This is a genomic window from Burkholderia sp. Ac-20353, assembly GCF_017104785.1.
Lineage (GTDB): Bacteria > Pseudomonadota > Gammaproteobacteria > Burkholderiales > Burkholderiaceae > Burkholderia.
On sequence record NZ_JAAGPL010000065.1, the window covers coordinates 1 to 43,252 of the forward strand.

41 protein-coding genes are annotated in these 43,252 nt (G+C 64.1%); 22 read left to right on the forward strand and 19 right to left on the reverse strand.

Annotation, left to right across the window (positions count from 1 at the left end; translation table 11 throughout):
* The first annotated feature begins 187 nt into the window (after positions 1–187).
* Entirely contained in the window at positions 188–826 is a 639-nt protein-coding gene (locus G3N94_RS19630) for an FMN-binding negative transcriptional regulator (protein WP_205794245.1), read from the forward strand.
* A 20-nt stretch (positions 827–846) separates the two neighbouring features.
* On the opposite strand, the gene G3N94_RS19635 is transcribed toward G3N94_RS19630, so the two are convergent.
* On the reverse strand, positions 847–1,473 hold the full coding sequence (locus G3N94_RS19635) for a thioredoxin family protein (protein WP_205794246.1): 627 nt from the start codon (positions 1,471–1,473) through the stop codon (positions 847–849).
* Between the two features lie 291 nt (positions 1,474–1,764).
* Between G3N94_RS19635 and G3N94_RS19640 the strand changes: the two genes are divergently transcribed.
* Positions 1,765–2,505, forward strand: coding sequence for a response regulator (locus tag G3N94_RS19640; RefSeq protein ID WP_205794247.1), 741 nt, complete (start codon positions 1,765–1,767; stop codon positions 2,503–2,505).
* Entirely contained in the window at positions 2,502–3,830 is a 1,329-nt protein-coding gene (locus tag G3N94_RS19645; RefSeq protein ID WP_205794248.1) for an ATP-binding protein, read from the forward strand. The genes G3N94_RS19640 and G3N94_RS19645 overlap by 4 nt, the downstream gene beginning before the upstream one ends.
* Before the next feature lie 51 nt (positions 3,831–3,881).
* Here the strand turns inward: G3N94_RS19645 and G3N94_RS19650 are convergent, their stop codons facing one another.
* The 3 genes from G3N94_RS19650 to G3N94_RS19660 all read right to left on the reverse strand — a co-directional run bounded on the left by G3N94_RS19650 (position 3,882) and on the right by G3N94_RS19660 (position 6,082).
* On the reverse strand, positions 3,882–4,493 hold the full coding sequence (locus G3N94_RS19650) for an alpha/beta fold hydrolase (protein ID WP_205794249.1): 612 nt from the start codon (positions 4,491–4,493) through the stop codon (positions 3,882–3,884).
* 84 nt (positions 4,494–4,577) lie between these two features.
* On the reverse strand, positions 4,578–4,877 hold the full coding sequence (locus G3N94_RS19655; protein ID WP_205794250.1) for a helix-turn-helix domain-containing protein: 300 nt from the start codon (positions 4,875–4,877) through the stop codon (positions 4,578–4,580).
* Positions 4,878–5,029: 152 nt separating this feature from the next.
* On the reverse strand, positions 5,030–6,082 hold the full coding sequence (locus G3N94_RS19660; protein ID WP_205794251.1) for an RNA-guided endonuclease TnpB family protein: 1,053 nt from the start codon (positions 6,080–6,082) through the stop codon (positions 5,030–5,032).
* An 89-nt stretch (positions 6,083–6,171) separates the two neighbouring features.
* Between G3N94_RS19660 and G3N94_RS19665 the strand changes: the two genes are divergently transcribed.
* Entirely contained in the window at positions 6,172–6,528 is a 357-nt protein-coding gene (locus G3N94_RS19665) for a VOC family protein (RefSeq protein WP_205794252.1), read from the forward strand.
* A gap of 69 nt (positions 6,529–6,597) precedes the next feature.
* Here G3N94_RS19665 and G3N94_RS19670 read toward each other — a convergent pair whose 3' ends face one another.
* The 3 genes from G3N94_RS19670 to G3N94_RS19680 form a co-directional block, all read right to left on the reverse strand.
* Entirely contained in the window at positions 6,598–7,059 is a 462-nt protein-coding gene (locus G3N94_RS19670) for a GNAT family N-acetyltransferase (protein ID WP_205794253.1), read from the reverse strand.
* 33 nt (positions 7,060–7,092) lie between these two features.
* Positions 7,093–8,055 carry a biotin synthase BioB gene (gene bioB, locus G3N94_RS19675; protein ID WP_205794284.1) on the reverse strand — a complete coding sequence of 321 codons (963 nt, stop codon included), beginning with the start codon at positions 8,053–8,055 and terminating at the stop codon, positions 7,093–7,095.
* A 64-nt stretch (positions 8,056–8,119) separates the two neighbouring features.
* Positions 8,120–9,832: an SAM-dependent methyltransferase gene (locus G3N94_RS19680; protein WP_205794254.1), complete on the reverse strand. Its 1,713-nt coding sequence runs from the start codon at positions 9,830–9,832 to the stop codon at positions 8,120–8,122.
* Between the two features lie 501 nt (positions 9,833–10,333).
* Between G3N94_RS19680 and G3N94_RS19685 the strand changes: the two genes are divergently transcribed.
* The 4 genes from G3N94_RS19685 to G3N94_RS19700 all read left to right on the forward strand — a co-directional run bounded on the left by G3N94_RS19685 (position 10,334) and on the right by G3N94_RS19700 (position 14,434).
* The gene (locus G3N94_RS19685; protein WP_205794255.1) at positions 10,334–11,527 is read left to right on the forward strand and encodes a porin; all 1,194 of its coding nucleotides are present in this window, start codon (positions 10,334–10,336) and stop codon (positions 11,525–11,527) included.
* Positions 11,528–11,606: 79 nt separating this feature from the next.
* A complete protein-coding gene (locus tag G3N94_RS19690) occupies positions 11,607–12,038 on the forward strand; it encodes a GFA family protein (protein ID WP_205794256.1) in 432 nt (143 codons plus the stop codon).
* Positions 12,035–12,430 (forward strand): hypothetical protein, encoded by a 396-nt coding sequence (locus G3N94_RS19695; RefSeq protein WP_205794257.1) that lies wholly within the window; start codon positions 12,035–12,037, stop codon positions 12,428–12,430. Before G3N94_RS19690 ends, G3N94_RS19695 begins: the two co-directional genes overlap by 4 nt.
* Before the next feature lie 87 nt (positions 12,431–12,517).
* Entirely contained in the window at positions 12,518–14,434 is a 1,917-nt protein-coding gene (locus G3N94_RS19700) for an SMP-30/gluconolactonase/LRE family protein (RefSeq protein ID WP_205794258.1), read from the forward strand.
* Positions 14,435–14,453: 19 nt separating this feature from the next.
* On the opposite strand, the gene G3N94_RS19705 is transcribed toward G3N94_RS19700, so the two are convergent.
* The 4 genes from G3N94_RS19705 to G3N94_RS19720 are packed head-to-tail and all read right to left on the reverse strand — an operon-like array spanning position 14,454 to position 18,103.
* Positions 14,454–15,428: a c-type cytochrome gene (locus tag G3N94_RS19705; protein ID WP_205794259.1), complete on the reverse strand. Its 975-nt coding sequence runs from the start codon at positions 15,426–15,428 to the stop codon at positions 14,454–14,456.
* Positions 15,425–16,135, reverse strand: a complete 711-nt coding sequence (locus tag G3N94_RS19710) for a c-type cytochrome (RefSeq protein ID WP_205794260.1) — start codon at positions 16,133–16,135, stop codon at positions 15,425–15,427. Before G3N94_RS19710 ends, G3N94_RS19705 begins: the two co-directional genes overlap by 4 nt.
* A 52-nt stretch (positions 16,136–16,187) precedes the next feature.
* A complete protein-coding gene (locus tag G3N94_RS19715) occupies positions 16,188–17,303 on the reverse strand; it encodes a substrate-binding domain-containing protein (protein ID WP_205794261.1) in 1,116 nt (371 codons plus the stop codon).
* An 8-nt stretch (positions 17,304–17,311) separates the two neighbouring features.
* The gene (locus G3N94_RS19720) at positions 17,312–18,103 is read right to left on the reverse strand and encodes a transcriptional initiation protein Tat (RefSeq protein ID WP_205794262.1); all 792 of its coding nucleotides are present in this window, start codon (positions 18,101–18,103) and stop codon (positions 17,312–17,314) included.
* 608 nt (positions 18,104–18,711) lie between these two features.
* Between G3N94_RS19720 and G3N94_RS19725 the strand changes: the two genes are divergently transcribed.
* Positions 18,712–19,158: a hypothetical protein gene (locus tag G3N94_RS19725; protein ID WP_205794263.1), complete on the forward strand. Its 447-nt coding sequence runs from the start codon at positions 18,712–18,714 to the stop codon at positions 19,156–19,158.
* Positions 19,159–19,181: 23 nt separating this feature from the next.
* Here G3N94_RS19725 and G3N94_RS19730 read toward each other — a convergent pair whose 3' ends face one another.
* Positions 19,182–19,904: a TetR/AcrR family transcriptional regulator gene (locus G3N94_RS19730; protein WP_205794264.1), complete on the reverse strand. Its 723-nt coding sequence runs from the start codon at positions 19,902–19,904 to the stop codon at positions 19,182–19,184.
* Between the two features lie 86 nt (positions 19,905–19,990).
* Here G3N94_RS19730 and G3N94_RS19735 point away from each other — a divergent pair, with 86 nt between their 5' ends.
* The 11 genes from G3N94_RS19735 to G3N94_RS19785 all read left to right on the forward strand — a co-directional run bounded on the left by G3N94_RS19735 (position 19,991) and on the right by G3N94_RS19785 (position 34,644).
* Positions 19,991–21,043 carry an RNA-guided endonuclease TnpB family protein gene (locus G3N94_RS19735; protein WP_205794265.1) on the forward strand — a complete coding sequence of 351 codons (1,053 nt, stop codon included), beginning with the start codon at positions 19,991–19,993 and terminating at the stop codon, positions 21,041–21,043.
* A gap of 211 nt (positions 21,044–21,254) precedes the next feature.
* The gene (locus G3N94_RS19740; protein WP_124603524.1) at positions 21,255–22,436 is read left to right on the forward strand and encodes an isovaleryl-CoA dehydrogenase; all 1,182 of its coding nucleotides are present in this window, start codon (positions 21,255–21,257) and stop codon (positions 22,434–22,436) included.
* 30 nt (positions 22,437–22,466) lie between these two features.
* Complete coding sequence (locus tag G3N94_RS19745) at positions 22,467–24,074, forward strand: carboxyl transferase domain-containing protein (RefSeq protein ID WP_205794266.1); 1,608 nt, start codon at positions 22,467–22,469, stop codon at positions 24,072–24,074.
* A gap of 20 nt (positions 24,075–24,094) precedes the next feature.
* Positions 24,095–24,880 carry an enoyl-CoA hydratase/isomerase family protein gene (locus G3N94_RS19750; protein ID WP_205794267.1) on the forward strand — a complete coding sequence of 262 codons (786 nt, stop codon included), beginning with the start codon at positions 24,095–24,097 and terminating at the stop codon, positions 24,878–24,880.
* Positions 24,881–24,997: 117 nt separating this feature from the next.
* Positions 24,998–26,995, forward strand: coding sequence for an acetyl/propionyl/methylcrotonyl-CoA carboxylase subunit alpha (locus G3N94_RS19755; protein ID WP_205794268.1), 1,998 nt, complete (start codon positions 24,998–25,000; stop codon positions 26,993–26,995).
* A gap of 958 nt (positions 26,996–27,953) precedes the next feature.
* Complete coding sequence (locus tag G3N94_RS19760; RefSeq protein WP_205794269.1) at positions 27,954–28,136, forward strand: acinetodin/klebsidin/J25 family lasso peptide; 183 nt, start codon at positions 27,954–27,956, stop codon at positions 28,134–28,136.
* A gap of 62 nt (positions 28,137–28,198) precedes the next feature.
* On the forward strand, positions 28,199–28,900 hold the full coding sequence (locus G3N94_RS19765) for a lasso peptide biosynthesis B2 protein (protein WP_205794270.1): 702 nt from the start codon (positions 28,199–28,201) through the stop codon (positions 28,898–28,900).
* Complete coding sequence (locus tag G3N94_RS19770) at positions 28,900–30,582, forward strand: asparagine synthase-related protein (protein ID WP_205794271.1); 1,683 nt, start codon at positions 28,900–28,902, stop codon at positions 30,580–30,582. Before G3N94_RS19765 ends, G3N94_RS19770 begins: the two co-directional genes overlap by 1 nt.
* Positions 30,579–32,327 carry an ABC transporter ATP-binding protein gene (locus G3N94_RS19775; RefSeq protein ID WP_205794272.1) on the forward strand — a complete coding sequence of 583 codons (1,749 nt, stop codon included), beginning with the start codon at positions 30,579–30,581 and terminating at the stop codon, positions 32,325–32,327. The genes G3N94_RS19770 and G3N94_RS19775 overlap by 4 nt, the downstream gene beginning before the upstream one ends.
* Positions 32,328–32,623: 296 nt before the next feature.
* Positions 32,624–33,766 carry a DUF2827 domain-containing protein gene (locus G3N94_RS19780; RefSeq protein WP_205794273.1) on the forward strand — a complete coding sequence of 381 codons (1,143 nt, stop codon included), beginning with the start codon at positions 32,624–32,626 and terminating at the stop codon, positions 33,764–33,766.
* Between the two features lie 461 nt (positions 33,767–34,227).
* Entirely contained in the window at positions 34,228–34,644 is a 417-nt protein-coding gene (locus G3N94_RS19785) for a hypothetical protein (protein ID WP_346778716.1), read from the forward strand.
* Between the two features lie 12 nt (positions 34,645–34,656).
* Here G3N94_RS19785 and G3N94_RS19790 read toward each other — a convergent pair whose 3' ends face one another.
* The 6 genes from G3N94_RS19790 to G3N94_RS19815 form a co-directional block, all read right to left on the reverse strand.
* The gene (locus G3N94_RS19790) at positions 34,657–35,811 is read right to left on the reverse strand and encodes a DUF2827 domain-containing protein (RefSeq protein WP_205794275.1); all 1,155 of its coding nucleotides are present in this window, start codon (positions 35,809–35,811) and stop codon (positions 34,657–34,659) included.
* A gap of 14 nt (positions 35,812–35,825) precedes the next feature.
* Positions 35,826–36,971 (reverse strand): DUF2827 domain-containing protein, encoded by a 1,146-nt coding sequence (locus G3N94_RS19795; protein ID WP_205794276.1) that lies wholly within the window; start codon positions 36,969–36,971, stop codon positions 35,826–35,828.
* Positions 36,972–37,305: 334 nt separating this feature from the next.
* The gene (locus G3N94_RS19800) at positions 37,306–38,208 is read right to left on the reverse strand and encodes a ferritin-like domain-containing protein (RefSeq protein ID WP_205794277.1); all 903 of its coding nucleotides are present in this window, start codon (positions 38,206–38,208) and stop codon (positions 37,306–37,308) included.
* A gap of 96 nt (positions 38,209–38,304) precedes the next feature.
* Positions 38,305–38,520, reverse strand: coding sequence for a transcriptional regulator (locus tag G3N94_RS19805; protein ID WP_205794278.1), 216 nt, complete (start codon positions 38,518–38,520; stop codon positions 38,305–38,307).
* A gap of 218 nt (positions 38,521–38,738) precedes the next feature.
* The gene (locus G3N94_RS19810) at positions 38,739–39,389 is read right to left on the reverse strand and encodes an NAD(P)H-dependent oxidoreductase (protein ID WP_205794279.1); all 651 of its coding nucleotides are present in this window, start codon (positions 39,387–39,389) and stop codon (positions 38,739–38,741) included.
* A gap of 295 nt (positions 39,390–39,684) precedes the next feature.
* The gene (locus tag G3N94_RS19815) at positions 39,685–40,554 is read right to left on the reverse strand and encodes a LysR family transcriptional regulator (RefSeq protein ID WP_205794280.1); all 870 of its coding nucleotides are present in this window, start codon (positions 40,552–40,554) and stop codon (positions 39,685–39,687) included.
* A 96-nt stretch (positions 40,555–40,650) separates the two neighbouring features.
* Here G3N94_RS19815 and G3N94_RS19820 point away from each other — a divergent pair, with 96 nt between their 5' ends.
* Positions 40,651–42,075 (forward strand): MFS transporter, encoded by a 1,425-nt coding sequence (locus G3N94_RS19820; protein ID WP_205794281.1) that lies wholly within the window; start codon positions 40,651–40,653, stop codon positions 42,073–42,075.
* A 37-nt stretch (positions 42,076–42,112) separates the two neighbouring features.
* Here G3N94_RS19820 and G3N94_RS19825 read toward each other — a convergent pair whose 3' ends face one another.
* On the reverse strand, positions 42,113–42,418 hold the full coding sequence (locus G3N94_RS19825) for an NIPSNAP family protein (RefSeq protein ID WP_205794282.1): 306 nt from the start codon (positions 42,416–42,418) through the stop codon (positions 42,113–42,115).
* Between the two features lie 170 nt (positions 42,419–42,588).
* Here G3N94_RS19825 and G3N94_RS19830 point away from each other — a divergent pair.
* Positions 42,589–43,252: GNAT family N-acetyltransferase (locus tag G3N94_RS19830; RefSeq protein ID WP_205794283.1), on the forward strand; the 664-nt coding region annotated here is incomplete at its 3' end.

Consider the following 43,252-nt stretch of genomic DNA (forward strand, 5'->3'; position numbering starts at 1 on the left):
TGCCGGCCGCGCGGTCGAGCGCGCCGAGGGACGGGATTTCGACGATCCGGGTAGTCCTCGCCATGATTCTGGTTCACTGAAAATGTGTCAAACCGGCTCTGTAGCATAAACCAGTTTCCGGCCACAATTCCGTATGACGGGTTCGAACCCGTGTGTCTCTGGACCATTGCCCGACTGTGGAGCTCTCATGTACGTCCCCGCCCATTTCGACGAATCCCGCATCGATACGCTGCACGCGCTGATTGCGCAATTTCCGTTCGGTACCTTGGTGACGCATGGCCGCGGCGGGCTCGACGCGAATCACATCCCGTTCGAGCTGATCGCGGGCGACGGCGGGCTCGGCGAGCTGCATGCGCACGTCGCGCGCGCGAATCCGGTCTGGCAGGACGTCGCGAACGGCGACGAGGTGCTCGTGATCTTCCGCGCCGGCGATGCATACGTGTCGCCGAACTGGTATCCGAGCAAGCATGCGACGCACCGGCAGGTGCCGACGTGGAATTACGTCGTCGTGCATGCGCATGGCCGGATCACCGTGCGCGACGACGAGCGGTTCGTGCGCGGCGTGGTCGCGCGGCTCACGCGCACGCGCGAGGCATCGCTGCCCGAGCCGTGGAAGATGGGCGATGCGCCGACGGATTATCTGGACACGATGCTGCATTCGATCGTCGGGCTGCAGATCGAGATCACGCGGCTTGTCGGCAAGCGCAAGCTCAGTCAGAACAAGGCGGCCGACGACATACGCGGCGCGGGCGACGCGCTCGTCGCGCTCGGCAACCGTCAGATCGGCGATGCGATGCTTGCGGAGGCCGAAGCGAAAACGGAGTGAGACCAGTGCGTGCCGGGCAACTACTGCGCGCGCATTGCGTCGCGCGGGCCGGCCGCGTTCTGCGCGGTTTTCGCTGTGTCAGAAGGTTTCGCTGTCTGCGCGAGCGCGTCGCGAATCGCGGCTTCGGTCTTGTCGTACGCACCTTCGCCGAAGCGCGTGTAGACGATTCGCCCGTTGCCGTCGATCAGATACAGCGCGGGCCAGTAGCGGTTGCCATACGCGTTCCACGTGTCGTAGCGGTTGTCCTGCGCGACCGGGTAGCGGATCCCGAAGCGCCCGAGCGCGTCCGCGACATTGTGCGCATCACGCTCGAACGGAAATTCGGGCGTGTGCACGCCGATCACGACGAGGCCCTGGTCACGGTACTTGCGGTACCAGTCGTTTACGTGCGGGATCGTGTGGATGCAGTTGATGCACGAGTACGTCCAGAAATCGACGAGCACGACCTTGCCGCGCAACTGACCGAGCGTCAGCGGCGCGCTGTTGTGCCAGCGCTCGATGCCGGCGAGTTCGGGGGCCGCCGCGCCGGCGTCCGGCATCGGCGAGACGGTCTGGCCCCGCGTGTCGGCGAACGCGGCCAGCCCGGCGGTGGCGGCAATGGCGGTGACGATGGTGACGGCGGCGGCGGTCTTGAAGCGCGTGAACATGGCAGGTTCCTCCGGGGAGCGGCGCCGCTGCCGGCCGGTGCCGGCGGCGGACGTTCGCGGTTTCGACAGACCGTATTGAGCCGCGCGGACGTATCCCGCATGTGTCCGCGAAACCACCCGTGTGCAATGTCGTGTATCCGCGGCCGGGCCGGATACGTTGGGATACAAATGGTCGGTCGGGCTGCGGTATAAAGCGAACATCGCCTGTCCGGTGCCGCGCGGTATCGGGACAACCGGGCAACCCGACAACCGGACATTTGTGCGGCACATCCCGCGAGTATGATTCCTGCCATGGACAAGACCGACCACGTGCTGATCGTCGACGACGATCGCGGTATCCGCGAGCTGATCGCCGACTATCTCGAGAAGAACGGCATGCGCGTGTCGCTGGCCGCGAACGGGCGCGAGATGCGTGCCGTGCTCGACAGCGGCGCGCCCGACCTGATCGTGCTGGACCTGATGCTGCCCGGCGAGGACGGCCTCGTGCTGTGCCGCGAATTGCGCGTCGGCAAGTTCCGCGCGGTGCCGGTGTTGATGCTGACCGCGCGCAGCGAAGAGACCGACCGCATCGTTGGCCTTGAGATGGGCGCCGACGACTATCTCGCGAAGCCGTTCGCGGTGCGCGAATTGCTCGCGCGGATCCGCTCGGTGCTGCGCCGCACGCGGATGCTGCCGCCCGGCATGCAGGTGACGGAGACGGCCGGGATGCTCGGCTTCGGCGAATGGCGGCTCGACACGACGGGGCGCCACCTGCTCGATGCCGACGGCACGCTGGTCGCGTTGAGCGGCGCCGAATACCGGCTGCTGCGCGTGTTCCTCGACAATCCGCAGCGCGTGCTGACGCGCGACCAGCTGCTCAACCTCACGCAAGGACGGCAGTCCGACCCGTTCGACCGTTCGATCGACCTGCTCGTGAGCCGCTTGCGGCAGCGCCTGCGCGACGGCGCGCGCGAGCCGCGCTACATCAAGACGCTGCGCAACGAGGGCTATGTGTTCTCGGCGGCGGTTTCCGTCGTGGAAGGCACGCCATGACGCCGCGCGCGACGTGGCAGTGGCCGCGCACGCTGTTCGCGCGGCTCGCGCTGATCCTGTGCGTCGGCCTCGCGCTCGCGCAGACACTGTCGTTCTGGCTCACGCTGACGGAGCGCGACCAGGCGACGACCAACATGATGATGGGCTACATCGAGCGCGAAGTCGCGAGCTCGGTCGCGCTGCTCGACCATCTGCCGGCCGGCGAGCGTGCCGCGTGGCTGCCGCGCCTCGCGCGGCGCAGCTACCGGTTCATGCTCGGGCCGGGCGAGACCGGCACGCCGCCGGACGCGCGGCTGTCGGCGCGCGTCGAGCAGTCGATCTCGGACGGCATCGGCAGCGCGTATCCGCTGACCGCGAACGCGATTCCAGGCGACCGCGAACATTTTCAGGTGCATCTGCGGCTGACCGACGGTTCGCCGCTGACGATCGATGTCCATCCGATGTCGACGGTGCCGATGTCGGGCTGGCTGCCGCTCGTGCTTGCGCTGCAGCTCGCGGTGCTTGCCGCGTGCTGCTGGCTTGCGGTGCGGCTCGCGACGCGGCCGCTGAAGCAGCTCGCGCAGGCGGCCGACACGCTCGGCCCCGACCTGAAGGCCGAGCGGTTGAGCGAGGACGGCCCGTCGGAAGTCGCGCGCGCGGCGCGCGCGTTCAATGCGATGCAGGACCGCATCGCGCAATACATGGCCGAGCGCATGCAGATCCTCGCGTCGATCTCGCACGACCTGCAGACGCCGATCACGCGGATGCGGTTGCGCGTCGACGTGATGGACGACGACACGCAGGGCGCGAAGCTGCGCCAGGACCTGATCGAGATGGAAACGCTCGTGAAGGAGGGCGTCGCGTATGCGCGCACGCTGCACGGCAGCGCGGAAGCGGCGCGCCGTATCGATCTCGACGCACTGCTCGACAGCATCGTCTGCGATTACGTCGATGCGGGGCAGGCGGTGACGCTGGAAAGCCGCGTGACGATCGCGCTCGTCACGCGCCCGCAGGCATTGCGCCGGATCGTCGGGAACCTCGTCGACAACGCGCTGAAATTCGCGGGCGCGGCCGACATCGACGTGACGGCTGCGCCTGACGGCGGCGCGATCGTCGCGGTGCGCGACAGCGGGCCCGGGATTCCGGACGATCTGCTCGAAGCGGTGTTCGAACCGTTCCGGCGCATCGAGACGTCGCGCAATCGCGAAACGGGCGGCACCGGGCTCGGGCTCGCGATCGCGCGGCAGCTCGCGCTCGCGATGGGGGGTGTGCTGACGTTGCGGAACCGGCCGGAAGGCGGGCTCGAGGCGCGGCTCGAGCTGCGCAGCCTCGCTATCGACGCGTAGCGCTTGGCGGGCGCGTGTTGGACGCTTGCAGGGCGCTTGGCGGGCGCGTGGTCAGGCGCGCTGCAGATGCGCGTCGACGAGCGGCGCGAGTTCACGCGCATGCACGGCGGCCAGATCGTGCTGGCCGCCCGCGACGACATGCAGCCGCGCATCGGGCAGCCGCTCGACAAGACGCCGGCCGGCCGCGACCGGGCTGATCGGATCCGCGTCGCCCCAGAGCAGCAGCGTCGGCTGAGCGATGCGGCTCAGCTCGTCCGACAGATCCGCGCGGAACGTCACGAACCAGTCCGGCAGACGCGGGTTTGCGGCGACGAAGCTGGTGCGCCAGTCCTGTGCGCCGAGGCCCTGCATGTCGAGCCCGCCGGACGTGACCGTCAGCACCAGATGCGTGACGAGTTCGGGCTTGGCGAGCGCCGCGCGCAGCGCGATCACGCCCCCCATCGATTGCGCGATGACCGCGGTCGGCCGGTCGATGTGCCGCAGCACGTGTTGCACGAGGCCGTCGAAATCGCGAATGTCCGGATCGGCAGGTTCCGCACCGAAGCCCGGATAGGCGACGATGCGCCGCGCGGCGGGGTGGGCGAGCTGGTCGGCGAGCGGTTGCCAGAATGCGGTGCTGCCCGATGCACCCGGCAGGAAAAGCAGTTGCGATGGAACCGGCATGTCGTGTTGATTCCCGATGAATGAAGCAATGTGGTGGCGGCGCGGGTGTCGTTCGCGCCGGGTGTTCCTGATGCGGGATGAAATTCAAGAACTCACGGCTGGTCCGTGGAATCTTTCCCATTCACATAGTTGTTCCATAAGAACGAGCAGCTTTTCCGCCTTCTTTGTGGTTCGGTAGATCCCGTTCCCGGCGATATTCGGGCTGTCGCAATCTTTTGTCACCAATCCCTCGTCGATCAGCTCGCGCAGCCGTAGCGCGAGTATCTGGTCGGATATGCCGGACAAAGCGAGTTTCAGCTTCCCAAATGTATCGTGGTCGCGATGGATGAAGTACAGGACTTGCAGCTTCCAGCGACGCCCAAGGCGCAGCATCAGTGCATTCAAGCTGCAGGCCTGCTGGAGTTTCTGCTCGTTCCTGAACGTCGAACCGCGGATTTTTCGCATATTGCCGCCTTGTTTAAAGTCCAGCCGCTCATTCCTGAATGAGCGGCTGAAATTCGGATGGTCGACCTATACTGCTTGACGTCCTCTTCCGCCTAAAGGCTGGAGATTCCCACAACTGGCGATGCACGTCCGCATCGGAGAATGTTCAGCGCAGCATTGGTATCACGATCATGCACGACACCACAGTTACTGCATTTCCATTCTCTTATTCGCAGTCCTGCGATACCTTTCGGCCGCGTCGTGCTGTCTTGCGACCCGCACGCCGAACAGGACTGGGTAGAACCGCTTTCGTCCACTTCCTCGAACGTGGCTCCGTGCGCCATCGCCTTGTAACGGAGCTTGTCCCGGAAGGACGACCAGGATGCGTCGTAGACGCTCTTCGCCAGCCTGGTTCTGGCGAGCTTCGAGGCCGACACGTTGCCGACCGCGATGTAATCGAAGCGCCGCACCAGATCGAGCGCGAGCTTGTGCTGGAAATCGGCGCGAGCGTTCGCGACCCGCGCGTGCAGCTTCGCGATCTGCCGTTTGTGCTTGCGCGCGCGCTGCGCCTTCGCCAGCTTGTCGGCCGCGCGCCGGCCGAACTGGTCATTGGGCAGCTTCTCGCCGGTCGAAAGTGTGGCGAAGTCTTTCAGACCGAGATCGATGCCGACGCCGGAACGGATCGGGCGCGCCTGAACATCAGGCAGCTCGATCACGATGTTGAGGAACCAGTTGCCGCGCGCATCCTGTGCGAAGTTGGTTCCGTCCTTGATCTTGCCGTCGGGAAGCGGGCGGCTGCTGAAGACGCGGAAGGTGTTGCCGGCGAAGCGGAACGCGTCGCCCTCGCGTTTCAGATCGCGGCCCTTCAGCGGCACCCAGCCCAGCGATTTCCGGCCGCGATAGCGCAGGTAAGGACGCCGGTGCTGGCTGCGCGACTTCGCGAACTGCTCGCACGTTGCGTTGACCGTGCCGGAATGGATGCCGAGTTCCTTGCTGCTGCCGGTCGTCAACACGTTCAGGTCGAAACCCGTCGGCCACCTCTTGTTCCACTTGAGCGCGTGTTTCTGCGTGTCATTGCAGAAATTCCACACGTAGTTCACCGCTCGGCTCTGCTTGTTCAGCAGGCCGTTGAGCGACTTTACGCGGTAGCGGTAGACAAGGATCATGCCGACCATCCTATCCCGCGCAAGAAGCTGCCTGTCAAGAGCGAACCTTTCCTCCCCGCCATGAATGGCGGGTTTTCTTGGAGCAACTGATGAAAATACTTGATGTCCTGGTTCCAACCGTTCCCGCCGGTGCCGCGCGCGCGCTGGATTTTTACCGGGATGTGCTCGACCTGCCGGTGACGTCCGACTTTGAAAGCGCGCAATTGGGCTTTCGTGTCACTGTCATGCGGCCGATGATCATACTCGACTCTCGCGATGAAGCCGCGTTACAGATTCCTCGATCGGTTCACGGCATCTACGTCGTCGATGATCTGGATGCCTACTGGAATCGCGTGCAAGCGCATGTCGACGTGATTGTTGCGCCCGAGCATGTTCCCACCGGAAGGCGCTTCATTGTCCGTCATCCGGATGAAAAGGTATTTGAATATCTGCAACTCAACAGCTGATTCGGCATTGTGCCGAGCATCCCGGACGCTTCAGGAAAGCGCTTCTTTCACGATGCTCGGCCGGCCCCATCATGCGCCGGTGTCCGCCTCCATCACCACGGCCGAAGTGGCGCCGATCTGCGCCGTATCTATCGTTCGCCATCCAAGGCGCGCGTACAAGGACTCGTTGCGGGGCGTAAAGAGGAAGATCTTGCGGTGCCCCATTCGTGACGCCTCGATACGCGCGCGTATCGCCAACTCCGAAGCGATGCCTTTACCGCGATGAACGGGTGGAACGAACACCGCTGATAGCCACGGACCAAGGTGCTGGTGCGTCAACGTACTCTGAACCAGGCTTGCGACGCCTTGTGCGTCGCCGTGGTCTGACAACGCCAGAAGCGTCATGGGTAACGAATCGTCAGCATGTTGACCAAGGCGTGCCACGCGTTGGTCGAGCGTCACGGCAGGATTCAGATAACCAAACGCTTCGTGGTGCCATGTCGCAACTGACGGAATGAATTCAGGATGTTGTACTAGATGATCAATGTGCATCTTGCTCTCACAATTTGTGCTTGTTGGTCACTGTCACGTCAGTTCGAGGCCTAGCCGGCCCATCAGGTCCCGGTCGCGCTCGATTTGCGGATTCTGCGTCGTCAGCAAATGGTCACCCAGAAATATCGAGTTGGCGCCGGCGAGGAAGCACAACGCCTGCAGTGCGTCATTCATCTGTTCGCGGCCGGCGGTGAGACGCACCACGGCTTTCGGCATCGTGATGCGTGCAGCCGCAACCGTACGCACGATCTCGAACGGATCGACGGGCACGGTTTCCGCAAGCGGTGTGCCGGGTATCGGAATCAGATTGTTGATCGGCACCGACTCGGGATATGGGTTCAGCGCCGCGAGCTGTGCGATCAGGCTCGCACGGTCGGCCCGCGATTCGCCGAGACCCAGGATCCCGCCGCAGCAAACGCGCAGACCCGCGTCGCGCACGTGAGCGAGCGTGGCAAGCCGGTCCTCATAACTGCGGGTGCTGACGATCTTCCCGTAAAACGCCGGTGACGTGTCGAGGTTGTGGTTGTAATAGTCGAGCCCGGCGTCCTTGAGTTGTCGCGCCTGGTGAGAATCGAGCATGCCCAGCGTCACGCAGGTCTCGAGGCCTAACGCCTTGACGCCGCTGATCATCTGCTTCACCGTTTGCAGATCGCGATCCTTGGGGGCACGCCACGCGGCCCCCATGCAAAAGCGCGTTGCGCCGTCGGCTTGGGCTGCTTTCGCGGCCTTTAGCACGTCGTCGAGCGCCATCAGTTTTTCGGCTTTCAGCTTCGTATCGTGGTGAGCCGATTGCGAGCAATATCCGCAGTCCTCGGGGCAGCCGCCGGTCTTGATCGAAAGTAGCGTCGAAAGTTGTACGGCATTGGGTGCGTGGTGCTCACGGTGGATCTGCTGCGCACGAAACGCCAGGTCGAGGAGGGGCAGGTCGAACAGTGACTGCACTTTATCTGCGGTCCACTCGGGGGAAGGCGCATTCCCGTTCCCGCATGCCGGCATTGGCGTCGATGTCTGATTGTGTGAGGTCATTTTGACTGGAAGTGTCAGGAGCGTACAAGGTTGTTCAGACAACGGCGTGCATCAATCTCAACGTGTTCCCCATCCGGGAACCATCGTTGCGTCCCGTCAAGTAGATGTCATTCAGGTGTTCCGGGCTGACGTTGTTCGCTTCGCCAAATCCGAGCGAGCGAAGCTTGTCGGCCAGCGATGCCGGATCAAAACTGGTTTTCCACGGCTCGCCACTTTCCGCCACTTTCGCGCGTACCAGTTCCATGCCTAAGCGCTCCATGGGTGTGAGCAACGACGGCGTGACAACGTAATCGAAGACGACAGCGCTTCCGGCAGCGCACGATGCGATGAATCGCAAGGTCTCCAGGACCGCTTCTTCGTCGAGATAGATCGACACGCCGAGCCATGAGAAGAAGGCGGGCTCGTCTTCGCGGAATCCGGCTTGAGACAACGCGCGTGCCAACGTATCGTGTTCGAAATCCATTGGCACGTATGTCAGCGATGACGGAATTTCAATGCCGGCGGCGCTCAGGCATTCGCGCTTCCATTGCTGTGTCGCAGGAAGATCAACCTCGAAGATTCGTTGGGCCTGATGGTTCTGGCGATACGCATAAGTGTCCAGCCCGGCGCCCAGAATGACGTATTGGCGGACGTCATTCTGCGCAGCCTTTTGCCACTCGTCTTCGGCAAATCGGCTACGCACCGCAACGGAGATCCTTAGGCCTTTGGACAATGGATCATCGTAGCGCTGCGGGTTGCCGCGGACGGCAGCTTCATTCGCGCTGCCCAGTATTTTCAGCGCAAACCGGTCTTCCAGAATCAACGGGGCATCGAGGAGCTGATGCACCGCTCGCAGGGTCGCGACGCGTTGAGCGCTTGGCTTGGGGCCGGCGTTGATCGAATTTTGCCTGGGTCCGTTCAAGGACAGGATCGCCTTTTGAATAAACAGGATCAACGGAAGATCGAGGCCAATGCCGACCGACAGATCAGGTTCGTTCTGGAACGCGAGATGAATCTTGCTTTCGAGTGCGCGATCATCGCCGCAGTATGAGTCGCGAAAGAGATCTTGCCATCGACGAGCCAATGCCTGAACACCTGGATCGGTTACATCCGCACCTGCATCCATCTGTGTTCGTACTTCCGTGAACAAAGCGGGCCAATCGTCTGCATGAGCAATCATGCGTCGCCGAACTTCTTCGAATTCAACGGGTGACAGGTACTTGGCGAAGAGTGTTGCCCTGGCGTTGGTAATCGACAGTGATATCCATTGATGAATTTCTGGCGTGAAACCGGTGATTTCCTGGGCCCTGGGTTCCCGTTCCTGCATGATCTTCAGGTTTGATGCCAGTTGAGCATTATCCCCGGTTGCATCCTTCAGGTATTGCATCCAGTGCCAGGTCAGTGCCTGCGCTTCCTGGCTTTCCGGAAGCAGCCCGGTGTCAATCGATCTTCTCGTCTCGGAAATCAGTTCGATTCTGCGTGCGTTTAGATCCTCGCCCAATTGCTGTTGCTGCGCCCGCAAATGATCCAGGTCTTCACTTGTGAGGTGCTTTTCGTACATGGTCATCTTTTCCAATAGGTTTAGCCAGTCTGCTATCCCGGTCTCGCTGCCGCTGGTAATCTCGTCTGCCAAATGCTGAAGACTGTCTTGGCGGGAACCGCCATCCGAGCGGGCGGAAGGGGACAGCAACCCGATTGCGTCATAGTGGTGCAGCGCTCGAACAGTCAGGCCCGCCCGTTTTGCGAGCTTGCCGATTTTCAACGACATCGCGACTCCACCGCCTGCATGAACGGTAAATCATGACGTTACGTCAGGCTCAAGCATCGAAGCGTTGATTTCTTCAGCGGACGTGATGCGGGCATTACCGGAATCGGGGCGCTTCAATTGCGAGGTGCAATACGCTGCCGGTTATCGAGCAGATCTTGGCGCCGACCAGACCAGAAGGCGCGGCCGACTTTTCCGGCGTCGGCGAACGAGACCGGCATCGCCGCTGGAGTACCACCCGCACCCGCACCCGGTCGCTTCGATGGGGGCTGCGCGCGTGCCGACCAATGCGCGCACGACTATCTCACTTTTAGCAATAAATTGTTTTCGTCGTTCCGCTTTCTATTGGAACCGGTTCCAATTACCATCGGCGGCCGCGACGGGCTGTCGCCACGTGCGCCGTCCGGTGCAGGAAAGCCGGCGGCGAAGCATCGCCGGCCACTCGTCCAACTCGCAACTCGCACCTAGAACAACGGGTTTCACGCCCGGAGACAAGCCAACACCATGAACAAACATCTCGTCGCAGCGCCGCTGCTGCTGTCGCTCGCCGGTATCGCGTCCGCGCAAAGCTCGGTCACGCTGTACGGCATCGTCGATGCGGGCGTTACCTATCGCAGCAACGAACGGGTCGGCACCGCCGGCAACTACACGGGACACTCGAGCGTCGGGCTCACGACCGGCAACCTGTCCGGCAGCCGCTGGGGCATCAAGGGGGCCGAGGATCTCGGCGGCGGCCTGCGTGCGCTGTTCGTCCTCGAGAACGGCTTCGACATCACCAACGGCACATCCGGCCAGGGCGGCCGCCAATTCGGCCGCCAGGCGTTCGTCGGCCTCGGCAGCGACCGTTACGGCACGGTGACGCTTGGCCGCCAGTACACGTCGCTCGATGATTTCGTGAGCCCGGTCGGGCCGTCGTCGTATATCGGCGGGTTCGGCGCGCATCCGGGCGACATCGACGATCTCGACCAGACCGCGCGCGTCGACAACTCGATCAAGTACACGAGCGCGAACTACGCAGGCTTCACGTTCGGCGCGCTGTACGGCTTCGGCGGCCAGCCTGGCACCATGAAGCAGCGCAGCACGTGGAGCGTCGGCGCGGCCTATGCGGCGGGCCCGCTGCGGGTCGGCGTCGGCTACGAGCGCGCCGACAACAGCAAGAGCGGCGCGGTCGACACGACGACGGGCAAGTGGCAGAGCACCGACGACGGCCTGTTCAATTCGTCGATCAACGAAGGCTACGCGAGCGCGCAGTCGCAGCAGATCATCGCGACCGGCGCGACCTACGACTTCGGCCCGGCGGTGGTCGGGGTGAACTACAGCAACGTGCAGTACCGCAGCGGCGCAGGTTCGCTGTTCTCGGGGCACGCGACCTTCAACGTCGCGGGCGTGTTCACGCGCTGGAACGTGCAGCCGCAGACCCAGCTGTTTGCGGGCTACAGCTACACGCGCGGCAGCGACGTGAACGGTCTCGACGAGCGTGCGCAGTATCACAACGTGACGCTCGGCGCGACGTACGACCTGTCGAAGCGGACCAGCGTATACCTGCTCGGCGCGTACCAGCATGCGTCGGGGATGACGCTCGACGCGCTCGGCCGTCCGGTGCCCGCGACTGCGTCGGTGTCTGACAAGGCGAACGGGCATTCGTCGGACGCGCGGTCGCAGGCGATCGTCAGCATCGGCATGCGTCAGCGGTTCTGATGCAAAGCGGGGCGGCGCAACGGCCGCCCCGCTTTGTCCGTGTTTGTCCCTATACTAGGGCCTCTTCACAGGAGGCCGAATGACTCGAGAGCGTTCTGTCCGCTGTCTGTGCGGCACGGTGACCGTCACACTGCGGGGCGAACCCGCTGCAAGGGCGAACTGTCATTGCCAGTCGTGCCGCGATTTCTACGGCACGTCGATGCTGTCTGCGACCGCTTGGGGCAGCGAGCAGGTCGCGGTGACGGGCACCGACGCGATGTTTCCGCATCCGTCGAAAGCGATGTCGCGCACGTTCTGCGCATCGTGCGGCGAAATCGTGTTCGGCACGAACCGGTTCGGGATGCGTGTCGTGCCCAACAGCCTGACCGCCCGCGCACATGCCGGACAACTGCCCGACGACCTGCAGCCGACGATGCACCTGTTCTACCGGCAGCGGGTGATCGACGTTGTTGATCCACTGCCGAAATACCTCGACGGCTGGGACGGCCCGACGCTCGACGAAACGCGTTGAGCGTTCGCGCGTTTCTCGCCGACAACCCGCTGACGTTCCGTCGTCGGCCTCTCACTTCCCCCATCGCGCCTGAAACCCGGCGCGTGATCCTGCCGCAGCGACACCCGGTCATTCACCGCGACCGGCGCATTTCCGAAAAAACACATTGTCGGAAGATTAATTTTTGCTTTCATTTTGATTTCTGTTTTGGATTCATGGCGCGAATTAAACCGAAAGGAAAATTCAATGCCACGCGATGCGGAAAAATGACCCATCTGCGTAAAGAACGCGGAAGAAAATACCGAATCGGCGGCGCGCATGAACGCTTGCGTGCCGATCCGCCACGGGCAATGACAATGCTTGAAGAAAAAGGCCGACATGGCCGCGGGCGTGTCGCTCACAATTCATGCTGAGCGCGCCGGAAATGCTTGCCGCAATCACCAACGTTTCATGTTCCGTGATTTAACTATTCACGAAACGACTGTCTGGAGCCAATACCCATGTTCAGTAAGCAGATGCGCGCTGTATTTCTCGGTGCGTTGCTCGCGACGACGGCGCCGGCCGGCCATGCGCAATACACGACCGACTGGCTCGCGAACACGTTCGGCACGCTCGCACAGCACGTCGGCAACGGCGCGAGGTCGATGTGGGTCGCGCCGGAGGGCGTCATCTATACGTCGTCGCGCTGGGATGAGAACGCGGGCGGGATGGCGATGTACCAGAACGGGCAGGGCATCGGCACGATCGGCATCCACGACGAGTTCCAGGGCGGCGCGATCACCGGCAACGCGGCGTCGATCTTCGTCGCGCTCGGCTACAACCGGACGTTCGGCAGCGGCTCGGTCGGGCGCTACAACCGCTCGTCGAACACCCGCGACCTGCGGATTCCGGTCAGCACGTGGACGGGGGTTCAGTATGCGGACGTGATCACCGGCCTCGCGACCGCCGGCACGCAGCTCTACGTGAGCGACTTCTACGGCAACCGCGTGCGCGTGTACACGACCGACGGTGTCTGGCAGCGCGACATCGGCGTGTCGGGCCCCGGCGCGCTCGCACTCGACGCCGCCGGCAACCTGTGGGTCGCGCGCAAGAGCGCGGGCGTCGTCGTGCAGTACAGCCCGGCCGGTACGCCGATGAACACGATCCAGATGGCGTCCACGTCGCGGCCGTCCGCGCTGTACTTCGATGCGTCCAGCGGGCAGTTGCTGGTAGGCGACGAAGGACCCGACATGAACATCAAGAACTACAGCCTGATCGGCGCGCCACAGCAGATCGGCACGTTCGGCGTGCTGGGCGGCTACCTCGACACGACGACGGGCATCAAGGGGCAGGTCGGCGACAAGCGCTTCACGCGCGTCGCTGGGATCGGCAAGGACGCAGCCGGCAACCTGTACGTGCTGAACAACGCGTGGGGCGGCGGCTGGGATCTCGGACGCAACGGCAGCACCGACCTCCATTCGTACAGCCCGACGGGCGCGCTGCAATGGAAGCTGCAGGCGCTGAACTTCGAGGCGATCGCGGCGCCGGATCCGGCAACCGACGGCGCGTTGTTCTACAGCGGCAACAACGTCTACACCGGCACCGCGGGCGGCACGTTCGTCGCGAACACGATTGATCCGTTCTCCTACCCGAAGGATCCGCGGCTCGACATGAAGGACTACCAGCGCGGCCAGCACTTCGGCCAGCTTGTTACCGTCGGCGGCAACCGGATCCTCGTCGCGTCGGGGCAGAACCCCGGCAACTTCAACTTCTATTACTTCAACGCGGCGAGCGGCTACATCGCGATTCCGGCCGGCTCGATTCCGGGCAAGCCGTTCAACACGACCCTGAAGGTCACCGCGGGCTTCGCGATCGACGGCAACGGCGATGTGTGGGCCGGCCTCAACGGGACGAACGTGATTTCCCGCTATCCGATGACGGGCTTCGACGCGACCGGCAAGCCGTCATGGGGCAAGCCGACGACGACCCCCGTGCCGGCCACCGTGTCGCCGGTCACGCGTATCGTCTACCAGTCGGACAGCGACACGATGATCCTCGCGCAAGGCCTCGCCGGCAACTGGGACTGGACCGCGATGAACGGCCACATCGAGGTCTATCGCGGCTGGAAGGCCGGCAACACGACCGCGCCGAACCCGGTGATCAACCTGACGAGCGCCAATCCGAAATCGATCGCGGTGGCCGGGCACTACCTGTTCGTCGGCTACGTGCACACCGTGCCCAACGTCGACGTGTTTGACCTGAACACGGGCGCCCTCGTCACGACGCTGACCAACTCGAACTCGGCGGCGATGGACGTCGGCAACGACGTCGACTCGATGTACGGGATCCGCGCGTACCTGCGCTCGACCGGCGAGTACGTGATCACGAAGGACAACTACAACGGCACCAGCGTCGTCGTGTATCGCTGGCATCCGTGATCGCGTCCGTGCGGTCGCGTCACTGCGGGCCCGGTGCGCCGAGCACGCGGCCGTTCACGGTCCGGCCGTACATCGAATCGGGCGTGTTGTGGAAGCGCTCGCGCGTGGCCTCGACCGATCCCGCGAAGCGAGGATCCTGCGGCCGTTCGTGGCTGTCCATGAACGTCGCGACGTCCCACGCCTGCTGGTCGGTCAGCGTACCGCCGAGGCCGAGCGGCATGTTGGCCTTGATGAAACCCGCCGCGTTGTGGATGTCGCCCATGCCCGCGCCCCAGTTGAACGACCGCGAGCCCCACAGCGGCGGGAACACGGTCTTGCCGCCGCTCGACTGGCCTTGTCCGTCGGCGCCGTGGCACAGCGCGCAGTGCTGTGCGTAGACGGCGCCGCCGCGTGCATAGTCGGCCTTCTGCGCGGGCGGCGGCAGCTTCGGGAAGCCTTGCCCGGGCAGTTTCTCGCCGATCGGCGCACCCTTCGCGAGCCAGTACGAATACGTTTCCAGCGCGACCAGGATCGGGTCGCCGTTCGGCGGCGCCTTGCCGTTCATGCTGTAGCGGAAACAGCCCTGCAGGCGTTCGGCGAACGTGTTCACGTGCCCGTTCTTGCTCCGATACGCGGGATACAGCGGATAGGCGCCCCACATCGGGCTCGAATCCGCGCGGCGGCCCGCGTCGAGGTGGCAGCTCGCGCAGGTCAGCGGGTTGCCGACGTACTTGCCCGCGAACTCGGGCGTGTGCATGAAGATTTGCTCGCCAAGCTTCACGGTCTTGCCGAAGTCGTCGTTCGGAAGCGCGGATTCGGCGGGCGGCGTGAACGGCTTCGCGGGTGCCGGCGTCGCGGTGCCGATACTGGATGTGGATGCGGGTATGGATGCAGATGCGGACGTGGATGCGGATGCGGCCGGCGGCGCATCGGTCGCCGCGAATCCCGGCCCGCTGGCGGCCACGCTCAACAGCGTAGCGAGCGCGCGGTGATACAGCCGGAGTCGATCGGTCATGGCTTGGCCCCTTGCGATTCCGTACCGGCGAGTGGCGTGCCAGTGCGGGCGTAGTAAGCGGCCACCGCGTCGATGTCGGGGCCGGACAGCTTGCTGGCGATCAGCGGCATCAACCCCATCGGTCCGGGCGGACGCGTGCCTTGTTTCCAGCCGTTCAACTGGTTCGCGAGATAGGCGGCCGGCTGGCCGGCCAGCGGTGGAAACGCGGTGCCTACGCCGATTCCGCCAGGCCCGTGGCATTGCGCGCAAGCGGGCAGCCCCTGCGACCAACGGCCGCGCGTCGCGATCCATGCGCCGGTGTCGGACGGTGCGGCCGACGTGTCGTCCTTGGTTGCGATGCCGGGCGGCGCGGGCAGCGACGCGAAGTATGCGGACACGGCTTCGCGCTCGTGCGCGGACAGCAGTTTCGCGAGCGGCTGCATGACCGGGTTCTGGCGGCTGCCGTCCGCAAACGCGGCCAGTTGCGCGGACAGGTAGGCGGCCGGAACGCCCGCAAGCCGCGGGAAGCCTGCCGCCGCATTGCCTTCGCCGTTCGCGCCGTGGCAACCGATGCAGGCTGCGACACCGGTGGTCGTGCCTTGTGTCGCGATGATCTTGCCGGGCGTCGCATCGTCCGCGCATGCGGCGGCCGCGACCGACAGCAGGCCGGTCGCGGCCAGCCACGCGGCGGCGAAGCGGCGACGCGGCTTCACGATCGAATCGTTCAAGTCTCCTCCTGGGTGGGGGCGCGTTTCGTTGGTATCTGCGCGACGCGCGGGTTCAGCTCGCGTCGGCTCGTTCGCGCGGCGTTGCCTGCGCGCTCGTGCCCGTATTCTCGCTCGTGCTTGTGTTTGTGGTCGATCCCTGCGCGACACCCGACGCCACTTCATAGCGCCCGAAGCCATATCGCTCGAAGATCCGGAACGCTTCCGGCGACCGGATGAACGCGAGCCACTGGCGCGCCGCCTCCGGGTGCGGCGCGCCGTCGACGAGCGCGCCTGCGTAGATCGCGGTGGTGTTCTGGTCGGCCGGAATGTCGACGTGGCTCAGCGGATGCCCGGCCTGCTCCTGGAACATCGCCTCGGACTTCCACAGCACGCCCGCATCGGCGCGCCCCTGCATCAGGAACAGCGCGGTCTCGCGATGGTGGATGTGGGTCAGCTCGGTCGTGCCCGCCCGCACCTTGTCCTCGTAGACGGTGCGCGCGAGCGGCTCGCCGCCCGCCTTCACGAGCGACGCCTTGATCTGCCGCACGACGCCTTCGAATTCGGGGTTCGGCATCGCGAGCCGCAGGCCGGGTTTCGCGAGATCGTTCAGCGATGCGACGCGTTCGGGGTTACCCGCGCGCACCATGATCGTCAGCTGGTTCGTCACATAGGGCACGGCGGGGCCCGTCAGCGTGCCGTCGGCGATCAGCGCGTTGACTTTCGCGAGGCCCGCGAAATACGCATCGGGCTTGACCGTCCACGTCATGTTGCCGACGGTGATCGTGCCGCCAGCCTTGATCTGCGTGACGAGCAGGCCGGGCGGAATGGTTTCCCAGTAGATTCGCCCGCGGTATTCGGGGTGATCTTCTTCGAACTTCGCGACGAGTGGCGCCATTGCGAAGAAGTAGTTGCCGCCTACGAACAGCACGAGCTTCGGCGCGGTCAGGTCACCGTGAAAATCGGCGAGCACGTCGACTTGCGGCACCGTGAATTCGAGGCCGCGGTGCGGCGCGTCGTTGTTCCTGCCGTGCTGCCAGGGCGGGAAGATGTCGGCCGGCGCTGCCGCCGACGCGGGCGCCGCGAACGCGACGTGCGCGGCGATGCCCAGCCAGCCCGCCAGCGCCGCATGCACGATGCGGCGGATCCGGCGGATGCTGCGGGATTGCGTCGGCGTGTGGGTCGATGCCATGTCGATCCTTATTTTGCGTAAGAGAAACCGGCGTGCTGCAGTTCGGGCAGCGTGCCGACCGCGCCGGGCGTGATGATCGCGCTCGGAATCACGTGGTTGGTCAGGTCGGCGGCGAGCGCGTCAAGCGGCAGCTTGTCCGGATTCGCATTCGCGCCGTCGAGCCGTTCCGCGAGTTCCCAGATCGCGTTGTGGCACGACAGGAACACGACGCCGCGCTGCAGCAGCGCCGCGATGCTGTTGTCGTGCGCGGAAAACGCGCCGTCGGCGCTTTCATGATCCTGCGTGCCTTTCGACTGGGCGGGCTTCGGGTCGAGCAGCGTGTTGGTCGCAAACTTGTCGCCGGCCAGTTTCGCGAGCCCGTACTTGTCCCACGCGGTCTGGTCGTACAGCGCGAGGTGTGCGGAGCCGTGCGTCGCCGACACGACCAGGAAATCGGGGTGCCGGAACGACCAGATCTGTGCGTTCAGCGCATTGCGCATCAGGTTCAGCCACGGCCCGCCGAGTTCGGTGTTGTCCCAGACCTGCTTCGGGCCGCCGCGATAGCCGATTACTTCGGTCAGCGCCGCGTTGTCCCATTGGTCCGGATGCTCGACGATCATCGGCACCGTCTTGAAGTCGCGACGCCTCGGCGTGGCGGTGAGCCGTCGCGTGAGGTCGGCGAGGCGGGTGGCGCCGCCGGGCAGCAGCGATCCGGTGTCGGACGGCGCCGCCTGCGATCGGCCCGCGGCCGCCAGGATGGTCGTGCCGGCCGCGAGGCCGAAGGTCTTCAGCGCGCTGCGGCGCGCTTGCCGGTCGGTCAAGGCGAGTCTCCTGTCGAGGTTGTTGTCCGGCAGTCGTCGTGCGGCCCGGCTGCATGCGTTCGCTTGCTTGCGGGCGCGATGTCGCGATGTCGCGTGGCGACGCTGTCGTCGTGATTGCTCGATCAGTCTAGAGAGGCGCGTTCGACAGCGGAAATCGCGATATCGGATGGGAGGTATTCGAGGGTCTGATGATTGGTCGGGCGAGTCGCGCAATGTGTTGCGCGTGATGCGTATTGAAACGCGATCCGCAGACGATCCCGTTTGAACTAAAAGGAATGGCGAAACCACGCCAAATCACCGACACCCACCGATATTGCACACCAGCTATCCGTCTGCTACCGTAGCGCGCAAAATCAGAAGCAGTTAAATCAATGAGAGATCAAAGAGAGTCGGGGGCCGCGCCATGTCATTTTCCTGTCACGTCGTGATCGACGCGAAGCCGCGCACCGCATGGATCGCGCAGGCGGCGGGGGGGAATCGCAGCCGTTTTTCGCCATTTGATATCGCCATTTGAACGATTGAAAAACCGGCAGTGAATTCACCGTGCGTTTTTCCGGGAATCCGGAGAAACGCCGTCTTTAACCACCCAGCCTGACGAGACCATACAAATGAAAAAACTTTCCGCGTCGTTCGCGACGGCCGCGCTCGTGGCGTGCGCCACGCTGGCGGGCATTCCGCAGACGAGTATTGCCGCGCCGGCCGACGAACCCGCGATCGCCGCGCATTACGGCGCCGTAATCGACGCCTATACGACCAACATGCCGGAAGCCAAGGCGAAATACGACGGCAAGCGCCTCGCGTTCGAAGGTGCGGTGATCCGGATGGGCAGCGACCCCGACGGCACGTACTTCGGCGCGCTGACGAACGACGGCGCGCAGTTCGACACCCACTTCGACGTGGCCGACCAGGCCGCGCTGAAGAGCAAGTTCAAGGGACAGGAGATCAAGCCGTTCGAGGCGTCGGCGTTCTTCCGCTTCAGTTGCCTGAACGAAGGCTATATCGACGCGCCGGTGCTGCCCGGTCTGAAGCTCACGCATTGCCGCGCGAGCCAGTGAAGCAGGACGGCGGCGCGCGCCGCTCAATCGCGCGTGCCGCCGCCTTCCAGCCGCCGCACCGCCTCCGCCACCTCGTTCCTGAACCGCACGAGCGCCGCCTGTTCCGGCGCCGGCGGCTGCACGGCTCCCCACAGCATGTCGATCAGCTGCGCGGCCGTGGTTTCCGTATCGAGTTTCCGGCGCCCGAGTATCGCGTCCCACAGCACGTGCTCGATCGGCCCGAACACCATCGAGCGCAACAGGCTCAGCGGCAGGTCGGTCCGTACCTGTCCGGCCGCCTGCCCGCGCGCAAGCACGTCCATCAGCGGCGCCGTGTAGCGGCGCTGCAGCGCGGTCAACTCGTCGCTGAGCGCATGCTGCTTCGCGCGGCCTTCCGACAGCACGAGCGCGCACAGCCCGGTGCCGCTCACGAGCATCAGCCGCAGGTGCGTGCTGACGACGAACGCGAACTGCTGGTCGACGGGCGCGCCGAGCGGCATGCCGCTCTCGAATACCGTAATGTTCTCGTCGTACCAATCGGCGATCACGCGCGCGCACAGCTCGCGCTTGCCGCGGAAATAGCTGAACACGGTCGCTTCGGACACGCCGACGCGTTGCGCGATCTCGGAGGTCGTCGCATGTTCGTAGCCCTTTTCGGCAAACACTTCACGTCCGGCGCGCAGGATGTCCTGCACGCGCTGCTGGGATTTGCGGCCGGCGGGCGCGCGGGGCGCGTCGGCGCGGTCGGCTTTGACGGTGTCGGTCATCAGTTGCTCCTAGAGACCTCACCATTGACGGCGAGGAGGGAAGGAGCGCCGCCGACAGGCGGCATTCCTTCGTTAGAATGACCGGCATGATTCTTGTCTACCGCTACCGGGTGAAGTCGCTCAACGGCTTGCTGAACAAGCAGAGCCGCGCGGTGAACTACGTGTGGAACTTCTGCAACGACACGCAGAAGCACGCGCTCAAGTGGAACAAGAAGTGGCCGACGGGTTTCGACCTGAACGTGCTGACGACCGGCAGCAGCAAGGAACTGGGCATTCACTCCGGCACGGTCAACGCGACCTGCGAGCAATACGCGAAGTCGCGCAGCCAACACCGTCGCCCCTACCTGCGCTATCGCGGCAGGAAATCGCTGGGCTGGGTGCCGCTGAAGGGCCGCGACCTGAAACGCGAGGGCGACGCGTTCCGCTTTGCCGGCAATACCTTCCGCGTGTTCAGCAGTCGCCCGCTTCCCGACGGCAAGATCAAGGACGGAACCAACTTCGCGCAGGATGCACGCGGCAACTGGTTCCTCAACATCGTGATCGAGATCCCCGATGTTCAGGCGCGCCCGATCCGTTCCGGCGTCGGCATCGATCTCGGCCTGAAAGACTTCGCAACACTTTCGACCGGCGAGAAGCTGCCGAATGACCGGTTCGGCCGGCGCGCGGCCGACAAGTTGGCGAAGGCGCAGCGCGCGCGCAAGCACAAGCGGCATATCGCGAAGCTGCACGCCAAGGTGGCGAATGCCCGCGCCGATTTCCAGCACAAGCTCGCGCTCGATCTGGTGCGGCGCTTCGATTACATCGCGGTCGGCAACGTGTCGGCCGCGAAACTCGCCAGAACCAAGCTGGCGAAGAGCGTCTACGACGCATCCTGGTCGTCCTTCCGGGACAAGCTCCGTTACAAGGCGATGGCGCACGGAGCCACGTTCGTGGAAGTGGACGAAAGCGGTTCGACCCAGTCCTGTTCGGCGTGCGGGTCGCAAGACAGCACGACGCGGCCGAAAGGTATCGCGGGACTGCGAATAAGGGAGTGGACCTGCAGTCACTGTGGTGTCGAGCATGATCGAGATACCAATGCTGCGCTGAACATTCTCCGATGCGGACGTGCATCGCCAGTTGTGGGAATCCGCTCCCTTTAGGAAGCGGAGGACGTCAAGGTGTCGGATGCACGGCTGTCATCCGGGCATGATATCTGAGTATCACTCAAAAAACTATTGACGCCGGCCCCCGACGAGCGCGACACTACGCACAATTTCCGCAGTATTGGCTAACGAATCGGCGCAACAACCGGTTTTTGAGCAAAACTCAGAAAACGGTGCGCGCAACGCACTTTCTGGAGACGGAGGAGACATGAGCAACCTGCCCGGCGTGCAATTCATGCTCGGTGAAGACATCGAGATGCTGCGCGACGCCGTCGCGAATTTCGCGGCGAAGGAAATCGCGCCGCGTGCGGCGGAGGTCGATCGTACCGACCAGTTCCCGATGGATCTGTGGAAGAAGTTCGGCGACCTCGGCGTGCTCGGCATGACCGTCGCCGAAGAATACGGCGGCGCGAACATGGGCTATACCGCGCACATGGTCGCGATGGAGGAGATCTCGCGCGCGTCCGCGTCGATCGGCCTGTCGTATGGCGCGCACTCGAACCTGTGCGTGAACCAGATCCACCGCAACGGCACCGAAGCGCAAAAACAGAAATACCTGCCGAAGCTCGTGTCCGGCGAGCACATCGGCGCGCTCGCGATGAGCGAGCCGAACGCGGGCTCCGACGTCGTCAGCATGAAGCTGCGCGCGGACAAGCGCGGCGATCGCTACGTGCTGAACGGCACCAAGATGTGGATCACCAACGGCCCCGACTGCGACACGCTCGTCGTCTATGCGAAGACGGACGTCGAAGCCAACGCGCGCGGCATCACCGCATTCATCGTCGAGAAGGGCATGAAGGGCTTCTCGGTCGCGCAGAAGCTCGACAAGCTCGGGATGCGCGGCTCGCACACGGGCGAGCTGGTGTTCCAGGACGTCGAGGTGCCGGAAGAGAACATCCTCGGCCAGCTCAACGGCGGCGTGAAGGTGCTGATGAGCGGCCTCGACTACGAGCGCGCGGTGCTGTCGGGCGGCCCGACCGGCATCATGGCCGCGTGTCTCGATGCCGTTGTTCCGTATATCCACGACCGCAAGCAGTTCGGCCAGGCGATCGGCGAATTCCAGCTGATCCAGGGCAAGGTCGCCGACATGTACACGACGTTCCAGGCGTGCCGCGCGTACCTGTACGCGGTCGGCCGCCATCTCGACACGGCCGGCAGCGACCACCTGCGCCAGGTGCGCAAGGACTGCGCGGGCGTGATCCTCTACACGGCCGAGAAGGCGACGTGGATGGCCGGCGAGGCGATCCAGATCCTCGGTGGCAACGGCTACATCAACGAATACCCGGTCGGCCGCCTGTGGCGCGATGCGAAGCTCTACGAAATCGGCGCCGGCACGAGCGAGATCCGCCGGATGCTGATCGGCCGCGAGCTGTTCGCGGAAACGATGTAACGCCCACGTCAAGCGAACGGAGCCTCGTCGATGCCGATCATCGAATCCAAACTGAACCCGCGTTCGGAAGAATTCCGCGCGAATGCCGCGGCGCTCGAGGCGGTCGTCGCCGACCTGCGCGCGAAGATCGAACAGCTCGCGCAAGGCGGCGGCGCGGCCGCGCGCGACAAGCACCTGTCGCGCGGCAAGCTGCTGCCGCGCGACCGCATCGCGCAACTGCTCGATCCGGGCACGCCGTTCCTCGAGCTGTCGCAGCTCGCGGCGAACGGCATGTACAACGACGACGCGCCGGGCGCGGGGATCATCACCGGCATCGGCCGGATCGCGGGCCGCGAGTGCGTGATCGTCTGCAACGACGCGACGGTCAAGGGCGGCACCTACTATCCGGTCACCGTGAAGAAGCACGTGCGCGCGCAGGAGATCGCCGCGGAAAACCGGTTGCCGTGCGTGTATCTCGTCGATTCGGGCGGCGCGAACCTGCCGAACCAGGACGACGTGTTCCCCGATCGCGACCACTTCGGCCGGATCTTCTACAACCAGGCGACGATGTCGGCCGCGGGGATCGCGCAGATCGCGGTCGTGATGGGCTCGTGCACGGCCGGCGGCGCCTACGTGCCGGCGATGAGCGACGAGTCGATCATCGTGAAGAACCAGGGCACGATTTTCCTGGGTGGCCCGCCGCTCGTGAAGGCCGCGACCGGCGAGGAAGTGAGCGCCGAGGATCTCGGTGGCGGCGACGTGCACACGCGGCTGTCGGGCGTGGCCGACCATCTCGCGCAGAACGACGCGCATGCGCTGTCGATCGCGCGCAACATCGTCGATCATCTCGCGCCGAAGCTTGCGCTGCCGGTGACGCTGCGCGACGCGAAGCCGCCGCGTTACGACGCGCAGAGCCTGTACGGCGTGATCCCGGCCGACACGCGCAAGCCGTTCGACGTGCGCGAGGTGATCGCGCGCATCGTCGACGATTCCGAATTCGACGAATTCAAGGCGCGCTACGGCACGACGCTCGTCACGGGCTTCGCGCACATCTGGGGCCATCCGGTCGGGATCGTCGCGAACAACGGCATCCTGTTCTCGGAATCGGCGGTGAAGGGCGCGCATTTCATCGAGCTGTGCTGCCAGCGCAAGATCCCGCTCGTGTTCCTGCAGAACATCACGGGCTTCATGGTCGGCCGCAAGTACGAGAACGAAGGGATCGCGCGGCACGGCGCGAAGATGGTGACGGCCGTGTCGAACGCGAAGGTGCCGAAGTTCACGGTGATCATCGGCGGCTCGTTCGGCGCCGGCAACTACGGAATGTGCGGCCGCGCATTCGGGCCGCGCTTCCTGTGGATGTGGCCGAACGCGCGGATCTCGGTGATGGGCGGCGAGCAGGCCGCGTCGGTGCTCGCGACCGTGCGTCGCGACGGCATCGAGGCGAAGGGCGGCGCGTGGTCGGCCGACGACGAGGAAGCCTTCAAGCAGCCGATTCGCGACCAGTACGAGCGCCAGGGGCATCCGTACTACGCGAGCGCGCGGCTGTGGGACGACGGCGTGATCGACCCCGCGCAGACGCGCGACGTGCTCGGCCTCGGGCTCGCGGCGTCGATGAACGCGCCGATCGACGACACGCGTTTCGGCGTGTTCCGGATGTAAGCAGACACCAGGAGCGGACGATGCGATACGAAACCATCAAGGTCAACGAAGCGAACCGCGTCGCCACCGTCACGCTTGCGCGCCCCGACGTGCGCAATGCGTTCAACGAGACGATGATCGCCGAGCTGACGACCGCGTTCGAATGGCTCGACGCGCACGCAGGCGTGCGCGCGGTCGTGCTCGCGGCGGAGGGCCCTGCATTCTGCGCAGGCGCAGACCTGAACTGGATGAAGAAGATGGCCGGCTACTCGGACGACGAGAACCGTGCCGACGCGCGCAAGCTCGCGCGGATGCTCGAGGCGATCCATCGCTGCGGCAAGCCGGTGATCGCGCGCGTGCATGGCGACGCGTATGCGGGCGGCGTCGGCCTCGTGGCCGCCGCCGACATCGCGATCGCGGTGGAGGGCACGAAGTTCTGCCTGTCCGAAGCGCGCCTCGGGCTGATCCCGGCGACGATCGCGCCGTATGTGGTGCGCGCGATGGGCGAGCGCGCGGCGCGGCGCTACTTCACGACCGCGGAAGTGTTCGACAGCGCCCGTGCGGCGGCGCTCGGCTTCGTGCACGAAACGGTGCCGGCCGATGCGCTCGACGAGACCGTCACGAAGCTCGCGGCGGCGCTGGACGCGAACGGGCCCGATGCGGTGCGCGCGTGCAAGCGGCTCGTTGCCGACGTCGCGGGCCGGCCGCTCGACGCGGCGCTGATCGAGCAGACCGCCGAGTGGATCGCGCGGACCCGCGCGGGCGCGGAAGCGCGCGAGGGGATCGCCGCGTTCCTGGAGAAGCGCACGCCGTCATGGCGGGCCTGATGTAACCGGCTGCGGTAGCTGACTGCGCTGACCGGCTGCGGCAGCCGACGGCGCTTCGCGTTGCGTGATACGCGAGCGAAGCGCGAACCCCATCCCTTACCGGACGACATCGAAGCCATGTTCGACAAGATTCTGATCGCCAACCGTGGCGAAATCGCGTGCCGGGTCGCCGCGACGTGCAAACGTCTCGGCGTCGCGAGCGTCGCCGTCTATTCCGACGCGGATGCGCATGCGAAGCACGTCGCCGCGTGCGACGAGGCCGTGCATATCGGCGGGTCGGCGGTCGCCGACAGCTACCTGCGCATCGAGCGCATCATCGAAGCCGCGCGCGCGACGGGCGCGCAGGCGATCCACCCCGGCTACGGGTTCCTGTCGGAGAACGAGGATTTCGCGCACGCGTGCGAGCAGGCCGGCATCGTGTTCATCGGGCCGCCGGTCGACGCGATCGCCGCGATGGGCTCGAAGGCCGCCGCGAAGGCGCTGATGCATGCGGCGGCGGTGCCGCTCGTGCCCGGCTATCACGGCGACGCGCAGGATGCGGCGCTGCTGCATCGCGAGGCTGATGCAATCGGCTACCCGGTGCTGCTGAAGGCGAGCGCGGGCGGTGGCGGCAAGGGGATGCGGGTTGTCGAGCGTTCCGGCGATTTCCCCGCGGCGCTCGCGTCGTGCCAGCGCGAAGCGGCAAGCAGCTTCGGCAACGACCGCGTGCTGATCGAGAAATACCTGACGCGCCCGCGTCACGTCGAAGTGCAGGTGTTCGGTGACACGCACGGCAACACCGTTTACCTGTTCGACCGCGACTGCTCGGTGCAGCGCCGTCACCAGAAGGTGCTCGAGGAAGCGCCCGCGCCGGGTCTCGCCGAAGACGTGCGCCGCGCGATGGGCGAGGCGGCGGTCGCGGCCGCGCGCGCGGTCGGCTATGTCGGCGCGGGCACCGTCGAATTCATCATGACGGGCGACGCGTTCTACTTCATGGAGATGAACACGCGCCTGCAGGTCGAGCATCCGGTCACCGAGATGGTGACGGGCCTCGATCTCGTCGAGTGGCAACTGCGCGTCGCGGCGGGTGAGCCGCTGCCTTTGAAGCAAGAGCAGCTGCGCGTGACTGGGCATGCGATCGAGGCGCGCCTCTACGCGGAGAACCCTGCGCGCGGCTTCCTGCCGTCGACCGGCACGCTGAAGCATCTGCGCCTGCCGGACGGTGTCGAGTTCGCGATCGGCGCGCCGGTGCGTGTCGACAGCGGCGTGCGCGAGGGCGATGCGATCACGCCGTTCTACGATCCGATGATCGCGAAGCTGATCGTGCATGGCGCGGACCGCGACGAAGCGCTCGGCCGGATGATGCGCGCGCTGCGCGAATGCGAGGTCGTCGGCCTGTACACGAACGCGGCGTTCCTGCAGCGGATCGTTGCGTGCAAGCCGTTCGCCGAGGCCGATCTCGATACGGGCCTGATCGAGCGCAATCACGACACGCTGTTCGCGCCGCAACAGCCGCCGCGCGCGGCGCTCGCGCTTGCCTGTGCGGCGCTGCGCGCGCGCGAGCGCGATGCACTGACGGATCGTCGATCGCCGTGGGCCGCGTTGTCGAACTGGCGCTTGAACGCAGGCTTCGGCCGCACGCTCGAATGGCGCGCGATCGAGCGCGAGATGGACATCACGGTCGAGTTCGAAGAGGACGCGGCCGGCAAGCGGCTCGCGATCGGCGATGCGCCCGCGCAGCCGTTCGCGTGGGCTCGCGGCGCGAGCCCGCTCGACTTCGACGTGACGCTCGACGGCGTGCGCAGCAGCGGCCGCGTGTATGCGGACGGCGACACGTTCCACGTGTTCACGCAGGGCGCGTCCGAATCGTTCGAGTGGCGCAACCTGCTCGCGCATGCGGGCGACACCGAACACGGCGGCGGGCGCCTGACCGCGCCGATGCCGGGCAAGGTGATCGCGGTGCTGGTCGAGGCCGGACAGGCAGTCGAGCCGGGCACGCCGCTGATCGTGATGGAAGCGATGAAGATGGAGCACACGATCGGCGCGCCGAGCGCGGGCGTCGTCGCGGAAGTGCTGTATGGCGTCGGCGACCAGGTTGCGGACGGCGCGCAACTGCTCGTGATGGCGGAAGCCTGAGCGCCGCGTCGGGGATGGTGCGGCTTCGAGTCGTAAGCGCCATCCCCGCCGACAATATCAATTTGCTCGTCGCCGGAATCTGATCGAGCAATTCGCGCGGAATTTCTGCAGTCGACGGCATCCTGACGATCATGAGCGCCGCTCGCAACACGCTCGTTTCGTGTCAGGCACTCAGGCGCGCCTCGCCGGCACCGGCGCTTCGAGTCGCCGTGTGGACGCCCCTTCCTTTCCCCCTCGCTGTAGCCTTTCGGACCCATGCCGTCGACTACGACGCGCAGTGCCTCGCCGCTTGCGATGATCGGCAACGGAGCCTAAATATCCGAGCACGACGACGCAGCCTTTGAGAGTCCCAAGTTCAGATGTCGGGTTTCAACCAGTTAAAAATGCCGTGTTTTGGCATATAGGTTGAGCGCTGGCCTCTAACTGGTGCGGCATTCGGAAAATCTGCGAGTTCGGCTTTATCGATCCGCATCGTCAGATTGCTTCGATTGGTCAGGCGAGCGTTGTAGGCCGGCCAGTTCCGAACGTGGCAAATCTCCTGAGGCTTACGCGTCGCGCTCGTATCCTCGCGCCTCGTTTCATCCGGCAAAAGGCCGGAAATCTACGAAGCGTTCAGAATTTTTAACAGTTTATGTAGGGGACTTTCTTGCTGTCGCGTGTAAGCGTCAGCCAACTGTCTCCTCAGTTGTTTCGGGCAGTAACGCCCTCCAGGAATCACGGACCGCTCTTACCCAGTGCGGCTTCGACGGGCTTGTCGGTTACGACTTCCCTTCGTCTCCCTACGTAAGACCGGACCTGTGGTATCGGCTCGAAATTCCACGGGGACACATTTCGATTGCCTTGACAGTCCGCGGGGGCGTTCATACCATCTAATGCGAATACGAATCATTAGTATTTACGGATGGCTCGTATTCTTGATGTTTTATGTGTTCATTTAATATTTTTATTTGGGAATGCTATGAAAAACAGGTCAACCAAGGAATCGTTCGAGATTGCCCGCGTCGGGGATGTCGACGTCATTACGCTGAAGCAGGATGCCAGCAAGGCGACCATGGGCGGAGACGGCAGCATCGCCGAATACTTCAACAGGCCGATGCATATTTACGATTGGCAGATTATGGATTCGGGCTACTACGGCTGATCGACATAGGGGGCGGCTGACTTCGTTAGCGGGCGGCCGTCCATTTTCCGAGACGGGATTTCATGACAATCGATGCACGGGACGACCGTATGCCATATGCATTGAGTCAGCACGCAAGATTGGCCTATTACGAGGATGACCTGATCATTCTCACGATCCTCGACAACAAGTTTCATTTGATCAAGGACGTATCCCGGGATGCCATGAACGCGCTATACGAGCCTATGGCCCAGCAGACGGGTTCCGGCTTGCACGATGCACTGCGGATCATGGGCGTGCTGGAGGAGTCGCGCGATCGCGCGGATACTCCGCCGGCCGGATTGAGGCCGCAGAGCTATGTGGAGCAACGCTGGATGATGCCATTGACGCGTCATGTGCCAGCCACCGTTGTGGGTATCGCTGCATCGCTCGCTGCCCTTTATCGGGCGACGGTCATGATCAAACTGGGGGGATTCAGGCGCATCGTTTCGATCAGGAAAGGGGTACCAAGTATGGTATCCGGATCGATGGACGTCGACGGAGCCGTGCAGGCCGCCATGGGCAATCTGAACCGGGTCTTTGCCTGCGATGTCAGCGGTAACCGATGCCTGACCTATTCCCTCGCACTGGCTCTTCTGTTGAGACGGAAAATACCCAATGTAACACTGGTTGTCGGGGTGAGGACGCGCCCCTTCTTCAGCCACGCATGGGTCGAAGTCGACGGCACGGTTGTGAACGACGCTGCCGACTTGCGCAAAAACCTGGCGGTCATCCTGGAGGTTTGATGTTCATCGCTTACCCGGAAAACATCGCGAAGCACTTGGAACACGTCATTAATGAATGGGCGGGAAGAAATCGGCTGACGACACATCTTCACGGAAAATTCGTTGTTCGATGTTCGGATCGGTGGACGGTTTCGAAGTGGGGGCAATTCATCGAATTTTTTGAGGGCGTGGCTTATGAATGGCCGACCTGTCAGTATTGTCCGGCACCAGAGAGACGCGCTCGCTTCTCTGATTCGATCGGCTATTTCACGTCGATTCTGTTGAGTTTGGACACGCTTGAGGTAGTCAGAAGTCTGTATCGGAGTACAGATATTTTCTATACCACGCTGCACGGTATGATGCTCGCCTGTAGTGAACTGGCTGTCATCGTTGCCTTGCGTGGCGGCTTTGCAAGTCAACGCATCGATGTCGACTATTGCCACGATTTCATAGCGCATCAGCAAAAATTCGATGGGCATACGTCGTTCGAGAGCATAAGAGAGGTCATGCTCGGCGAATGTATCAGGATGTCGACATCGGACATCATCGGTGCGGCGTTCGTCAATCATCCGATCGTTCCGAACGGCGATATCGTTGACACGTTACGCGATACCCTGTCCGCATTCACGCAGCCTTTCGATAGTACCGTTCTGATGTTCTCAGGCGGCCTGGACTCGAGCACCTTGCTTTGGACGCTGCTCGCGACCGGCACGAAGCTCCTCGTGCTGCATAGCGAATCGGGTCCAGACGCGAGGGACAGTGAGTATCAGGATGCAGCCGCAGTAGCGTTGGATCTCGACTGTGAGATCCAGCGGGTCTTGCCCGAGCGCGAGGATTACAGTCGGGCATTCACAACTTCAACTGAGGGCCAGTCCTCATCTCCGTACGATATATCGATTTTTCGATCCCGATCACCCGCTTGTTCAGACCTGCCGATCGACGAGACGACACTTCTCATAACGGGGCATGGCGGGGATCACGTATTCATCCAGAATCCTGACAACAATTCGTGCCTGGAGGCGTTGCAGGCAGGGCGGGTACTCGAGTACGTGCGGACCGTACGAAAACTGTCCAGGCTAAAGGGACGGCGCGGTGTCGAAATCGTGCGCGATAATCTTCGTCTCCTGACGGGGGCTCGCTCACTTACCGGTTCATTTCCTGCCTGGCTGCCGAGGCCGAGACATCGATCGGCATGTCGAACCGCTCACTATCTGATACGAGACCTGGATCGCCGCACGGCGAAATACAGCCATCTCTCAGCCATCCTGCAGGCGCTGCAGTCAGCATGCATCCCGCGCAACGGCCCACCCACGCTTGCCCCGTTGCTGTTGCAGAACGTTGTCGGGCACATGATAGGAATTCCCGTCCAGGATACGTTCACGGACACCCATGACCGTGTCACGCTGCGCGAATCCATTTACAGACGGTCCGGGAAGTCGTTCGCATGGCGGCGGACGAAGCGGGCGTCGTCAGCGTTCCTGTTTCAACTCATGTCCCAATCTGAAGCGAATCTTGTCGATCTGATCGACCGTTCGTACTTCGTATCGCTTTTGCATATTGACCGAGACGCGCTGCTCGCAGAAGTGCGGCAAAACTGCCAAATTGCGTTGACCGGGAATTTCAAGCACATCGTGAACCTGTACAAGATCGAAGCGCACCTCCGATCGATCGAGCATCAATCTTCAAGCCTGACCAGACCATGAAGCGCTGGATTGGAACCTATTCGGAAATCGGGCGCCATCTGCAGCGTCGGGAACGTTTTTTCATCGTCGCAATCCTGTCCTGCACGCTGGGATCTGCAACATCGATGGCGATGTCACCGGTCATCCTGGGGCGGTTGACCGACATCCTGCTCGCTGCGGATCGCCGGACGTCCGCTTACGTGATCTATCTAGCGGTGAGCTATCTGATCGCCATCGCGATGCCCAGGTTTCTCGGTACCGTCGATCTTTACCTCCAGAGCATGCTTCGCCTCCGAGCAAACCGCTCGCTCCTCGCCAGTTACTTCAACTACCTTTGCCGGCAACCGGACAATTTCTTCGTCAACAAAAATTCCGGAGAGCTGACTCAGGAGATCACCCAGGCGTCGAATGACCTCTACCTCGTCATCCGCAATCTCTCCACGTCGCTCATCTCTCCGATCGTCCAGATCTGTATTGCCGTCGTGGTCCTGGCGTCCAATCAAGATCTGCTGGTCGCCGGAACGATCGCGATCTACGTTGTGCTCTTCGTGACGAATAACGTGATACACGGCAGGCGGCTCGTCGAACTCAAATCCCGTTGCATGGATGCGGGCAAAAAATCCTATGCGACGTTGACGGATTCGATCACCAACATTCATGTGGCACGCCAGTTCGACGGCTATCACTTCCTGCTCTCCCGCTACCAAAGGGTGCTCGACGAAGACCGGCATACGCAAGGCTACTATTGGAAAATCAGCTTGCGCATGCAGTTCTTCAATGCTTGCCTGTTCGTCGGCCTGTTTGGCGTAACGTTCCTGATGGCCCTGCACGAAGTCGTGACCGGAGCGCGTTCGGTCGGCAATTTTGTCCTGGTGGCGGCCTACACGGTGACGCTGCTGTCACCGATCGAAATCCTGGGCAACATGTTCACGGAAATCAATCAATCGCTGGTCACGTTCGGCCGGTTCCTCGATAGGCTGTCCACCGCCATGAACCCCGTGTCGCGGCTCGATCGGAATCCGGTGTCCCAACCTGCCGCGCCGGCAATCGAATTCGAACGCGTTTGCGTGACTTACCCGGGAGCCGGCCGGCGGGCCTTAACCGATATTGGTTTCACTGTCGATTCGGGACAGCGTGTCGCCATCACCGGGCCAAGCGGTGCCGGGAAAAGTACGCTCGTCAAGGTGCTGACGAAACAGCTCGTTGCAGAGGGCGGGGCAATCCGGATCTTCGGAGAAGACATTCTGTGCATCGATGCTCAGACATTGAGAGAGCGTATCGGTTGCGTTTCCCAGGACGTTTTCTTGTTCAAGGACACACTGCGCTTCAATTTGCAGATCTCGCGCCCGGACGCGTCCGATGCTGACATGATCGCCGCGCTCGAATGCGCCGGGTTGAAGGATCTGCTCATTGGGCTGCCGGCGGGTCTCGACACGACGCTCGGCGATCGCGGCGCCACGCTTTCGGGCGGCCAACGGCAACGACTCGCGTTGGCGAGGCTGTTTCTGCGCGCGCCGGACATCGTGCTTGTCGACGAGGGTACGTCGTCGCTGGATCTCGTCACGGAGCAATACGTGCTCGACAAGATCTTCGAGATTTTTTCGGGAAAGACAATCGTCATGATCACACACCGGCCCAGTGCGATGACGAAGGTGGATGCGGTGATCGTCATGTCCGACGGCCAGATTGACGACTACGCGGAACCGGACGTGCTCCGATCGCGAAACACGTTCTTTGCCCGAGTGATCGAATCCGTTGGCCACTAGCAGGGCGAACGCATGGAGCGTTGTGAGCAATCAAGGACCGACGCGTGGGGTTGTAAGTCGAATCCCAAGTGCGCCGCGTGAGCGCTGCCACCAGTGATCGCTATCGCGCCGAACTCCTTGGCTGGCAACGCGCTTCATGCGACTGCCGCCGCCGCGATCCGCAGGCCCTAAACAATCCCTGACAGTCGTGCGGCCGGAAGTCCGCTAGACTGGCTGCTTGCATGCAGCGCTCAAGCCTGCCTCCCGGGTGTGGCCGCGCTACACTGCGACCCTCCAACCTCCGTTCCTCGCCGACGATGACGTCCCCTGTCCTGAACGGCCTGCGCATCGGCATCACGATCGGCTTGCGCGCCCCCGACGAAAGCCTGTGGATCAACGGCATCAAGCAGAACGCACTGTTCCTCGCGAAGCTGCTGATCGCGTCGCCGCACGGCTACCGCGTGACGCTCGTCAACACCACCGACGTGCCGCTGACTGACGCGCTTCCATGGGATCGCGCGGTGTACGACACGCGCGCGTTCGCGGACGCGAAGGACGCACTCGACGTGCTGATCGAACTCGGCGGGCAGATCGACGCGGCGCAGACCGCCTACCTGAAAGCGCGCGGCACGAAGATCGTCAGCTACTGCTGCGGCGTCGAATACATCAACGCGATGGAGTCGATCCTGTTCGGCCGCCGGCTGTGGGATACGCTGTTCATCAACCGCGGCTACGACGAGGTGTGGGCGATTCCGCAGATCGCACCGTCGTCGCTGCCGTTCCTGCAGTCGCTGCGCCGCTGTCCGGGGCGCGTCGTGCCGTTCGTCTGGGATCCGATGTTCCTGACCGAGCGCGCCCGCACGCTGCCCGAGCGTGGCGAGTACCGGCCGCGCGGCATGCGCGCGAAGCGGCTGACGGTGATGGAGCCGAACCACGACGTCGTGAAGTTCTGCGTGTATCCGCTGCTGATCATCGACGAGGCGTTTCGCCGCGAGCCGGACGCGATCGCGTTCACGCACGTGACGAACGCCGATCGCCTCGCGCACGACAGCCAGGAGTTCGTGATGCTGATGAACTACCTGGAGATCGTCCGGGCCGGCAAGGCGAGTTTCGTCGGCCGCTTCGACACGCCGGTGTTCCTCGCGGAGCTGACCGACGTCGTCGTGTCGCACCAGTGGGCGAATCCGCTCAACTACTTCTACTTCGACGTGTGCTGGCAAGGCTATCCGCTCGTGCACAACGCGAGCCTCGCGCCCGATCTCGGCTACTACTATCCGGACAACGACGTGCAGCAAGGCACGAACGCGCTGCTGGATGCGCTGCACACGCATGACGACGACTGGGAAGGGTATGCGCGGCGTCAGCGCGAGATCCTGCGGCGGTATACGCCGGCGAACCCGGCGCTCGTCGCCGAATATGACGCGCTGCTCGCGCAGCTCGTCGGTGGGGCGGCCGGGTAACGGCGCGCCGCCGCACGATAGCGGGCGGAAATCGAATGGCCCGATAAAAAAGAAACCGCCGAATAACATGAATTCGGCGGTTATCAAGGCACGAATCTGACAGATCTCGAGAGATCTGCCGAAATTAATTCACTCTAGATTGAAAATTAAAATGAATGAGTGAGGGTGCGGGGCGCGTTGCGTTGGCCACCGAGCGGACGACTGTGAATGCGTGTGATCGATTTTCTGAATTTGAATATCATTGACAAAGTGTGCGCTGATAAAAATCTAGAATCGGTATCGTGGTTTTCAAATGAATGAATAAACAATTTTCTGTCGGATCTGGCGGGTAAATTCCGACGTTCACATTCTTTCATTCCTTTTGGTTTGCAATGAGAATTGAGCCGTCTGTCGCGGCCCGCCGCGTTCCTGTCGCGCGTTGCGTGATGCGTGGCGTCGGCGTGATGAGAGGCACGAAGGTCGTGGATCGAAACGGTAGCGCAGCATCATCCAGCGAGCTTGGCGCACTCGGCGACCTCGAGGACATGCTGCGTCGTCTGGCGGGCGGTACGTCCGCAGAACAGGCAGAGGAGGCCGAGGTGGCCCGCTGCGTCGACGGCCTGAAGGCGGTCGCACGCCGCATCGCGACGCTGGGCGCGCTGGATCGCACGGGCCGCGAACTGGCGGCGCGATACTACTGCGCGGGCATTGCAATGGGCGTGTACGGACACGATTCCGCAATCGCGTGCGGCATATTCGGCAGCGTCGAACAGCACAGCCGCGCGAGCGGCGCGCGAGTCGGCCGCGCGCGGCGACGCATCTTCGCGTCGCTGGTGCGCGCGGGGCGGCGCCACGGTCAGGCGTTCATGGCGTCGTGCGGGCGCCTGGTTCGCCTGTAGCCGGGCGGTGCGTCATGCGTCACGATAGAGCGACGCAAGCGCGTCCGTATAGGCCGCGACGTTGTCCGGGTTGTAGATGCTGACCGAGTCGAGCACCTGCAACGACCGCTCGCGGTATGCGCCGAGGTTCGCGTCGTGCTCGGCGAAGGCCTTCAGCAGCGCGCGGCCGCCCGCTTCGCAATCGAAGTCCGGATAGAAATACCCGGCATTGCCGAGGAACGGCGAGTTGTGGACCAGCGGATAGTCGCCGTACAGCAGCTCGTAATACAGGTAGTTCTGCGCGTTCTCCCACGTGTGCGACACGACCGCATCGCCGTACGCGGCCATGAACTCGTACACCGCGTAACGGCTTTCGAAGGTCGTGATCCCGTGCTCAACGATGTCGAGGCTCTTCGCGAAGTGGACGAACGTCGGGTGTTCCTTCACGTGCAGCGTGTTGCACACGCGCACGACTTCGAGGAACTCCGGTTTCGCGCGATACGCTTCCTCGGTCACGAGCATCGGGATGATGCTCGTTTTCACCATGCAGATGTTCGGCTCGAACATCGTCACGCGCCAGCGCGGCTTGGCCGGTTGGTAGCCGAATTCGAGGCCCGGCCCGAGCGTTGCGCGTGCCTTGTCGAACAGCATCGGATGCCAGATGTGCGGGACGATCGTCACCGGCGCGCGCAGGCCGGTCTGGTAATAGTGCAGGCACGAGCGCTCGAACTCGGGGATCGTCCATACCGCGTCGTACGGCGCGCCGGAGAACAGGAAGCCCGACGGCTTGTTGAACATCGCGCGCTCGATGTCGATCACGTAGTCGTTGCCGACCCGCATCGTCACGACCTTGCGGCCGCGCTCGCGGAACGCGCGAAGGTACTCGGCGTCGAACTGCGCGCTCATCTCGACGAGCACGTCGCAGCGCTGCAGTGCTTCGTCTTTCGACAGCAGCGGCACATTCCATTCGCCGAGCATCATTTGCGGATCGGCGAGCTGTTCGCCGCCGTTCACCATCAGCGCTTGCGCGACGAGCGGCGACTGGCGCAGCAGCAGGATCAGCAGCAGGCAGTTCTGGAAAATGCCGTTTTCCCATAGCGACTGGCCGGCGCCGCGCACATGCAGCGACACACCGACGACGAGCCGCTTGCCCTCGCCGGGCGCTTGACGGGCATTGGAGTCCGACATGCGTGTTCTCCGGTTCAGGCGACCAGACGCGCGACGAACGCGTCGAGGTTCGCGGGGTTGTCGATCGAGACCGACTGCAGCAGCCGGTCGGCTTTCACGCGGTAGTCGTCAAGCTGCGCGTCGTGATGCTGCCACGCGTCGAGCAGCGCGCGGCCGCCGGCCGCCGCGTCGAAGTCCGGGTAGTAGTAGCCGGCGTCGCCGAGCAGCGTCGAGTTGTGGATCAGCGGATAGCCGCCGTACAGCACGTCGTAATACAGGTAGTTCTGTGCGTTCTCCCACTGATGCGACACGACGGCGTCCGCATGGCGCGCCATGAAGCCGGGCAGGTCGATGCGCGGCTCGAAGGTCGCCTTGTTCTGCCGCACGAGGTCGAGGCTGCTCGCGAAGTGCAGGAACGTCGGGTGATCCTTCAGGTGCATCGCGTTGACGACGAACAGGTGCTCGACCGCTTCCGGCCGTGCACGGAAGAATTCCTCGCTGGCGAGCATCGGGTAATGGCAGGTCTTCACGACGGAGATGTTCGGTTCGAGCGTCGCGAGCCGCCACGCGGCGCGGCCCGGCTGATAGCCGAACGTCGCGCCTTCGCTCGCGAGCGCGGCGACGCGTCGTTCGAGAAAGTACGGCGACCAGATGTGCGGCACGAGATGCACGGGCGCGCGCAGCAGCGTGCGGAGCATTGGCGCCGCGGTCTTGTCGTACTGCGGCAGCAGCCACGCCTCGTCGAACGGGCCGCCGTTGAAGATGTGCCCGGACGGCTTGTCGAAGATCGGCGTTTCGCACAGGCCCGCATACAGGTGCCCGCAAAAAAACACGATGCGCTTCTTGCCGAGCGCCTTCATGTGCTTCAGCCATTCGACCGGCAACTGCGCGCCCATTTCGATGACGACGTCGAGTTCGTGCGTGACGTCGCCCGGCTGCACGAGCGGCACGTCGAGCCCGTCGAGGTCGAGCCCGGCCGGCAGCGCGCGTGCGTCGCCGCCATTCAGGAAGTAGACGGGGCCGACGCGGTCGGAGCGCTTCAGCATCATCGCGAGGAACGCGATGTTCTGATGGATGCCGTTTTCCCAGATCGCCTGGCCGTCTCGCGCGAACAGCGAGATGCCGACGGCCGGGCGGTCGTTGCGGGCGCCGCGCGACGCGGCTTGAATGTTGTCCGTCACCAGCTTTGTTCCTCTGCGGCACCTGCGGTCCGGCGGTCGCGGTTCGCTCCGCTGCACGGATCCGGTTTGCCGTTGATTGTCATGTGTGCGCCTGTGGCGCCGCGCCGCGCGGCGCATCCGGCCGCGGCGATTGTGGCACGGAAATCGTCGGTTTTGGAGTCGGCGCCGGCTGCGCGGCTTGCGGCGCGCCGCACTGGAACACGAGCGTGGCCGGGTCCGCGCCGTCGCGCAGCGATTTCGCGTATCGCCGGATTGCGGAAGTCCGCGCAGCGCGTATCGTGCGTGCGCTGCGTGGACGGACGTCAGCCACCGCCGCTGGCGGCGACGGTGGCGATCACTTCCTGAGGAAGCGCAGCGCAAAGCGCGCGATGCGCGGGACGAACGTCGGACGCAGCAGCCGCTTGTCGTAGCCGGCCATCCGCCGGTCGTTCTCGTCGACGCAAAGCGCGATCAGCTCGCGCGGATCGAGCGCATCGCCGATGGCCGCGGCCCCGGTCCTCGAGAAATTCGCGTCGTGCGCGACGCCGTCGGCGTCGATGCCGCGCGCGATGCCGATCCGTTCCCGGATCAGGAACGCCCACACCGCGGCGACGCGCGCGAAGAACCACGGCCGGCGCCACCACCGCATATTGCGCCAGTACCACGCGTACCAGTTGACGAAGAACAGGATGTGCCGGCCTTCCTCCTGGATCACCGGCTCGAAGGTCTCGACGAGTTCGGCCGGGAAATAGCCGGAACGCTGCGCGGAGCGGAACAGGCCGAACGCGAAGAAGCTGTCGATGCACTCGCTGAAGCCCGTCACCACCCACGCCCATTCGGCGTCGTTCGGGGCCGGATACGCAGGCTCCGGCGCGAGCCCGATGCCGTACGCGTCGACGAGCTTCGACAGCACGACCTTGTGGCGTGCTTCCTCGCCGCCGTCCATGTCGAGTGCCTCTTTCAGCAGCTTGTCGGTCACGGTCGACGCGAACGTTGCGACGCGAATCGACGCGCGGCCTTCGGTCTGCACCGCGATGTCCCAGATCGGCAGTGACGTGAGCCGAATGAGCTCTTCGGGCGTCAGCGGCGGCCAGTCGATCACGGCCGGCTTGTACGGGTTATGGGTGTCGAGCAGCATGCGACAGAACATCTGCTTGTGCGCATCTGAACCGATTTTTACCGGACCTTGCCTCTCGAAGGTCCAGTTGCGCATTGAGTGATCTGCTGCTGCGTGCTCATCCCGCAGCGTATCAGTCATGGCTATTGTTATCGTGATGACGGAGTGAAAGAGTGTCCCACGGCTCCGGATTTCACGTATTTTCGTGCTGCCTGATGCGCGGCGGCGTGATGCAGGTCAAGCGTGCGCGTCGACCCAGAGGCGGCCCCAGCGGGACGCATAGGCGAGCGCATGTTCCTCTTCGAAGAAGAAGTCGATTGCGTCGAACGAGACGGCGCGCGACGGGCCGCCGCTTGCCTTCTCGATGGTCAGGTTCGCGGCGAACAGCCCGTTCGGCAGACGCGCGGCGGCCGGTGCGACTTCGTAGCCCTTGTAGCGGATCGTGCGATTCATGGCGTGTGCGGAGAAGGATCGGGCTTTCAGCGTACGAAAACCCGCGCGCCGCGTGAACCAATCTTTCGGCCAATGCAAATCATTCAGCGGACCGAATCGTTATCAACAGTCAAATGCGGGGTCGCGGGCTGCTGCGGCGTGCGAATGTGCGCCGCCCGCGCGGCGGACGACACCGGACGCGGGCGGGAGAGCGCGGGAGAGCGTGGGAGAGGGCGGGGTTACTGGTTGGCGATCTTCAGCACCGGCGCGAGCGCGTCGACCGAAGCCGCATGCGACGCCGCGCGATGCGACGCGAACGCCAGCGCGAATTCGGCGGCTTGCGAGCCGACCGTTTCGAGCTGCGCGACGACCTTCGGGTCCGAGCAGCTGTCCGCGCTCTCGAAGCGCGTTTCGAGCGTGTTGACGGTCGCGCCGAACGGCGTCGGCCAGCCGCGCAGTGCGTGGACGATCGAGCGCAGCGACGTCAGCACGGTACCGGCCGCTTGCCAGCCGTACGCGGTCACGATCAGGCCGACCGCGCGGCCGTCGAGGTACGGGCGTTCGTCCGCGCGCAGTTCCTCGAGCGTGTCGAGCGCGTTCTTCACGAGACCGGAGACGCCGCCGTGATAGCCGGGCGTCGCGATGATGATCGCGTCGGCCTGCCGCACGGTGTCGATCAGGTCGCGCTGCGCGTCGGTCAGCGTCTTCTGTTCGGGCGCGTAGTGCGGCAGCGTATGCAGGAACGGACCGTCGAACAGCCGGGTGCGGGCGCCGGCCGCCTGCGCGCCGCGCAGCGCGAACGACAGCGCGCGCTCGGTCGACGAGGCCGCGCGGGTGGTGCCGCCGATGCCGACGACGAACGGCCGGCGATGTTGATCGAATGCAGTCAAGGGGCGCTCCTGGGGGATGGGTTGCCCGGCTAAGCACAGGCTTAAAACCGCATGGTAACGACCCCGGAGCCAGTCTGAAAACGACTTTTCGTTCTATCGATATGCCGCCAGCGCGGGTGACCCGCGCGTGCGGCCGCACAGATCGATAGCAGAAATGCTTGGTTGGGCACGCGTGGCGCCGTCGATATGATGGACTCCGTCTCCTCCATTGTGTCTCTACTGACATGGGTTGGCCCCGCCGGCACGGATGCAGGCGGGGCTTTTTTTTCTGTGTTTCGCGGATTTCCGGCGCGTTTCACCCGGCATGCGGTTCGAACGTGTTGCCGACTACCTCCACGATGAAGTCGATGACCGCGCGTATCAGCGGCGAATGCCGGAGATCGGGATGCACGACCAGCCAGATATCCCGGTAAAAGGGCTCGCCGTCGAACGGCAGGCGCTGCAACGCAGGATCGTTGTCGCCCATGAACACGGGCAGGCCTGCAACGCCGATGCCCGTGCGTGCGGCCGCCTGCTGCGTGGTGATGTCGCTCACCTCGCATGCGATGCGGCGGCCTCCGGCGATCGATTGAAGCCACTTCGGATGCGGCAACTCGGAAAAGCGCGCGTCATAGGCGATAAACGCCCAGGCGGCCGGCTCCGATGCGTGGGCGTACGTATGGCTCGCATAGAGGCCGAAGGCCATCCTGGCGAGCTTGCGGGTCACGCTTTGCGGCTCCTCGGGACGAAACAGGCGCACCGCAATGTCCGCTTCGCGACGCCCCAGCGACACGCTTTGCGTCTCACTGGCGATCGCCAGCCGGATGCCGGGATGCAATTGCGCGAACGTGTGCAGGTGGTTCGCAAAAAGATTGTTCGCCAGGACCGGCGGCACGCTGATCGTCACCGTCCCCTGCATCGGCATCTGCTCTGCCAGCGCAAGCCGCTCGATCGCGAACGCCTCCGCCTCCATTTTCTCGGCGAACCCGAGCACCTGTCTGCCCGCGGCGGTCAGTCGGCATGCGCGCGGCAAGCGATCGACGACGCGCAGGTTCAGTTCGGCTTCGAGCGCGCTCAGGCGGCGGCTGACCGTCGCATGGTCGACCTTCAGCCGCCGTGCCGCTGCCGAGAGGCTGCCTGATTGCGCGACGGCGACGAAGACGCGCAGGTTTTCCCAGTCGAACATCGGTGCATTTTTCCCGGTTTGCTGTGCAGTTTTACCGAATATTCGCACAGATGGCGATCCTCTACGCTGCAAGCTTCCGTATTCGAAGGATTGCCCATGCACTCTCCGTCAAGATTCCATCCCGGCCTGGTCCAGATCGCGACCAGCCTCGGCTTCGTCGTCGTGCTGATCGACGTCAGCGTCGTCAATGTCGCGCTCGACGCGTTGCGTGCCGTGTTTCGCGCGGACGTCACGGGCCTGCAATGGGTCGTCAACGCGTATGCGCTCGTCTTTGCGTCGACGCTGCTGACGGCCGGCGCGCTGGGCGACCGGCTCGGCGCCACGCGCGTATTCATCGCCGGCTACGCGATCTTCACGCTCGCGTCGATCGGCTGCGGCCTCGCGCAATCCCTGGACGCGCTGATCGCGTGGCGCCTCGTGCAGGGCGTGGGCGCATCGTTGCTCGTTCCGAATTCGCTCGCCATCCTGCGCGTCGCGTTCCAGGATGCCGCGGCGCTCAGGCGGGCGATCGGCTGGTGGGGAGCCGGCGGCGCCATCGCGCTGGCGGCCGGCCCCGTGATCGGCGGGGTGCTCGTCACCGCGCTCGGGTGGCGCAGCATCTTCCTGGTGAACGTCCCCGTCGGCATCGTCGGCATCTGGATGACATGGCGCTTCGCGCCCGACACGAAAGCGCGCGGCGACCGCAGCCTCGATCTTCCCGGGCAACTGACGGGCGCGCTCACGCTGGCCGCGCTCACGTTCGCGTTGACCGAAGCCAGCGCGTTGAGCTGGCGAAGCCCCGTCATACTCGGCACATTCGCGCTGTGCATTGCATCGGGCATCGCGTTCATCCGGCTGGAAGCGCGCAATCCCGCCGCGATGCTGCCGCTCGCGTTATGGCAGGACCGGACGGTTCGCAGCACGACCGTCATCGGGATGATCCTGAACCTCGTCTTCTACGGTGTCGTCTTCGCGCTGAGCCTGCTCTTCCAGTCGATCTGGCATATGACACCGGTGCGCACGGGCATGGCGTTCCTGCCGATGACGGGCATCCTGATGGTGATGAACCTTGTCGCCGGACGTCTGGCCAGCCGGATCGGCACGCGCGCGCTGGCCACGGCGGGGATGCTGATTTCCGCTGTCGGGTATCTGGCGATGCTGCCGGCGCTTGCGTCGCAGTCGCACGGGTTGCTTGCATTGGCCATGCTGCTGGCGGGCAGCGGCGTCGCGCTCACGATACCGACCATCACGCACGCGATGCTCGCCGCGGTATGCAGCGCGCAGTCGGGTATTGCGTCCGGCCTGCTGAACGCGGCGCGTCAGATCGGGGGCGTGATGGGCGTCGCGATATTCGGCTTCCTCGTTCGCCATGCGGAGACGGCGTTGTTCATGCGCGGGATGGAGCACGCGCTTGTCGTTTCAGGCGGGCTGCTGGTTGTCGGTGCGCTGACAGCGTGGCACACGCTGGGCACCGTAACGGAGCGAGGTCGCCCGACAGGTCGGCGGAATGATGTCGTTGCGCGACGTGAAGCGGACGTTTGAGTGCCATGGTGCCGCTCGCACACGACACGATGCCCGCTTATTCGAACACCGGCCGGAAGAAGCTGCGCTCGTAGCTGACGATGCAGCGGGTTTCCTCTGCATACCGAAATGCGGCGATGCATTCGGGATCTTCCTTCGAGCGCTGCCGGTAGGTTTCGTAGGTCGCCAGGCTCGGAAACGAGAACATCGCGAGCGCGATGTCGCTTGCGCCTTCGGACGGCAGGAAGTAGCCGTGATGCGTGCCGCCGAACTTCTCGACCAGCGGAATCCACATCTTGCCGTAGGTTTCGAACTGGTCGAGCTTGTACGGATCGACGACGTAGCGAAGGAAGCAGGTGATCATGGGCGTGTGTGGTCGGAGGGAGATCGGACGAGTCTGGATCTCCCGCCCGCGGCTGTCAATGGCATGCGTGACGTCACGCACTCTGTCGGCCAACTTTTACGACATTTTTTCTTGTGGGTGCGACGCGCGCGCTCATAGACTTCGGGCAACCGAAGCGAAGGAGCGAAACCATGTCGATACCATCGAACGAAACCATCGAACGCCTGCATGTCACGCTGCCGGCGCCACGCGCCGAACGTATCGTCGTGCGGCGGTTCGATCCGGCGTTCGACGGCTACGGGCCGCTCACCGGCATGCTGCACCGCGCGTTCGCGCGGCTCGGCGCAATGGGGTTGAACTGCACCTGCGTCGACCAGACGGAGGACGTCACGCGGCGCCGCGCCGAAGCGGGCGAGTGTTTCGTCGCGGTGTGCGGCGCTCGCGTGATCGGCACGATGACGCTCTATGCGACCGATGCCGAATCGGCCTGCTCGCTGTATCGTCATGCGAGCGTCGCGAGCGTGCGGCAGGTCGCGGTCGATCCGGACTGGCAGGGCCGCGGGATCGGCGCGATGCTGCTGACGTTCGCCGAGCAGTGGGCCGCGACGCGCGGCTATACGCTGCTCGCGCTCGATACGCCGCAGCCGGCCGCGCATCTGCTCGCGTTCTATTGCTCGCAGGGTTTCGAAGTCGTCGACGTCGTGCGGTTCGCGGGCAGGCGTTACGGCAGCGCGATTCTGTGCAAGCGGCCGGCCGCGCTGCATGTACGCAGCGTGATGCCCGCGTCGCGGATCGCGATCCGTGCGGCAGCGGTGCGACGCATTGCCCGTGCGGTGTCGGCGCGCGTGGTCGCGG

Excerpts from the sequence above, each read along its gene's own strand:
- G3N94_RS19800 (WP_205794277.1), bottom strand. The coding sequence starts at position 38,208 with ATGACTGATACGCTGCGGGATGAGCACGCAGCAGCAGATCACTCAATG.
- G3N94_RS19755 (WP_205794268.1), top strand. The coding sequence starts at position 24,998 with ATGTTCGACAAGATTCTGATCGCCAACCGTGGCGAAATCGCGTGCCGG.
- G3N94_RS19660 (WP_205794251.1), bottom strand. The coding sequence starts at position 6,082 with ATGATCCTTGTCTACCGCTACCGCGTAAAGTCGCTCAACGGCCTGCTG.
- G3N94_RS19650 (WP_205794249.1), bottom strand. The coding sequence starts at position 4,493 with ATGCCGGTTCCATCGCAACTGCTTTTCCTGCCGGGTGCATCGGGCAGC.
- G3N94_RS19665 (WP_205794252.1), top strand. The coding sequence starts at position 6,172 with ATGAAAATACTTGATGTCCTGGTTCCAACCGTTCCCGCCGGTGCCGCG.
- G3N94_RS19735 (WP_205794265.1), top strand. The coding sequence starts at position 19,991 with ATGATTCTTGTCTACCGCTACCGGGTGAAGTCGCTCAACGGCTTGCTG.
- G3N94_RS19715 (WP_205794261.1), bottom strand. The coding sequence starts at position 17,303 with ATGGCATCGACCCACACGCCGACGCAATCCCGCAGCATCCGCCGGATC.
- G3N94_RS19775 (WP_205794272.1), top strand. The coding sequence starts at position 30,579 with ATGAAGCGCTGGATTGGAACCTATTCGGAAATCGGGCGCCATCTGCAG.
- G3N94_RS19805 (WP_205794278.1), bottom strand. The coding sequence starts at position 38,520 with ATGAATCGCACGATCCGCTACAAGGGCTACGAAGTCGCACCGGCCGCC.
- G3N94_RS19700 (WP_205794258.1), top strand. The coding sequence starts at position 12,518 with ATGTTCAGTAAGCAGATGCGCGCTGTATTTCTCGGTGCGTTGCTCGCG.
- G3N94_RS19630 (WP_205794245.1), top strand. The coding sequence starts at position 188 with ATGTACGTCCCCGCCCATTTCGACGAATCCCGCATCGATACGCTGCAC.
- G3N94_RS19825 (WP_205794282.1), bottom strand. The coding sequence starts at position 42,418 with ATGATCACCTGCTTCCTTCGCTACGTCGTCGATCCGTACAAGCTCGAC.
- G3N94_RS19640 (WP_205794247.1), top strand. The coding sequence starts at position 1,765 with ATGGACAAGACCGACCACGTGCTGATCGTCGACGACGATCGCGGTATC.
- G3N94_RS19780 (WP_205794273.1), top strand. The coding sequence starts at position 32,624 with ATGACGTCCCCTGTCCTGAACGGCCTGCGCATCGGCATCACGATCGGC.
- G3N94_RS19765 (WP_205794270.1), top strand. The coding sequence starts at position 28,199 with ATGACAATCGATGCACGGGACGACCGTATGCCATATGCATTGAGTCAG.
- G3N94_RS19820 (WP_205794281.1), top strand. The coding sequence starts at position 40,651 with ATGCACTCTCCGTCAAGATTCCATCCCGGCCTGGTCCAGATCGCGACC.
- G3N94_RS19635 (WP_205794246.1), bottom strand. The coding sequence starts at position 1,473 with ATGTTCACGCGCTTCAAGACCGCCGCCGCCGTCACCATCGTCACCGCC.
- G3N94_RS19680 (WP_205794254.1), bottom strand. The coding sequence starts at position 9,832 with ATGTCGTTGAAAATCGGCAAGCTCGCAAAACGGGCGGGCCTGACTGTT.
- G3N94_RS19670 (WP_205794253.1), bottom strand. The coding sequence starts at position 7,059 with ATGCACATTGATCATCTAGTACAACATCCTGAATTCATTCCGTCAGTT.
- G3N94_RS19730 (WP_205794264.1), bottom strand. The coding sequence starts at position 19,904 with ATGACCGACACCGTCAAAGCCGACCGCGCCGACGCGCCCCGCGCGCCC.
- G3N94_RS19750 (WP_205794267.1), top strand. The coding sequence starts at position 24,095 with ATGCGATACGAAACCATCAAGGTCAACGAAGCGAACCGCGTCGCCACC.
- G3N94_RS19790 (WP_205794275.1), bottom strand. The coding sequence starts at position 35,811 with ATGTCGGACTCCAATGCCCGTCAAGCGCCCGGCGAGGGCAAGCGGCTC.
- G3N94_RS19645 (WP_205794248.1), top strand. The coding sequence starts at position 2,502 with ATGACGCCGCGCGCGACGTGGCAGTGGCCGCGCACGCTGTTCGCGCGG.
- G3N94_RS19690 (WP_205794256.1), top strand. The coding sequence starts at position 11,607 with ATGACTCGAGAGCGTTCTGTCCGCTGTCTGTGCGGCACGGTGACCGTC.
- G3N94_RS19705 (WP_205794259.1), bottom strand. The coding sequence starts at position 15,428 with ATGACCGATCGACTCCGGCTGTATCACCGCGCGCTCGCTACGCTGTTG.
- G3N94_RS19745 (WP_205794266.1), top strand. The coding sequence starts at position 22,467 with ATGCCGATCATCGAATCCAAACTGAACCCGCGTTCGGAAGAATTCCGC.
- bioB (WP_205794284.1), bottom strand. The coding sequence starts at position 8,055 with ATGCCGGCATGCGGGAACGGGAATGCGCCTTCCCCCGAGTGGACCGCA.
- G3N94_RS19760 (WP_205794269.1), top strand. The coding sequence starts at position 27,954 with ATGAAAAACAGGTCAACCAAGGAATCGTTCGAGATTGCCCGCGTCGGG.
- G3N94_RS19770 (WP_205794271.1), top strand. The coding sequence starts at position 28,900 with ATGTTCATCGCTTACCCGGAAAACATCGCGAAGCACTTGGAACACGTC.
- G3N94_RS19685 (WP_205794255.1), top strand. The coding sequence starts at position 10,334 with ATGAACAAACATCTCGTCGCAGCGCCGCTGCTGCTGTCGCTCGCCGGT.
- G3N94_RS19725 (WP_205794263.1), top strand. The coding sequence starts at position 18,712 with ATGAAAAAACTTTCCGCGTCGTTCGCGACGGCCGCGCTCGTGGCGTGC.
- G3N94_RS19815 (WP_205794280.1), bottom strand. The coding sequence starts at position 40,554 with ATGTTCGACTGGGAAAACCTGCGCGTCTTCGTCGCCGTCGCGCAATCA.
- G3N94_RS19740 (WP_124603524.1), top strand. The coding sequence starts at position 21,255 with ATGAGCAACCTGCCCGGCGTGCAATTCATGCTCGGTGAAGACATCGAG.